Consider the following 57,671-nt stretch of genomic DNA (forward strand, 5'->3'; position numbering starts at 1 on the left):
GGCCACCGCCGCCCGAACCACCATTACCCGCGCCGCTGCCACCTTGGCCGCCGCTTCCGTGGCCAGCGCTCCCCTGGCCACCACCGCCGGGGCCACTGTTGCCCTGGCTGCCGCCACTACCTTGTCCGCCCGCGCCGCTACCGCCACTGCCTTGGCCACCCGCGCTTTGTCCGACGCTCCCCGTGCTTCCGGCACCAGCGCTCCCGCCTCCTGTACTCCCCGCAGCGGTGCCTCCCACGCCCGCATCGGCTGGTCCGGCGTCGCCCGATCCACTCTGTGCAGCTCCCGAGCTACCGACTCCCACGCCAGCCCCGCCAGCGCCTCCGATACCCGGACTTCCGACGCCCGTGCCCGTGCCGGTGCCGGCTGCACCGCTCGTCGCGACACCCGTATTTCCACCGCCGTCGGAACCTGCGCCGTTGCTCGCGCCCAGTCCCGTGCCGCCCGTTAATCCAGAGCCGCCTCCCGTGGCGCGCGTCCCACCTGTGAGCGGCGGGGCAACTCCGGTGAAAGTGTCGGTTGCGCTTGTAGGCGAATCAATTCCATCCAGGAACGCCAGATCTGCGCCATTTGATAAGGGATCTGGCGCGCGCCCGGCGACAGGCGCGTTCGCCATCACCGCTGCCGCGTGCAGACTGACTGCCAGCATCCCGAGAATTTTCAGCGGTGCCCGTTCTCCGCGTCCCCGATTATTTTTTCTCATTTTCTATTCCTGATTAATTTATTTGAATCGTTGTCGACCCGTTCTCAACTTTCAGGCAGCGTCGGTGATGCCTCACCGTTGGCCGCCTCCCCCTTTTTCGTGTAGTCAAGTTATCCGGGGCACGAGACATAGACCGTTCGGTACCCAACGCAACAGATAAAATCGGGGATATTTCGCATGAGCGACCCCAATGGCCGACCACCCGCGCGGGAATGTGAGCGCGCCCCGACTGTTCTGGCCTCGTTGACGCTAAAAACTATTAAATCGGAATACGAACAAATGAGAGATATTCAGCCGACGATGACCCCCAAGCTGGCCATCAAAACAGTTGTGTTAGTTGTGTTAGTTGCGGTCGCTGAATTTTGTACGGGACGAATTGACCACCTTGCCCGAATGAAGATAGCGCATTGAATCTGCCACAAAAATCGCCAGATAATTCACCATCCTAACAATATGCGATGTTCGTTTTATCGGTCGCTAGTCCGCGGTCGCGTTGAACAAGATGCCCTGATACGGCATCCGGCAGGTTTTAGCGTGGGATCACGCCGTTCGAACGACGACTTTTTGAAATGGATGAGCGGCAATAATTGGCCGAACCCGGTCCGACGTCGAACACGCGCCGTGGTCCGCCGTTGAGTGACCCACATCTGGCAGCAGTCGCGTGGACTAAGGGCGACGGCCGGATGAGTCGCCCGATGCGGAGGCGGCCGCCGCACTCGCGGCGCTCGAACAGGTCACCCTCACGTTCAGCTTCGACCCCGATGACCCGGCCAGCATCGAGCGCGGCGTCAGGCAAACTCGACGCGCGCATCGATGCCGTGGTCGCGCCGTTTCGCGAAGATGCCTTCGTTGAGGCGGTCGCCCGCCAGCTCAAGGACGAATGCCGCGCGCCCTGCAGCAGATCGCCACGGGGGCGGCGGCCGGTTCCGGTACGCCGCACTGATGCCGTCGTGGCGTGTCAGCAGCTCGCACTGCTGCAACCGCCGCGCGACTGACGAGGCCGGCGACGGTGAACATGATCAGACAGACGAAGCCGGCCATGGAACTTCAAACGGAACTCGTTGTGCATGACATCAACGACGGGGCTGTGCTCGCCGGTTTTAGCCGAAGAGAGCATGCCCGCCCGCGCACCGGATGAACATGCTCATGATCAAGGACGTTTTACGACCTATATCCGACGACTGCTTACATCACTTGCGCCCCTGAACGGTGATCGACACATACCGATCCTGTTGCAGGCGCGCGATCAGCGCGCGAGCGTCGCCATCCGGACAGTGCGTTCCCGGCTGGCTCGAGCCCACGCCTTCCGCATGAATGATGCTGCTGTCCAGTCCGTGCGCAACGAGATAGTCGCGCACTGTATTGGCCCGGGCAAGCGACAACGACCCGTTGAGCGATTCTGGACCGAGCCTGTCGGTATGGCCCACGACCGTGATTGCGCTGACCTGATGATGCTTGCGGATGCGCGCGGCTATTTCGTCAAGTTCGGCTTTCGCAGGCGGCAACATACTCTCGGGCGCCGACTTGCCGAACGGAAACAGCGCATCGCTTTCCACTGCGAAGTTCTCGAGCGTGGTCGCTTCGCCCGCGACCGCGCCGGTTCCGGCCGACGCGAGACTGCTGGCCTGCTGGCCGCAGCTGAACAACAGAACACGGGGATCATTGCGGTTGTCGTCGGCAGCGCCGGCCAACTGCCTGATCGTCACGGCACCATGTGCCTGCGTGCCATCGGCGACATTCGTCAACTGTCGATACGTGTTGGCGCTTGCGCTGCCGAAGGACACGGCGCCGCGCAGCGTCTGATCGGCCGTGTTGAACGGAATCGAGTGCGTGCCGTTGGCAATCGAGCCGATACCCGATAGCACCGCGCGGTCGGACACCGAACCCGAGCCGATCGCGATGCCGCCCACCACCGATGCACTCGACAGCGCGCCAAGCGCCATCGCGTTGTCCGCCAGCGCCGCAGCGCCGTTGCCGCAACGCCCGCCGCCAGCGCGTTGAGGCCGGTCGCACCGTTGTTGTTGTAGTTGCCGCCTTGCGTACCACCGTCGTTGACGCTGTAGTAGTGCGTCTTCTCGGCGGCGACGGTCGTCGCCAGACTGTCGATCGCCTGGTTGGTCTGGTAGAGCTGCGAGCCATTCACGGCGTCCGTGCTGCTCGCCTCAGGCTGCCCGCCGCCACATGCCGGATCTGCCGCTCCGCACCCGCCGCGCCCAGCTCACGACACTCGCCGGGTTGGTGCCAGCAAAGCTGTAGACCGCCCCGTTGATTGTCGCGCTCCCGGTGGGCGTTGCGGTGCGCGTCTGCGAACCGGAGCCCAGCGCGACATCGCCCGTGTTATTGGCGACCGCGTTCGGGCCTATCGCAACGCTGTCGGTCCCGAGCGCCTGGCTGTCCGTCGCCGTCGAGTTCGCGTGGAAGTACTTGCTGCGATCGCCTTCACCAGTGTGGCCGCGTTCGATGATCTTTCATGGTTTCGGTGCACAAGCTCGGACATCGCTGACGTTAGGGGAGCGGCGCGGTTGGGGCGGCTACCAGATTGGTTTTCCTACATTCGCGCCAGATCACGGTGAGCGTTCAGCGAAAGACGCAGCGACTCATAAGATTAGAACTGACCGACACGACCTGGTCTGCCATCGGTGCGCTACTGGAGGTCGCAGCGTGTAGGCCAGAGCAGTGAGCTTTCCCCAGCCGACTAGCCGTTAATGGTCTTGAAGCCGTCGAGATCCATGAACAGGACCGCAAACCCCGTATCGGGCTGACATGCAATCAGGATCGCATGCTCGATCCGCTCCATTAGCGTCCGCCGGTTCGGCAAATCCGTCAGCGTGCCGAACGTCGCCATCCGCACGATCTGCCCATTGAGTTGCGAAACCAGGCGTGCGAGGAACGAAGCCCGCGCATCAAATCGAGGGCGTCCATCGACTTGAGCCTGGGCCAGACGTACACACCGAAGCAAAGCAGCCTGGTGACATACCCCGGAACGAGATGCAACCGGAAGAGAAGTTCAGGTGACATGTCACCTCGCGTCAGCTGTTGTCTGGCGTATGGACGGAAAGGAAGGAGATCAGCCGGCACGTCGTCGGATCAGTTGGCGCAGCGACAGCGCGTGCAGCAGGATCGAGCCTGGCACCACGAAAGCAGGGGTCAGCACATACGGATAAGCGCCGGCGTTAATGCCCGGCACATTCGGAACGATCAACTGGAACCGGCCGGGCGAGGTGATCAGCCCCAAGGTAACTGCGACTGCGAAATCGGCGAGGCCGAAGATGTTCCAGGCGAACGCCGCCCTCCGCCCTTGGGCTGTACCGCTCGCCACGGCGATTGCCGCCAGCACGGCGGACAGGCCGGTCAGCACGTCGCCAATTCCCGCCGGCAACGCAAACACGCCGGGCAGCACCCCACGCAGCCACGCAGCAAGAGCCCAGCCGCCGAATACCCGGTAAAGCTGAAGAGCGATGAGCCAGCTCGCCGGCATAACGTCGAGCACCTGCCCCACCCGCTTCGACAACAGTAACAACGGCGCGCCGATCATCACCGGCATGAAGATCGCCAACGGCAGCCACGGCACAGACCGCGGTGAGGCGTCGAGGTGAAAGACGCCGTAGATCGCCGCGCTCCAGACTACCGCGAACCAGAGCGTGTCCGTGATCATGATCGCAAGCCAGGTCGCGCGGCGTTGGTCCGGCGTCAGGTCGGTGCTTTCCAGGCCGAGCCACAAGCCGACCGCGATAAACGCATGAGCCATCAGCTGGTGGGCCGTGGTCGGAACGCCGCTGTCCGGGATAACCGGCTGCCAGTAGATCAACGCAATCCACAAGGCTGTCAGCGGGACGATCCAAAGCATGATGCGCCAGGCGGGACGCGGCGGAACGATACCAGCGGGAACATGGGCGGTGCTCATCATTGGCGCTCCAGTTGAACGTGTGTCTTCGCGGATGCGGCCTCGAATACCCCGGTGAAGATGCCGAGTCGGCCTTCCATAAGACTTCGCGCGAGGTTCGCGGAAAGCTGTGCGAAGTCCGGCCCCATCACCACGCCGAGATTCGGCGAGGGCGGCGGCCCTGACGCACGCAGCTGGGTGAACCAGGCCTTGGCGGCCTCGGCGTCGTCTTGCCATACCAGCGTGCGAAAGCCCGCCTGTTCGATCGCCTCGCGCGTTGCATCGGCTGTCAGCAGAAAGCTTGTTGACGGCGTTCGTGCCCAGGGAACGGGGTAGTACGGTTCGCCACCGTTTGCGACGACGTCGAACGTCGCGAACCTGCCGCCTGGCTTCAGCACGCGCCCTATCTCCCGGTAAAGCCGGGCGCGCCCGGATATGTTCATCGCCACGTGCTGCAGCAATACGGCGTCGAAACGGCTGCCGTCGAAGGGAAGTTCCAGCGCGCTGGCAGCATGGAACGACACCTGTTCGCTCTGCCCTGTTCGCCGGGTGAGATAGCGTGCGGCATCCACGAACGCTTCGCTGAGATCGATACCCGTCACGCGGCAGCCACAGGTTGCAGCGATCAGACGGGCCGGGCCGCCAACGCCCGAGCCGACGTCCAGCACCGACATGTCGGCGGTGATGCCAGCCAGTTCGGCAAGCTCGGCGGTCGCAGCGAACCCACGGGTGTGAAACTGGTCGAGCGCGACCAGTTGCTGCGGTGTGAGCCGCTGATCCTCGGGTCCAAGAACCGTGAGCGCGGCCTTCAGCCGCCCGGTCAGGCCAGTCGCGCGATAGTGATCGCGCACACCATCAAGTGCATCAGTCATTGCAAGGCTCCTCTCTCCTGATTTGCACGTTAGATGTACCATCGTCTTGCGTGAACGACTATTCATCACAATGTTGATGGGCCATGAAGCAGAACTTCACAGTCAGACAGGGAGCGCTCGATGGTGTCGAGGCGTTCCTGAGCGTGGCCCAGCATCGGAGTTTTCGCAGGGCAGCCGCGGAACTCGGCGTGACGCCGTCGGCCATCAGTCAGGCGGTGCGTGTACTGGAAACACGCATTGGCGCAGCGCTCTTCATACGCACCACGCGTAGCGTTGGCCTCACGGAAGCAGGCGAACGGTTTCTCTCGCGCGCAAAGCCTGCCTTCGAGGAGCTTGTCGCCGCAAGCGAGGTTGCGCGTGGACTCGGCCAGCGGCCCGCCGGATTGTTGCGTCTTTCCGTGCCGCGCGCGGTGGTGCCAATCCTGCTGGAGCCACTGATCGCATCCTTCTGCAAGGCGTACCCCGAAGTCGAGGTGGAGATCGCCGCCGGCAAGGAGCTGATCGATCTTGCAGCGGAAGGATTCGACGCCGGCATCCGGCTGGGTCAGTTCATCGCCGCCGACATGATCGCGGTGCCGTTGACGCCACCGTTTCGTCTCATCGTCGTCGGGAGCCCAGCCTACTTCGAAGGGCGCAGCAGGCCCAGGCAAACGGACGATCTGCGCCGGCACGCATGCTTGCGATGGCGGCGATCCAGCGGCGCGCTCGCGCTATGGTCATTCAACGACAACGGCAACGCGATCGAGATCGCCGTATCCGGCCCGCTGATCGCCAGTGACTTTCCCACCATGCTCGGCGCCGCGATCGAAGGCATAGGCCTTGCCCAGCTACCTGAGCCGATAGCCGCCGAGGCATTGAAAGCGGGAAAACTCGTGCAAGTGCTGCAGCCGTTCGCGCCGGTGATACCGGGCGTGTTTCTCTACTATCCGGGTCGCCGGCAGATCTTGCCGAAGCTGCGCGCATTCATCGATCACGTGAAGAGCCGTCCGGCGGGCGATAGCAAGGCCCGGGTACAAGATGACTCCAGGCGTGCCGGGTCGGGCAAAAGAGGGTGAGGGCCTGCGCGAATTCCAGGCATGAGACGGCGCTCGGCTCATCCCCGAAACGTCGTCCTGTATCGGGCAAAGGGCAGTTTTCGGAGGCAGAAGGGACGCTCGAGCGTCCTCCATGCAAAAAAGCATAAATCGTGATTCGAAGCGAACCTTCAGATTTTCGGAAAGCGGTCGTTCTACCCGGCGCGATGTCGACGATCAGATCGCTCGATGCGAGCGTTCCCGCCGGCCGAGCCTGGATCCCCGTTCGTTGACGATTCGCTCCTGCTTTCCGTGCCGAACTTCCGTAGCATATCCAAAGTGTGCCTCCCGCTCAGCCGTGAGCAGAGGTTGCGCCTAGTATGAGCGCTCCTTTATCCCCCAACGGCCGTTATCTTCGGTCACGATCCAAAGGTTATCGTGCATGGTAATGATCGACTCGTCTGCACGATTTCGCGAGTAGCGGACCAGCAGATGAACCTTCCGTGGGCTCACGAGCACAACTCTTCTGTCATGGTAGATGGTCCGACTCCATCCGGTCGTCGCTTCCAGTTCTTCAAAAAATGACGCAGGTAGTTGCCCCGGTTGCTCCCACACTACCAGTTTCTCCCCGGACAAGATCACATGCCGAAAATGCAGGTGGGCGTCCATGCCTTCAAGATCGCGCCGGTTGAAGGCGTCAGTGAATGAGTCGATGCAAGCGATGGCACGCTCCACCATTACAACGTGGTCCGAGCCATCACTACGCGGCTGAAACAGAGATCCCGAGTTGTCCATGTTAGCCGATCGCGAAGGGTTGTATTTTCGATTGTCGACGTTCTACGCTGCTGTGTCGACCGACCGCTCATGGCCGCCCCTGAAGGGACATACAATCAAGCCAAAAGCGGCCGATCGAACATAAGCACTGAGCAAATACGTAACGACTGTTGAACTTTATCGCATCAATTGGACATCGAAATCCGTCAGGTCCAGACTCGGGAATTCCCGTTTTAGCTCGGATAACGCCCCATCCACATAATTGGCCGCATAGACTGGCAGCGTGTCCGGCGCACTATCTTCTTTCAAGCCCATCCAGAAACTGCAGGGACGCGAGTGATATAGCTTACGCGCCTCGATATACTTTGCGTCCGCTTCGCATGCATATTCCTTCGGCACACGGTTATAGATGGACCAGCCCTTGATAACAGTGCCTATATAAGCGACTTTCCCATCTTTTACCGTGAACCGGAACGGATCGCGGGACACCACACTGGCAGCATCCCCCCCGGCAGAAATCGACTCGATTGTGTACGTCCCCACTGGTAGCGTCAGCGCGAACACCGAGACCTCGCGCGGATACGAGCCGTAGTAAAGAATCCTTTCCCTTGTGTCTACATTTTCTACCGTGAAAGCCCCTCCTTCGCAACGTTTCCCAAATACGACACCTTTTCCAGCTTGCGGTCTGACGATGCCTGCTGCGGAATAGGTTTGGCCAACTGGACCAGGTGTCACGCACCCTACGATCGCGATCGAAACAACGAGCGCCAGCGGGATTGCGGTCCCGCGACATGACTTTGACGAAAGGTATAACTGGAAGAGGCGCGTCATGAGATGTTCGTTAGTGGTCGAAGTGATGTTACGCGTGAAATCTGCGCCAACGACGAGCGTAGGTAGATTAGGGCTTTGCGCAGGTGCAAAGTCCGACGGGCGAATTATTTAGCGCCATCCCCTGCCATCGCGCATTTTCTCTAAATCTCTGCAAGGAATATGGCTACTGGCATAGCGCCAATGACGCAGGGACGGACGCATATGTGTTATCGGCGAGGACGTCGATTGCTTCGGTTGCGCGCGGTGTCTATGAAATGGCGCCTTACAAGCAGCGACGCTCGTAGAGCATCGTTTTAATATTTGTGATGTCACTCGCATAGTCGTCTCGTGATCGTAAGCACTTCTCAAACAGCAATCCGTGTCACAGTGAACATTTCCCTCAGAATTGAGCCGTCAGCTGGAAACCCACGGTTACACGCGCGGTCGGAAACTCCACTGGCTTATAGATTGGCGTGCCTGCGAAAAGCTCGTACGCAAACCCCGTAATCCGTGTCGGTACGCTGCCGCGAATGCCAATAACCGCGCCCGCCAATTGCGTGCCCGCGAGAAACGCGCTATTCGGACCGTAGACATGGCCGTAATCCAGTCCGGCGTAAAGAGATTGCCCCGTCTGCCCGATTGACCATTGCAGTTCGTTGCGCCAGTAGAATCCCTTCTCCGCCGCGAGGAGCGTTTCGCCATCGAAGCCACGAACTGTGTAACGGCTACCGATAGTCAAGTCGTCAATGAAGAAGAGCGTGTCGTTCGTGAACTGACCATGCAACGTGGTCACGTAACGAAACTGCTGCTTTGCGATCGCAAACCGCACAGACACGTTTGCATCGAGCACAGCCATATGAAAGCGGTACGTCGGACCATCCGGATAGGGATCCGGAGTAGCACCAAGCCCGCCAACACCCTGCCGATATGCGAGTGTCCCGTCGAACTGGGACATCCCGAAGTAGTGGCGGTCGGTCAGCCCCGCTTCGATAAATGTGTTATTGCGCTTTTGCGTGGGGATGCTCGTATCGTCGATGAAGCTTTCGCCGAAGCGCTTCGATAATTGCAACTCGGCGCCGAACACGTCGTTCTGACTCCGCGAAAGCACACGCGCCAGCCTGAATGCGGCCGTTTGTGAATCGCCGCTTGACACGAATGTCTGGTTCACGGCCGCTATCTGCTGATAGTAGGTGTTCGTATTACCCGAAAGCGTAGCCGTCCAGTAGCCCCATGGGACAGAATACGATCCGCTGAAACCGTGCGAGCCCAAGCCTTTGTCGCCAAACTCCAGGTCCTGATTTGCACCCAACGCCAGTACGTCGTTGATGCCAAGCGGATTGGCGAGTCCGAAGCTCAGGTTGCCTTGCAGCTTTCCGGTTGCGCGCGTGCCCGAATTATCGATCGAAGCAACAACGCTCCACGGTTTCGTGCGCTTCACGTCGATAACGACATCGCTCTCTCCCGGCGATGTCGTCGGCTCGATTTTCATATCCACGTCCTGGCTCGAGACGCGCTTCATTTGTTCCAGCCCCTGCTCGAGGTCCCGAAGATTCAACATATCGCCATCTCGGGCTGGAAACGCGGATTTCCACGTGCCACGCATATCCGGATTGGCAAAACGCAGGTGGCGGACGACGCCTGGCACCAGTGCGACCGTCAGTGTGCCTGTCGATACATCCTGTTCGGGCAGCAGCACGCGCGTAGTGATATAGCCTCGACTCAGGATGACCTGTTGCAATCCTTTAGTGACCAAGGCGAATCCCTGTTTGCCGATGCATCGGCCAGTGTAGTGCTCGAGCCATTGGTGCGCAAACGCAAACCGATCGAGAGGCAATGACGATGCGCCTTGTTTGCGTATGGCGTCGGGCAATGTTTCGGGTACGTCGAGGGTGAATGAGTCAATGCGGAAGCACGGCGTTTCGGCGGGAAGTTCGGGGAAGCCTTCCGCCTTCGGCGCTGTTGAACGCACTGCCGGTGCATTCACGGTCTGTGCGCGCTGCTGCGCGTTCCTTTGCTGTTGCACCTGCTGGTTCTGTTGAGCGTTTGCGCGTGCGGCGGCTGCCGTGTCTGCAGGATTAGGTGCCTGCTGCGCCTGGCCTGTTAGTGATATCAGGGCTGTGAGCGGAAATACCGCCAGCCTCTTTATGCTACTCATTTTCTCTATTCCAAGATTCAATCCTGCGTTGCAGGCAATAGCCCCGTTACCACTGCACGCAAGCTCTTATTCTTTATTTACCCGACATTCGAGCGCCACATTCATGTGCACCGATTCATCGAGTCCCTGTCCATCAATTTGCCGGGCCTCGATTTCGCATTGGCGTCCCTGTCGCGTCAGAAACACGTCGTAGTCACGCCCAGCGTCCGGGGTCAGCACCATGGACGAGGCAACGCATCGACGCGTCGTGCCATACTGACCTGAATAAACGATCCATCCCATCGAATACGTAATCGGTTGCCCAGCCGGAACTACGTATTCGCGTATGAGCCTCTTACCCGTCAATCCCTCCACCCGCATCCATGGACGCGGACTTGGTGGCATGCCGATGACTACACTGCGTGTGGCGTAGCGAAAGCTGCCAACCATGCCATCGTCGACACGAATGCCGTCAAAGCCCGATAGCGCTTGATAGCAACCGCCGGAACGGAATACTGTGTAAGGCTGATTGTTTTCGGAAGAAAGCACGCGCACGCGCGCGAACATCGTTGGATCGTAGATGGGCGTTTCAGTCTCCACGTGGTGTGCCGGTTGCGGCAATAGCGAACACGCAGACAAAACAGCGACGCCGATCACGGTGGCGAATCGCACGCGCCACAAGGTTGTCATTTGGGAGCTCGCCTCTCAAAGCTGTTATCTATCGCGCACCTGAAACTTTCATCAGCGTGCCGGACTTAATCGAATAAGTAAGGTTGAAGTCCAAACCCTTGTCTGTCGAAAACACGACGATCACATTGTCTTCATTCTCGACGCTGACCCACATAAAGCGGCCCCCTGCAAGCGACTCGCGATTGCTAGCCTTTGCGTCTTTGTCCCACTTCACTTCGGAAGCCATACATATCCTGCCCCGTTAAGTCGTTCACCGCCTTCTGTTGCCCTCTTGCGTCGTGCTGTTTTCGGTGAACGTGTCCTTGCTGTGACTGCGGCCGAGCTTTGTAATGCACCGAGCACGGCAATCCGCCCTAGCTTCTGCGAAACTTTGCCCAAGCGAATACCATAAAAACAACTGATAACAGCGTTCCGCGCACAAGCACACTTTTCAAACTTATCAACCTCATTAAATCAACAATTCCGAACTTCCCATAACATCCTTCGACAAAGGCACAGCTAATTATCAGACCGATAGCCCACGCAACAGCCACGGTTGCCCAACAAACCACCAAGCTACATACAAAATATATGGGAAGTCTCTTCATTTTCCGCTCGGCACCTTCGATTTCACCGTGTCGTATGTCTTATTGAATACTTCTTGCCCAAGGCCACCGACCCCCGTTCCGAAAACCACAGGAAGATTGTTTGCATTAAGCAAGTTCCAGCCACTGCTGGACCATGTTCCCGTGGCGACCCAATTCTGACCGCTGCTTATGGTCGGCCTCGTGGCATTGTTAAGACTGGACTCACCTAGTTTCCCAACACCGTAGCCCAAACTAGACAGCAAGCCGCTGGTCAAGGCCGATCCCGTCACGCTGTCGCTCTTGCCATACATCGCATTGTTGAACACCGTCCCTGCAGCCCCACCAACAGCATTCACGCCCATATTCCACCACAGCCGGCCATACGAGCCCGCCATGCCAGTACCAAAGCTGGTCGCTACATCTACCGGATTGATCGTCCCAGTCTGAAGATACTGCGAACCCGCATTAATACCGGCACTGATGATACCCGTGCCGAACGGCGAGGCCCACACACCCGAGCCCAACAGACCACCCGAGCTGAAGATCGGTGCACCCGGCAATGCGGCCAGCACCGGCCCAGCCGCCAAGCCACCCGTGATCAACGCTGCAGCTCCAATGCCCACCGCCGGATTTGCTACCGCACCGGGCAACGCCCGCTGCTCCGGCGTCAACGAACCATCCTTGTTGCCATAGAGGAACGGGTTGTTGTAATCGGCGGTTGTCGCGGTGAACAAACTCCGCGCATTCTGGCTGATGAACGCCGTCGCGTATCTGTCGCCGCCCGGCCCCTTGCTCGCCGCGGCATCAACCAGGCGATAACCGCTTGCCAGCAACATGTTCTGCGCCTGGTCTTCGGTGATTGTCTGACCGGTCTGGTCTGCGTAGAACTGCGCGAACTTCTTCGCATTGGCCTTCGCCCATTCGCGCTCACTTGGGTGCAACTGCCGGTTGTAGGCATCAGCATTGGAAGCCGTGAACGCTCCCGCAGTTCCACCGACTGCCGCCCCTGCCGCTGTCGCAATCACATTCCCCAGCCCATTCCCGAACGCATGCTCGATCGTCCCGGGCGCCCCCATCGAATCAGCGAGGTCATTGAGATGACCGGAGAGCGACGACGACACCCCGGCTCCTGCTCCGCCGCCTATTGCGCCCGTCAGGCTTCCCGCACCCAATCCACCGAGCAAGGCGCCGCCAGCCACGTGCAGCAGTATTCGGTCGGTCCCACCCTCACTCCAATCCTTTGCATCCTGATGGAACTGCGCAGCCTGATCGTCCTCGCCAAGCAACAAAGCTGTCTTCTCCTCGCTCTCTGCCTGATGCTCCTTGTAATCACCATATGTGCCAATCGCTTGCGCAACTTGCGCGCCCGCCGCATTCGCAGCATTCATGACGTCCTGTTGCTGCGAGAGCAGATCGTTCACATCAGGCAGCTTTGAAACCGTACCGTTGAGATCCGTCGTGTCGCGATTCAGCGAAGCCACATCCTGCTTCTGGTTTGCGGCATCAGTGATGACAACGTTGCCGGCAGCAACGCCGCTTCGCGTTGTCGCGTGCTCGCTGCCACTATCCGACTGAGAGATCATCGGTGTGACGCCGAGTCCGCCACCGCCAAACGTCACCCCGCTGCTGGATGCGCTGTATTCAGAGTGATTCTGCATATCCGACCAGCTCAGCGTCCCTGTCGTCATGGTATTTTTCGACGCGTCCGCATCGCTCGCGATGTACGCGCCCTTCAGGTCAGTATTGCCTTTGACGTTGATATCGAATCCGCCCGCCCCAGCCTGAATGCCCGCCTGTTCATTTACAGCCGCGTAGCTGCCATTTGCGCTGCCGTGCTGGGTACTGAAGCTCCCGCTGGCCCCGCCGCCCTGGCTGATGCTGAATCCGCCGCCCGAACTCGACTGGTGCGCGGAACTGGTGGTCGTGTCCTGCACACTGGCAATGTTCAGGTTGCCGCCGATATCGGCGCTCACCTGCTTGCCGCTCACATTCGCACCTATGATGTTCGTGTCGCCGCCGGACACGATGGTCACGCTGTTCTTGCCTTGAACGTGTGTGTTGGTTTGCGTCACCGCATCGCTGTTCGCGTCGCCGTGTGCCTTCGACATCGACGCGGAAACGCCGAAACCATTCGTGCCGTACGAAACACCTATACTCGCGCTGCTCGATTCGTTCGTGCTACGTGTCGAGTCGGTACTCGTTGTATTCAGCAGATTGACCTGATTTGTAGCAGCCAACAGCACGTCATTCGCGTTCACATTCGAACCAGCGATCGTAAGGTTGCCGCTTCCGGGCGTGCCGTCGCCGGTGGCGGCAAATGCGGCCGTGCCCCCCGCCATCACGCTGGACCCCGTGCGGGTTGTCTGATCCTCGCTGGACGTGCTTTTGCTCTGACTTGATCCGAAGCTCAACTGCACGCTGATATCAGGCTTTTGCCCGGGGCTCAGCGCCTGGCCAGCTACTGCGTTGCCAATCGCACCAGCCGCTGCAATGGAATGCAACGCCTTGGCGCGCCCATTTTCACTCTGTGACGCGGCCTGGCTTTCGCTGATCGCAGTATTGATCGCATTGCCGATGCTGCCTCCCAGACCGAGCGTAAAGCCGCTGGATTTGACCTCATGTGTTTCGTCATGGTGCGTCGTACCCGCGGCCGCGTCGATAATCACGTTCGCGCCCGTGCCAACGATGTTCTGCGCCGCGATAAGGTCGCTGCCCGTAACATGCAAATCATTGCCCGCCGACAGATGCACACTGCCATCCGTACTGCCGATAAGGCTGGCGTTGTTCGTCATCGAGCTGTAGTGCGTCGTGTCCTTATGATCGTTGGAGCCATATGAAATCCCTGCACCACCCGAACCGCCGAGTCCCGTTTTCAGATCTTCGTGAAAATGGCTGCTCTCGCTCGTGTCCTGCGAAGTATTGATGGTCAGGTTGTAACCCGCCGCGAGCGTCACATCGTTCGTCGCGGCGACCGTGGAACCGGTGATGGTCATGTCATGTCCGGCCGAACCCGTCACCGTATCACCCGACACTGTCGATCCGTTCGCAATCACCTGATGCGAACTCGTCGAATCGGTTTCCTTTTCGTGCGAAAGGAAACCCGAGTGATTGTTTTCCGACCAGCTTTGTGCATCATGCGTCTCGCTGACGCTGCCAATCGTGACATCGCCCGTCGAAACGAGTTTGACACCACCGCCGCCCGCGTCCGTTGCGACCGACGACCCGAGAATCGACAGGTTGCCAGTGCCATTCTGGCCCGCCGCAAGCGTGACATTGCCACCGGCGCTCACACTCGAACCCTGTACTGTTTCGTCGTAACTGGAACTCGTGTGATGCGACTGCTCGCCGCCCATCGACTGTTCGCTTCGCGTACGCGTGTCCTTCGCAGCCGTCACGGTCAGACTGCCACCCGCTACCATTGCCGCGTCGCCGCCAGCCTTCACTGTCGCGTCGGTGAGCGTTGTGTCGCGACCTGACACAGTCGTGAGATTGCTGCCCGCCACGATCGCGCTGCCGAGGTTCTGTGCGACCTTGTCGTGGCCGCCGTTGAGCTCGTCCTTCGTCTGGACGTCCTGCGTGCTGGTCAGCGTCGTCGTACTCACATTCAGATCGCGCCCGGCAGCGACAGCCGCATTGCCGCCCGCCTGGATCGTCGCGCCCGCCAGGTTCACGTCGCGGCCCGCGATCACGGTTGCGCTGCCCGTCGCCGAAATCGTGCCGATCGCGTCGACGCCTGTCCCCGTTACGCTGCCCGTGAGCGTGTTCGAACCGAAGGTCTTCGATACGCTATACGTCTGCGTTTCGTTGATCACATCGCGGCCGGCTTGCACGACAACATCCGCGCCGCCGATGCGTCCGCTGGTATTGCGCACATCCTGCACGGCGGCGACAGTCGTCGTCCCCGCACTGCCGATCACCCCACTATTCGTGATGTTGTTGCCGATGATCGTCGTCGCGACATCGCTGACGATATGGCCGCTGTTGTTCACGTCGCCGCTCGCGTTCAGGCACACGCTGTTGCCCGCGACGAGCGCACCGCTGCCCGTCAGATCCACTGTGTCTGACTGCGCGAGATACACCTGCGGCACGAGCACGCTCTGATGCGAGCCGTCGGGCAACGTCACGTCCTGCGAGACAAGCCAGACCATATCGGTCGTCAGTTGCGACATCTGCTCGGGCGTGAGCGCGACACCCGGCGCGAGGCCGAACTCCTTCGCATACTTGACGCCGTTGTTCATCAGCGCCGTGTATTCGTCGAGATTGTCCGAGTAGCCGGTGAGGAACGTACGGCCCGTCAGCTGTGTGATCTGGTTTCGCACGAGCGTCTCTTCGTACATACCGTCGCCAACGCGCTTCTCGACCTTCGAAGGATCGAGGCCCAGCTGGTTGAGCATGTAATCGCTCGATACGAAATTCGTGTACTGCGTGAAGCGCGGATCAGTGGCGACGAGATAGGTCGCGTTGGGCGCGGTGTTGAATTTATAGAGGCCATTCGACGGCAGCTTGAGATTGGGAATCCCGCCTGTCGTTCCGCCAACCGTCTGCGGACGGTTCGGACCGCCGATGACGACGCCCTGCTGCGCGCCTCCCACGGACTGCGGTTGCGACGATTGTCCGCTGATGCTGCCCGTCTGCGTTCCGTCGGCACTGCCGCCCGTCACGCCAGAGCCAGTCACCGTCTGTCCCTGACGATTCACCGATCCAATTGAGATGTTCTGCGCCGTCGTCTGCACGCCCTGATTCGACGTGGCGATCGCAGGCAAAGACGCGACTGTCGTTACGGACTGCGTGACGCCGTCCTCGACGGTCTGCGTGTCGCTGCTGCCGCCCGTTTTCTGGTGCCAGTAGAACGTCGACGTCTCGTCCTGCGTGATGGTCTGTTGAAGGACGATGCCGGTATCGTTGACTGTGCCGCCAGTGGTGCGGCGCACGAGGCTGCCCCCCGCGCTCATCGTCGATGACTGGTTGTTGATCGCACCGCCGTCTGCATTGATGCGGATCGCGCCTTGCGCCTGGATCGTCGCTGCGTTGCCTGCGCTCAGCAACTGGTCGGTTGTCGTGGTCGTGTGGACCGTGCGCGTCGTTTCGCTATAGTCGTGCGAGTCGGGGCCGAGGTCGAAACGCGTCTTCACCTGGTCCGGGCGGATGTTCTTGTTCGGGTCGAAATCCGGCCAGAAGGTGATCGTGTACGAGTCGCCGTTGTCAGTGATGCTGTTGTACCACTGGGTGGGATTCGTTGCGACGTTGCGGGTCTGCGGTGCGGGATGTTCGCTGCAAAAATCATGGCTATTGCAGGTCTGCATCATCACGGTGTTGTCCGTGAAGGTCTCAGTGAGCGGCTGCGTCAGGGAAAAAGTCTGCGCACTCGTGTTCAAATTAGTGACCTGCGACTTCGGTACGGTCACACTGATCGGTGTCGCCAGTCTTCCAACTATTTCAGCTTTCAGCGGGGCCTCGTCGCCTGACCACGACCATTGCGCGAACGTACCGCTGAGATGGCTTCCCAACTGCTCACCGATGGGGATTCCCGCTGTCCACAGCGTCAGCGTCTGGTCACCCGTGTCCTGCGGTGTTCCCGCAACTGTCACGACGCCGGTGCGGATGTTGTTCGCCGTGTGCGCGGCAATGTCGATACTTCCATCCGCTTCGATACTCGCGGCGCTATTCGTCAGCACGTTGGTCTGATTGGCGAGCATGCCCGAGCCATCACGCGCACCGTTTCTTGCGATCTCGAGGTTACCCGCGCTGTAGATCAGCGCGCCATCCGCATTCGTGACAGAATTCGCCGCGTAGAGATGCACGCTGTTGACGCCAGCAATCACGGCAGCGGCGCCGGAGTTCTGCACGTCGTTCGCGGTGATCGTCACGTCGTTGCCGATCACCGCGCCTGTGTTCGCGAGCACCGCACTCGTCGCGTTCACCGTGTTGCCTTCAATACGCCCGGCATTCGATAACGTGCCCGCCGCATTGACAGTCGTCGATACCGAATCGACGTCGGCGCCAACTGCATTGACGACATTCACCCCGCTCACGGTCAACGCGCCGTTCGCCGCGAGCGTGCCCGCGTTGGTCAGTGTCCCGCTCGCATTGACGGTCATGTTGCCGTCCGCGTGCAGGTTGTTCGCCGCTGTGTTCGTGTAATCGCCCGCGACGTTCAGCGTCAGGTTACGCCCTGCAACGATATTGCCATTGCCGGACATCGCCCCGCCTGCTGCAATGTCGCGATTCGCCCGGATCGCTCCGCCCGCATTCGAAAGAAAGGCGACCGCAAGCGAGGCATCGACACCACCGAGTATCGAGCCACCGTTGTTGAGAACGGTCGCACCGGCCTGATTGAGCGTCAGGTCCGTGCCGCCGTATATCGTGCCGCCCGCATTGTTCAGGCTCTGCGTAACATTGAGCGTTGCCGAGGCGCTCGCAACGAGGTTCGCGCCCGCGTCATTGCTCAACGCTTGCGCATTCAGCGTGACATCGCCGTTTCCGCCAAGCGTGCCGCCCGTGTTCGTTATGCCCGTCGACGAGGTCACCGTCGTTGCGCCATCGCCCGCATTGGTCAGCTTGCCGCCGGTGTTGTCAATGCTCGCAGCGCTCGTGTTCAGCGCGCCGTGCGCGCCGTTTGCGGACAACGTGCCATGCGCATTAGAAAGCTGCCCGCCCGCGCTGACCGTGAGATCGCCGGCCGTTTGCGCAGAGCCGCCTGTATTGTCGATGCCGCCCTGCGATTCGAGCGTCAGCCCGTCGCCCCCATACAGCGCACCGCTGCGATTCGTGATGCCCGACGATGCGTTGACGAGCGCAGCCTTTTGCGCCGACAGCGTGCCCGCAGTGTTGTCGAGGCTCGCAGCCGTGACGGTCATCGTGCCGTTGGTAACGACCTGCCCGACACGTTCGTCATCGCGCCTGTCGCATTGGCGACCAGGGCGCCCGAGCCCGCATGCTGGATCGTGCCGCTGTCGTTGACGATGCGATTGGCGAAGACATTCAGGTTGTTCGCATTCGATGCAACCGTGCCGTTCGTATTGTCGAGCGTGCCGCCTGCGCGAATAGTCTGGTCTGTCGTGCCGTATTGCGTGAGCTTGCCGCCGCGATTCGTCAGGTCGCCCGTTGCGGAGACACTCAGCGCATCGCCATCGATGCTGCCACTCGTGTTGTCGATCGAAGCAGCCGCCACGCTTGTCGCCGAACCCGACAACGTACCGCCCGTGTTGTTCAGCGCACCTGTCGACGTTGCGTCGAGCGCACCGCCTGCTGTGACGCTGCCTGCCTGATTGTCGACAGACTCTGCGTGAACGGTCGCATCGCTCGCCGAACTGAGTTGCCCATGATTCGAGAACGTGCCTGCTGTGACGCTGAGTGCGCCGTTTGTACCGATGACGCCGCCCGCGTCGCCCGACGCCGACGTGCCCGCCGCGTTCACGAGCGCGCCCGTCGTCTTCAGGGTCATGCCGTCGCCGCTCAGCGACACGATGCGGCCCGAGCTGTTGTCGAGCGATGCGGCGTCGATCTTTGCGCCGCCCGCTGCCTGCACTGTGCCGCGAGTGTTGTTCAGCGCGCCGCCAGCCTGCACGTCGAGTGCGCCGTTCGTGACCAGTCCGCCCGCGACGTTCGACACGTCACCCGTCGTTGTGATGCCAAGTGTGTTCGTGCCCGCATGCTGGATCGAACCGCTGTCATTGACGATACTGCCTGCAGCGATGTTCAGCTTGTTCGCGTTCGACGCGGTGGTGCCATTCGAATTGTCGAATGTGCCGCCCGCACTGATGGTCTGATCCGTCGTGCCGTATTGCGTGAGCTTGCCGCCGCGATTCGTCAGGTTGCCGGAGGCCGAAACGCTCAGCGCGTCGCCGTCGATGCTGCCGCTCGTGTTATCGATCGATGCCGCAGAGACACTCGTCGATGCACTGGAAAGCGTGCCGCCCGTGTTGTTCAGTTCGCCGGTCGCCTTCGCGTCGAGCGCACCGCCTGCCGAGATGTTGCCGCCGTGATTGTCGACCGATTGAGTGCGAACCTGTGCGTCGCTGGCCGCGCTGAGTTGCCCCTGATTCGAAAGCGTACCCGCCGAAATTGTCAGTGCGCCGTTCGTGCCGATCACGCCGCCCGTTGCAGCCGATGCTGTCGTTCCCGGCGCGTTCACGAGCGCACCCGTCGTCGTCAGCGACATGCCGTCACTGTTCAGCGAAACGATGCGACCCGCCGTGTTGTCCAGCGAATCAGCGCTGACAGAAGCATGCGCAGCAGACTGGATCGTGCCTTGGCGGTTATCGAGCGCGTGCGATGCGCTCAGATCGAGCGTCGACTGCGAGACGATCTGACCACCGGTGTTGGCAACATTCGATGCGCTAACATGCATGGCATCGCCGCTCGACAGCTTGCCCTGCGACACGGAGAACGTGCCGGCTGCATTCGCGTTCAACGCGCCACCTGCAGTCGTGGTCGTGCCCGACAGGTTGATGTCCGAGGCGCTCGCCGCGAGTATCAGATCGCCGCTCTTCGCAATGGTGCCGTCACCATTGACTCCCGCGCCGAGCGTGCCGCTGGAAGCGATGCTCGAAGCGCTCACGGTTGCATTCTGCTGCGCGGCGAGTGTGCCGCTATTCGTCAGCGCACCCACCGTACTTGCGCTGATGTTCTGCTGTGCGTACGTCGTGCCGCTGTTGTCGATGCCATCGTGCGCGATCGCGCTGATGTTGCCGCTCGCATTTGTCTGTCCGGCGAGAACGAGCTTGCCCTGTGTGGTCAGAATCAGGTCGCCCGCCTGAGCAGCCAGCACGCCCTTGTTCGATACGCCGACACCATTCTCAGTGCCGACCAGCATGATGCGGTTCGCGTACATGCCGCCGAGATTGCTTACGTCGATCGACACGCCGGGCGCTGGGCCATCGCCAGCGATGGGCGTGGCGTTGAGCGTGTCGTGATCGACGTGGTTCGCGCCCGTCACGACGTTCAGGTTCTTCGCGTAGATCGCGGCATTGGCCTGCACGGCGCGCGAAATCAGGTCGACCTGGTCGACGTTCGACGCATTCAAACCCGCACCTTGAATGCTGATGTTGCCGCCCGTGACGTTGAACCCTGTGCGCGATCCATCGGGACCGAAGTTGGGCGTCCCCGTCGTCAGAATGGCGCGCGATGTATTGATGAACCCGCCGCCATTGACCGAAATGCCCGAGCCGTTCGCGATGACGACTTCGGCCCGGTTGCCCGCCACCTCGACATAGCCGTTTATCTGGCTGGCCGCACGGCTGTTGACCTGATTGACGATGACCTTCGCGGACTCGTTCGCCGCGAAGTTCGGATTGCCGTTGATGTAGCCAGCCTGTTGCGCGTTGACGATGGTCGGCGAGTTGTTCAGGATTACGCCGGCTTTCGGCACGTCGAACTGCGTGTAGCCGTTGATCGACACACCCGCTGCAGACGGACAGGAGACGTTGACCTGCTGGATGCCATTAGCGGTCTGAATGACCGTCGGGCGATGCGCGCCCCCGTTTGGATCGGCGACAACCTGTGCAGAGGCCGTTGTCATGCCGACAACGCCCAGGCCGATCGCTGCCGCGACTGAACGCAGCGAGACGCCGACAGCGCCATGCGTGGCTGTGGCGCCGTCAACCGTCGCTTCGCCTTGATTTTTCTTGCCCGTCGCCGCGGCGGTTTCCTCAACTGCGACAAGCATTCCCCGTATCCGGCTGAATACCAGCCGGTAAGCCCTCTTGTTCATTTTTTATGCGCTGAGCTAGTTCTGGAAAGCGCGCGTAATGTATCAGAAACATTTAGTAACAATTGTCAAACCATGCAAGCCGACGCGGCAATACAACAATTCATGCAATGCGCATGACAGGCTCGACGCTTTGCGGCGATTCGAAACGTCGCGCGATTTCGGCGCGCGCGTCTTTCCGGCTGTCCGCGCGGAGGCCGCTCCCGTTACTCCAAACGCGCCACCCGATCAGCTCACAAAGCCCGCACTCCCCAGCACGGCACCCGCCACGACGGGCCAGACCGGATTGAGCCGGGTCCGGTAGACGATCGCGACCGTGAGCACCGTCAGGATCACGCGCACCACGTTCACATCCGTTTCGCGCGCGAACACATACGCCGCTGATGCCAGCAGCCCGACCGTTACGGGTGCGAGTCCCCGGCGTATCGCCATCACGATGCGCGAATGATTGCGCTGCTCGACCCAGTCGCTGACGAAATAGGCCACGAGCGCCGAAGGCACGATCTTCGCGAGCGTGGTGACGAGCGCGCCCGCGAGCCCCGCCGCCTGAAAGCCGATCAGCGCGACGGCCATGCCGTTCGGCCCCGGCGCGGCCTGCGTGATCGAGAAGAACGTGACGAACTGCTGGTTCGTCACCCAATGGCGCGTATCGACGGCATAGCGCTGTATGTCCGCGAGCGTGGCGTTCATTCCGCCCACGGCAAGCAGCGACTGCTGCACCAAGCCGTTCAACGGGGCCTCAGCGTGACGGGCGGATCGGCGCGATAGCCGCCGCCAAGCGCCTTCGTCAATGTGATCTCCTGACTGATCGTCTGACCATCGAGCGTGAGCAGCGCAACCTGCTCCGCGATCACGGGCTGACGCGCTTCGAGCGCCGCGAGCCGGCTCGTCAGTCCCCGCTGATAATGCGCTTCGGCGCTGTCTCTCGCGAACGCGAGCGATTCGATCCGCTGCTTCTGCAATTCGCTCTCCGCGTCGAGGGCCTGAAGACGGCTGCCCGTCTGCGCGACATCGCGCACCGCGTTGAGAACGGCCTGGTTGTACTGCTCGATCAACAGGTTGCTGCCCTCGCGTGCGCCGCTCAGGTTCGCGTTGAGCCGGCCGCCGTCGAAGATCGGCAGATAGAGGCCTGGAATCAGGTTGATCTGCTGGCTTGCATGCGTGAAAAGGTCCGCAAGATGCAACGCGTCGAAGCCGAAAAACGCTTTGATGTCGAAGCTCGGATAGAACGCCGCCTTCGCTGCGTCGATACGGTCGAACGACGACTCGACATACCATCGCATCGCCTGCAAATCGGGCCGCCGCGCAAGCAGTTCGTATGAAAGCGTCGCCGGCAGCGCGGCTTTCGAACGAGGAAGCGCGACGGGCTCGATGGCGGCCAGGCCATCGGGGCCCGCGCCGATCAGCGCGCGCAACGACTCGCGAAACTGCTTGATCTGCGCTTGCGCCGGCACGATCTGCCGCTCGATCGCCAGTTGCTGCGCGCGTGCTTCTTCGAGCAACGTGCGGGCTTCGAGGCCGCGCGCCGCACGCGCTTCGTGCGCCTGCACCGCGAACGTCGCGACCTCGTGCGATTCGTTCAGCAGATCGATCAGCTGATAAGTCGTTTGAATGCCGTAGTAAAGCTGCGCGACATCCGTCGAGATTTCGAGTTCGACAGCGGACGTCTCGGCGAGGCGCGCATTGCTCACGCCGACGGACGCGGCGATCTGCGCGCGTTGCTTGCCCCAGATATCGACCTTCAGACTCGCGCCGAGCCCGACGATGCCCTCGGTGTACCACGGGCCTGTCAGCCCCAAAGCCGGTTCGTTCTGCGCGAACGGGCCGAGAAAGCCATGCGCGGAAACATGCTCGCGATCCAGCAATGCCAGCGCGACCACCTGAAGGCTCGATCCCGTCTTGACAAGCTCGACATCCGACTTCGCCTGCGCGACACGCGTGCGCGCGATCACCATCGTCGGCGCGTTGCTGAGCGCCTGATCGATCAGTGCATCGAGCTGCGCGTCGTGATAACGCGCCCACCAGCGTGCGGCGGGCCAGCCGTCGCGCGCGAGATGGATGTCGTCGGCGAGATTGATCTGCTCGGGCGCGATCTCCGCATAGGGCGCGCTGTCATGATGGAACAGCGCGCAGCCCGTCACTAACGACGACACCGAAGCGACGCACAAGATGCATCGACGCCACCGCCAGCCGTGCCAGCCCGATCGCGTATTCATGTTCGTATGGCCCGTGAAGCGGGCGCCGCGACTGGCGCCTCGACGCGCCAGTCCGGCAGTCCCGCTATCTGCCGAGACAGTTCGTCCGCTGCGGCGATGAGCGGCCCGTCGCCTGGTTCGATGGTCTGCGCGGCGACCTCGATGCGTCGCGGCGCGTGCGCGCGGGGCGGGCTGACGGCAAGCGCATCCGCGTACCGGCTGAGTTCGTCTGAGGCCTGTTCCTGAGCCGCGTGCGCCGCATCGACGGTTCGTGCACCCAATGATCCCGCTTGCGCCACCAGCGTGCTGCGCAGCGCATCGCCGGCCAGCATGATCTCGCGTCCTTGCGCGAGGACCGTTTGCGCACGCAGCGTCAGTTGCGTCTGCTCGCCTTCCTGCCAGGCAGGTTCGAGCGCGACGCGCGAGAGCGTCGCTTCGCAATCGGCGAGCACGGCCCACGCCTGCAACTGGCGCTGTGCATAGGGAAGCTCATCCTGTCGGCTGATGCCCGCCTCCGGCATGCGCAGCTGCGCGGCAATCGCGCGCAGCATCGTCGCGAGCTTCTGCCGTAGCACATCGCCCTCGCCCTCGCGCCAGAACGACATCTGCACGAACGTCGCCACGCCGACTCCAAGCAGAATACCCACCATCCGGTCGCGGATTTCAGTGAGGTTCGTGGTTGGGCCGAACTGTTCGAGCAACGCGAGCGAGAAGGTAAATACCAGTTGGACGCCCGCGTAGCCGATCCGCTCCGAGCCGGCCGCTATCCACGCTCCGATGGCAATGACGGGCAACGTCATCAGCAGCAGGCTGACGATGCTCTCGATATGCGGCACGACGAACACCACCATGAACAGCGCCAGCCCGCTGCCTATCACAGCCCCCGCGACCCGCAGTAACGCGCGCTGCGCCGATGCGCCGAGGCTCGGCAGCGCGACGATCACGCAGGTCAGCATGATCGTGTGAATGCCCTGCCAGTCGACCGCGTTGTAGAACACGTAGCAGGGCAGCACGGCCAGCAGCGTCTTCAGCGAAAAACGCATGTACGCGGGATTGGTCCACGCATCGGGCGCGACCATCGGCTCGCTCGCGGGCGGCTTGCCGGTTTCCACACCGCTTGCGACCAAATCGGCGAATGCATGCAGCGCCCGCTGCAATTCGCCCGCGGCGGGAATCGTGTCGGCCGTATTGCGTTCTTCCAGCGTTGCCGTGCCGACGTAGCCATACGACTCGCCCATCATCACCGATTCGTCGAACGCCCGAACGTTCGCCCGCAATTCGCGCAACATGGCAAGCTGCGCCACTGGCGCGCCCGGCCAGTTGGCCGGCAGATCACTCGCGCCACGATAAAGACGCGACACCGTCGCAATGCGCGCAAGCTGCAACGCCTGATGCTCGCGATAGTGGGCGTCGCGCATGGTCGTGAACCGCAGCAGCTTTTGCAGCGTCAGCGCGCCCTGCTGGACGGCTGTTAGTGTGATCGGCGCACTGTTCGTCGTGCCGTCGATCAGTTGCGTCAGGCGTATGTCCAGCGTCGTCAGTTGTCGATGAATTTCGGCCTTGAGCTGCAATTGCGGTTCGACGGGCAGCAGCAGTGTATTGACGAGAAGCGTCAGCGCGATCGGATAATTGATGGCGACCCACACCCATAGCACTGCGCGAATCAGCAGGTCCGCCTGATCGGTCCGGTCGACGAAGCTCTGCACATAGATCACGACAATCGCGACGATGAAGAACACCACGCCGATCTTCAAAACGCGTAGCAGATACACGCTGCCGAAAAACAGCAGACTCGCGATGACGATGCGCAGCAACGGGTAATCGAATGTGAACTTCAGCAGCAGGATCGACAGGCCAATCGCGAAAGTCGACCCGACCATGAACATCAGACCGACCAGCCGCGTGACAACCACGTTCGACTGCGTGACGTAAAACACGACCAGCAACGACAGCGCAAGCTCCGGCACTTCGAGCGCCATCGACGTGACGATCACGATCGCGCTCGTCAGCATGCAGCGCAGCATCACGTTGGCGCGGCCGGGGAAAGGCGCAAGCTCGCGCTTCAGGAATACGCCTGCATCGCGCAGCATGACGGGCATAGGGGGCAGGTAGTCGGCGGCGGCCATGGGCGCTCCTCAATGGCGCTCGCCGTCGTTGCTGCGTTCGGGGTGCAGCACGGCCACCGCCGATGTGCCGACGCGAAACAGATCCGGGTTCGGATTGTCGACCCGGATCTTGACCGGAAAGCGCTGCGATACATGCACCCAGTTAAGCGTGCGTTGAATGCGCGGCAAGCCGCCGGGCAATGCAAGACCGCCTTCATCGGGTGCGACACCGAAGCTGATCGAATCGACGGCACCCTGGAAGCGCTGTCCCGTATCGCTCATCAGGTACACCGTGGCGGGCGTGCCGGTCCGCACGCCCTTGAGTTCCGTCTCCCGAAAGTTCGCCACGACGTACCAGTGCCGCGTGTCGATCAGCGTGAAGACAGGTTTGAGCGCGGAGGCGAACTGCCCTGTCTGGGTCTTCAGCGCCACGACGCGTCCGTCGAACGGCGCACGCACCGTCGCATATTCCAGATTCAATTCCGCGATCGAGATCTCCGCCATCACGACTGCGCGTTGCGCGACCAGCGCGTCGACGCCGCTAACGGCCGCGGCCGCCTGCTGCGCCTGTAGTTGCGCGGCGCTGAGTTCGGCCTGCGTCGCGCGTTGCGCGGTGCGCGCACGATCGACGTCCTCCGCCGACACATAACCGTGCGACAGTAACGGCTCCATGCGGTGCAGCGTATCGGACGCCTGACTGGCTGCGGCGCGCGCGCGCTCGACGGCCGCATGCACCGACTGCGCGTTGTACTGCTGCGCATTGACGGTGCGCTGGGTCAACTCGATCTGACGATCGAGCGCCACGAGAGAGGCCTTGCCCCGTGTCAGCGCATCTTCATACGGACGCGGATCGATGCGAAACAGCAGATCGCCCTGCTTCACCGCCTGATTGTCATGCACGGCCAGTTCGACGATGCGCCCATTGACCTCGGGCACGACGTCGATCGTATCCGCGTAGACGTAGGCGTCGTCGGTGCGCGGCGCGCGGTCCCAAACGCGGATGACGTACAGCAACAGCAACAGCGTCACCACAACCAGGATGATGGCCGGCCATTTCTTCTTCGATGTTTTGCTGGCAGTCGTCGCCATTGCATCGGTCCTGAAGGAGATTCAATGCTGGAAGAGCAGCAACCAGACAGCGAGTGAAAGGAAAGTGACAAGCGTGGGATACACCACGGCGGACGGTCCCAGCAGATCGTCGACCTGCAACCGCTTGAGAATCAGATAGATGACGACGGTGAGCGCAACGCCCGCGACGATGCAGAACAGCCAGTCGGGAAAGTACGCGCCGAGCACGCCGATCGACGGCGAGTTCACGCACCCTGACATCAGAACCGTGGCAATCACGGCCACGCCGGCTGCACGGTTTGAACATCCGTTCCGACGAGTGGCCCCTTCTGTTACTCCAAGGTCGTCCGTGTTGCTGGGATCCATATCGCCGACAGCGTAGACTTCGTGTCGCGGATCTCGCTCTTTTTCCGGAAATAGAGGCAAGTTGTCAAAATTGGATTCGATGCGGACCAGGTTTTTCAGTGGCGTGTTTGTGTGCATAGGTCACAAATGAGCAATCCGAAACAGGAATGCGGCTTCGAAGAAACGCTAATTCACGAGTTCCAATGGGTTGACGTGCACATTGTGAGAAGAGCCGGACCAGAGTTGCGACAACCATTCCTGAACGGCCACATCAAGCTCGGTCTTTTGACCGTATTCCCCTAAAGCCCGAGACTCACTATTGGAACGGCATCGGCCCGACGGTGAGTGTGACGAACGTGAAGAACGTCGAGTCCGCCACTGTCGACGGTCCCAGCGGGTGATCATACTCCGAGCGCCTGACAATCAGATAGTGACGACCGTGAACGCGACGTCCGCGACGATACAGAATAGCCGTCCGTGAATGGCGCTCTAGCCTCATTCACGAATGACCTGGATGCGTCCCGCCTTGACAGCCGTTTTCAAAACTGTCCAGTCGGCTTCATTCTGTTCCGCATAAGCGAGCGCGAATCGCACGATGGCTTCGTCGAATGCATCCGACTTACCGACATACCCGCTGAGCAACGCGGGATCGCCTGCCTTCGCCATCGAATGGGCCAGCGCATGAGCGCACGAAACCGCATACTCGTCGAGATCTTCAACGTCGAAGGTGGTGAAGTCGAATGCGCCCTTCATGTCGCGCAACTGCCGAACATAAAAGTCATTGCCCGTGTGGCGCATCTTCGACCACCCGAGAAAAATGTCGCTGGCCGACTGCAGCAGACGCTGCCCATTCACGACACGCTGGCCGTGATTGGGATAGCGGCTCGGCGGCAGGTAACCCTCCAGCGCAGAAGTCCGCGCCTCCTTGAGTTGAAGGAACAGTGGGCACTGTCCGTCGGCCATGAAAAGCGCCTCGTAGCAACGCGTTCCCACCGACCCGATGCCCACGACGCGAATAGCGACATCCACCAGTTCATAGCGATCGAACAGTGCGCGCCTGTCATCGGGGAGCGTTAGCCGGTAGTCGGCGAAGAAGCTCCGGACCAGCGCATCGTACCGTTTATGATCGTGCGAGCTCTCCAGCGGGACGTGGTACACGAGCGGAGGTACGTCCTTGATGCGCAGCTTGCCGTTGACCATTTCGGTTGCATGAGTCATCACGGAACGCGACGACTGCTGCCTCGCCTTGTCGATCACGGCCAGTTCTTTCCTCCTTTCCACCACCGAATCGGCAATGGCCAGCATGCTCGCCGCCTTGAACTGGCAGTACCAGACGTCCAGCGTGTCCATGCGGCTGAACTCGGCGATCCGTTGCCGGAAGGTCTCGCATAGCCGGCGCACCACGCCGCGCTGGTCACGCAGCGCGAATCCGCGTTCGCGCGCAGCGATCACGAATGATGTGGCAAGCCTGCGCACATCCCAGTCGAATGGACCAGGCAGCGTTTCGTCGAAGTCGTTGGGACCGAAGAGAATGCGCCGCTCCGGGCTTGCGAACAGTCCGAAATTGGCGAGATGCGCGTCGCCCCCCAGTTGCACGATCACGTCCGAATGCGGCAGCTTCGACAGGTCGTGCGCCATCAACGGCGCAGCACCGCGATAGAACGCGAACGGACCCGCGACCATCCGCCCATAGCGGATGGGTATCAGTTCCGTCACCCGGCCCACATTGGAAGCGTCGAGCAGTGCGATCGGATCGCGATCTCCAATCTTGCAGTCCGCCAGCTTCGCGCGGGGCACTTTACTGCGCGCCGCCTTGCCCTGCTCGACGCGCGCAGCCAACGAGCCACGCCCCGCAAATAGCGTGGACGGATCTTCTTGCTTGCGATCAGCGCGATCCGTGGCGGGCTCGGCGCGCTTTGCGGCAGCGGAATCAGGCACGCATCACTCCTTTTTCGATTCAGGTCGAAGCGGACTTCCGTTATTTCGCTCTGGTTCATTCCGGTTTGGCGCCCGGCGAAGGTGCGGACGCAGGTGGCGAACTATCGCGGAGTGCGTCGATCGCGGCATCGACGGTCGCAAAGATCTCGCGATGCGCGCTGCCGGAGCGCAGTGCTTTATACCGTTCGATTTCACGCCGCACGCCCGTCGGAAGCGCAACCGCGGCGATGCCTATTCCACGCCTGTCAAGCTCCGCACCCAACTCGGTCAGTTTCTTGCCAGCCGTGTAGTCGATGTTGTTGATCTCCGATGCGTCGATCACCACCCAGCGCAACGGCACGCTCGCCTCGTTGACGAGTTTCAGCACTTCCTCCGTGAAGCGCCCCGTGTTCGCATAGAACAGATCCGCCTCGAACCGGTAGACAACGATGCCGGGCGCAGCGAGCAGGTTCGGCGCGACACGATGCGGGAACCAGTGGCCGGCGGGGCTGCGCGTCAACACGCGCGTGCGCAGGCGGTAGCTATGCCGCGCATGCGCGATCAGCGACAGCACGACGGCGGCGAGAATGCCGTGCATCACGTCGACGAACACCACCACGCATACCGTCAGCAACGCGACGACGAATTCGTCTTTCTGCATGCGATACAGTTCTGTCATGCCCTTCACGTCGATCAGCTTCACGCCGATCATGAAGACGATGGCCGACAATACGGCGGCAGGCAGAAGACTCAGCGGCTTCGTGAGGAATAGCAGCACCAGCAGCACGATGACGGCCGTCGTCAGATGGGCGACCTGGGTACGGCCGCCCGCGTCGTCGACCATCTCGGTCTTGGTCGGACTGCCGTTCACGACGAAGGTGCCCGTGAACGCCGCTGCCGCGTTCGCGGCAGCAAGCCCGATGATGTCGGCATTGTCGTCGCCCTTCTCGTTATAGCGGTTCGCGTACGCGCGCGCCGTCGCAGCGCTCTGAGCGATGATGACGATGAAGCACGAGGCGGCCGTCGCCAGCACCTGGTTGATCTCGCCCATATGCAACGGCGGCAGGAACAGCGACGGGAGGCCGCCCGGCACTTCACCCGTTACCGCGATGCCATGTCCGGCGAAATTGAACACGCCGCTTGCCACGATGGAACCGATCACGGCGATCAGCGCGCCCGGCGCGCGCGGCGCGATACGCTTGCAACCGATGATCACGACGAGGACGGCAATCGAAAGCACCGTTGTCGGATAGTTCGCCCCGGCGACGCGCTGCATCACGGACACGATCTGCATCAGCGGGCCATGTCCCTGCTTCGCGAGTCCGATCAGCCCGGCGAGCTCGCCCGCCGCGACCTGGATGCCCACGCCTGTCAGGAAGCCGATCAATGCGCTGCGAGAAAGAAAATCGGCCAGAAAACCCAGACGAAAGATGCGCGCAATCACCAGCATCACAGCAACCGTCAAGGCAACGGTACTTGTCAGGCCGACATATTCCCTGCTGCCCAACGCGGCGACGGCCGTCAGCGTACCCGCGAGAATAGCGGCCGTCGCGGAGTCCGCAGCGACGACCAGTTGACGCGACGCACCAAGGACCACGAACGCCACGAGCGGCAGCAGGATCGTATACAGGCCCGTGACCGTGGGCGTGCCGGCAATCTTCGTGTACCCCATCACCTCGGGAATACCGAGTGCCGCCAGCGTGATCCCGGCGATGATGTCGTGCGGCAGTTGCGCGGGATTGACGGGCAAGAGCCCCTGCAGGAACGGCATGTGATGCAGATGAGACGGCGTCGGAGCTGCGGGTTTCATGTCGCTGCCTCCACTGTTGTTGTGAGCTTGCTGACCAGCGCATTGGCGATGATCTCATCGGCAATGACCACATTGGATGCGCCGGCGCTCTCGAACAGCCCTTTTCTCAAGGGGTTTTCGCCGGGTACGGCAATCGCGAGCGAAGCGTTCAGCGTATGGGCCAGCAGTGTGATCGCGAGATTGTTATTGCTGTCGGGGGTTGTCACAACCATCGCCTTGGCGCTGTCCAGGCGCGCACCCTTGAGCACGTCGTCGAACGCGTCCGGCGAGCCGAGCACGACCAGGTGGCCGCTATCCGCCGCCCGGTCGGCCTGATCCTGATCGCCCACGAGAACGAGCACCGTCTCGCCCGCTTCATGCAGGCGATTTGAGACCAGTTCGCCGAGCGAATGGAATCCGACCACCACGACATGATCGGCGAGTTGTTCGAGCTTGCGTTCCATGATCCTGTTCTCCCGATAAGCCATCACGTCGTCGCCGGATAGCATCCCCGTGAGCCTCGAAACCGCGAATCCGCCGACCAGCAGTGTCGCGACCATGGCCAGCAGCATGAAGACCTTTTGAGGCTGATTGAACTCGCCAAAGGCACCGAGTGTCGTGACGAGGTTGACCCCATCCCACAAAGCCGCAAACATTTTGTTGGGGAAAGAGGTATTGGACTGATCGAGGATGACCAACCCAGTGGCGGCGCTGCCGAGCAGAAGGACGAGAAGGCCGATCGTGTGGCGCACGCGGCGGCGCCATTCTCGAACACGGATGACCCCAAGGCGAGGCTCATCGACACGGAAGATCCACATGGTTACCTCGTATAGTGAATCTGATCGAGACAACAGCGAACCCAACGTCAAGCAGACAAGTTCCCCATTTTTGGCTCAATAGTCAGGCAGCTCGAACGATTCACTTCGCCAGGGAAGCGTCTCGCCCTCGAGGTCCGGTAGTCTCAGCAAGCCATCGGACGCGGTTAGCGTTGCCATATAGGCTATACCGTATATACCGTTATTTCTAGCGTGACAACCGGTTGTCCGGCGTATTGCCTGTTTCCCCGGAAAAGCATCGCAGCCTCAGTCAGTCTTGCTTGCCTGTTCACTCGAGATCGCCCATCGAGCCCAACGGGGCATCGTCATCTCAATGACCGAACGCGCGCTAAAAGGGAGCGAACGTGAACACGATCGGCGGGTTGACTTCGGAACTTGCGACGTGGCTGACCCAGCGCACATAAGTCCGCGCACAGTGGTGCGCGCGTGTGACTGCATCCGCTGCGGGAAACTAAATAAGGACTTCATCGAAGAAGCTACGGAATGCCGTGTCGACCTACTGCAGCCGCTCGACTCGTTTCCGACTGGAGGGCAGTTGTCAAGGAACAACGGTCGTTCGCGCGGTCACGTGACGAAGTGACAACTCCGCCGATGCAAGCATTGGCGACGTCGCGCAAACGCCCGTCGTCGAGCGACAATCGGTACGTGCCGCACTTATAGTTGTGATTCGATCGGCAGCAGACCGAGGAACCAGACGCTTGCACGCCGCATGAACGAGACATCGGGCTCAGAGCCGAGTTCGGTCACCGTTCCGTTTTCGGCAGTGTCGATCCAGACGATCCGGCTCTTACCGGTCGCGTCAGTGCGGTGCACAACCCTCCAGGCAATCACGTCCAGGTGCGGCTCGACGTCATCGATCACCTGGCCGGCAATCGCCGGACTGTCGCAAAGCACGCCAATCTCCGTGTTGAGATTGCTTGAGCGAGGGTCGAGATTCATCGAGCCAATGAACACGCGTTGTCGATCGAACACATACGTTTTCGCATGCAACGAAGCCTTTGAAGAACCGAAAAACTTTCGTTGCGCTTTCACGTTGGCCGAGCCGACCGGCTTCAGCTCATAGAGGCGTACGCCCGCCGCAAGGAGATCCTCCCGGTAGTGTTGATATCCGGCATTCACCGCGACCACGTCGGTTGCAGCCAGCGAGTTGGTCAACACCGTGACGCGTACCCCGCGCGCGGTTAATTCACGTATCCATGCGACGCCTTCTTCCCCGGGCACGAAGTAAGGCGAGATGATGAGCATCTCGTGTTCGGGTTTGAGGTTCAGGGCCGTGAACCGCGTCATGAGGTGGCCCTGCGGGTCGTTCGGGTCGCGTGTGATCTTGGATGGGTCGTCGTACAGGAGCGTGGCTTGTCCCCATGAAAAGTCGGCGTTGCCCGCTTCAAGGATCTTGACCAGCCGCTGTCTGGCTTCCACAACGTAGGGCGAGTCATGCTCCGATTTGATGTATTCGTCCAGTTTCGCGCGGTAGGAGGCCAACGCGGACTGATCCGCCGGATGTCCCATCAGTTGTTCGATCGAATAAGTCGATTCAGAATTCCAGAACTCGTCGAAGGCGTTGGAGACTTTCCGGACAATTGGGCCGTGCACCAGAACATCAAGATCCCCGAAGGCAACCACGCTCGATGCGCCAAAGTATTCATCGCCGATATTGCGCCCGCCAAGAATAGCGGCTTCATTGTCCGCAATCAGCGCCTTGTTGTGCATGCGCCGATCGACCCGGGAAAATTCCAGTGCAGTAGCGAGCGACTTGAAGTGGCGGCTCGCGACCGGATTGAACAGCCGTATCTTCAGATTCGGGTGCGAACTGAGTGTGAGCAGAACCTGGTCGTCTGCGTTCGTGCCAAGGTCGTCGAGCAGGACACGAACGCGGACTCCCCGGTCTGCTGCCTTGAGCAACGCTGCTGCCAGTTCACGGCCCGTCAGATCGTCGTGCCAGATGTAGTATTCCAGATCGAGCGAGCGTTCGGCAGTTTCGGCGAGCGCGATGCGGGCCACAATTGCGTCGGTGGCGTCCGGAAGCAGGTGAAACGCACTGCTGCCTGGATGGATCTGCTCTTCGGGCACGAAGAGCGCGCCGAGTCGTGTGGACTCCGTGTTTTGAAGCGCAAAAGTTTGCGGCCGGTTGGTTTGCGGCGGCAGACTGGCGCACGCGGTCAATACAAAGGCAAGAACGCTTACGATGAGACGCCGAAGTTTTGCCATGTCCGCACCTCGCCAGAATCGTCGTCACCGATGTCTTAACAACAGCCAATCCGATGCAGGAGGCACAACATTTTTTTGCCCCGACGCTAATTCCCATCTCCAGTGATTTATAGAGGAGCGGCGGGAAAAATTCCAAAGAGTGCTATTCCTGATGTACGGTTGCGACTGGCTCGTGTGGCGACGCCCGCAACGAACATTTCCAGTACGGCCGATGTGACCGGGCGGCGCAGCGGCGGATGCGTCGAAGCTCAGCCATTGCGGTCATCCCCAACCCGTCTTGTTCCGCGTACAGCGAGTGACGGCTTGCGACTGATGCATGGGACCGGAGTTGGCCGCGAGCGGTCAAGGTGCTCAGGGCCGCATGCTTCTCCGGGTCGTCATCACCTCGCTCGTGACGCTGCCCGTCACGATCGCGTTATCGGGCACGCTGTTTTATCTGCTTGCCTGATTCAGGAGAACACCGTCCCTGCTTGATAACCATCTGCCGGGTCGCAGTCCCGTCGATCCGGTGTAGTGTGATAGGCGGTAGTTCATATCGGAGGCGGCATGGAACGGGAGCTAAAGCGCCGAGCGGCTGCGCAAAAAAATGCCCGCTCGTTCGCGGGCGAACCATATCGGGAGATATGGAGGAGACGTAAGTCGTCAATCTAGCCCGCCTGCTCGTGCCGCGCAACGAAGTGTCACGACGCTCATCGCACGGCGGCAACGTCCACCAGGTCTGACATAAATCCGTCAACCAACCGGCGATCTGCGATTGATCGTTTCAATTGGTCAGAAGCCCCCGCGCTCACCTCTAATGGACGCTCTGTTCGAGCACAGCGTGGGGTGGCCATGAAGACCCAGGACTCGCAGGAAGTAATTCACGAAATTGCTGTGCTAACCGCGACTTCGGAAGAGGTCGTATCACAGTTGTATGCTGAGACGTTGCAGGTCTTCCGGAAGGACGCTCAGATTCTCGACTACGTGCCATTACTCGCGGCGAAGCGCGTGCGCGACACCTTGCGAGCCGCTTCGAAGGTCAGTCATTAACGAATACCTGATAGGTGAGGTACGGTCTGCTGCTGCGGCAGTTGACCGCGTTCCCGACCGTCCGTTGACTATGACGGCTATTCCAGTTAGCTTAGGCGGTTTTGCTTACGGCACACGAAGAGTGACAAATACAAACGCAGATTACGAAAAAACGGCAGACATTCAAGTCGCGATTGATGGCGTAATGCACGAGGGTCGCTTTCGCGTCATGAGCGGCAGCGTAATCGTCTATTACGGCAGCGAAATCAAGTTTGCGCCTTGCGGGATGGATCGGCCAGAAACGGTCGCGCGGTGGCTGCTGAGCGACCTGTGTCGAAAGGTTGATGCGAAGACGAAGAAAAGGGGAACGCGGTAGGCGACTCTACCCCACGATTTCGTCCCGTTTGGTAACAGGACTGATATCGCGTCAAGCTCATCGGGGCAAAGAGATGGCTGACCACAAACGCCTCACCGTGGCAACCGACATCAAGGTCTACTTCTGCGATCCGCAGCATCCTTGGCAATGCGGCGCGAACGAAAACACGGAAGGCTCTTGAGGCAGTACGTCCCTAAGGGAACTGATCTTTCGACTTATTCGCACGCGAAACTCAATGTCGTAGCCAGGCGACTCAATGAGCGTCCGCGAAAAACACTAAACTTCGACACACCGGCAAAGCGATTCCACCAATCCGTCGCGTCGACCGGTTGAATCCGCGGCCGAGCGCAGTCGTTTACTGACCTGCGCAAAACAACCCGGTGACGCTGTTACGTTCAGCGCTTGAGATCGCCACAGGTTCAGCTACCGATGGCTCGCACCCGTCGTGATGCTGCACGCATTCTTCGGCACTTCTGCTCTTCTAACCATTGCAGTGATTCCTGCACGACTTCGGGCGGCACCTCGTTGAATGACGCGCTGCGAATCAGGGTCTCGCTTGCGGCAATGTCGTTGAACTGTCCCAGCTTGTTCTGCACGGACGTCAACTCCTTGATAGTGCGACCGTGCCCGCCTTTGATAACTGGTTGAAAAAACTCGAGCAGGTACCTCAGCTTTTTTCCCGCCTTTCGAACGTCGTGAAGATCTTCCTCATGGGCGGTCTCGCTACGTGCTGCCCGCCTGCTTCGCTTTCGAAGTGCACGCTGCGCCAGACGGACGCGCTTCTCGGCGAACGCTCGAATGGGAAGATCGTTGCAACTCGACTGCAGTGTGGTCTGCGCGCGAAGCAGGGCGTCGTTCAAGAACACCTCGACATGGTCGCTTTTGATCATCGTCTGGCTATGCACCACCGCCTGTGCGCGCTTCTCGCGCGCTGCGGCCACGAGCAGTTCAATCGATGCGCCTGAGTCCTGGGCGGCTCTCAGGAGATCGCCTGCGATATCCCAATCACGCGTTCCGCCTGCCACCGCAGCAAGACGCTTGAATTCTTCGTTGGCTTGCGCGGTGGCCTCCTCTCCGAGGTAGGGGGAGTACGCCCAGTACAAAGCACGAAGCTTTCTGAAGGCGACTCGAAGCTGATGAAACCCCTCGGCATCGCTCTCCGTGGATAGCTCTTTCGCCCTTTGCACTGCCTCGGCTACCACCGGCGTCGCCAGTGATGAGAAGGTACTGGCGATAGAACTCGTTTTTGACAGTGATGAACCGGCCGGCCGCCGGTCGAATTTGAAGAGAGTGTTTAGGCGCGGCAAGGGCCAGTCACCATCCATATCCATTTCAGCCTCGAGTCGGACAAAAAAATAGTTTTGCCCAGACCTTACCATGGTCATCTCCGAGCGCCGCGTTCTTGGTTGACGTTTTGATAAAAGGTTTTTTTAGGTGTTGCGCGTACGCCGCCCTCGCTTCGCGATATCACCAAGCTTCTGCTGTTCTGTATTAGGATACGCAGCTACGTCAAGCGCCCGATACGCTGGTGCATTGAGCGCGCCTCGAAAATGCCTGGAACACAAGTGGGAGATCGGTTTGAAGAAACGCGCCACCGTGATCTGTCGCAGAGGAAAGCGAATCCTCCTTGTCGCACGTAGTCAATCAAAGTGGGCTTTGCCGGGCGGGATACTCAGACGTGGAGAAGATCGCTCGGACGCCGCACTTCGGGAACTCAAGGAAGAAACCCGACTATCCGGGAAGTCAGCCAAGCACCTCTTCGACTTCCGTGGCAAGCAGAAGCACCATCACGTGTTTTCCTGCGAAATCTCGAATCGCGCCAAAGCTCGCCCGAGTAATGAAATATCCAGGTGTCGCTGGGTTCACCTTGACGACATCCCTCGCCTCATTACCAGCGAGCCGACGACTGATATCGTGAAGCTCATGAGTCAACGGCGCAGGAAGTAGCCCGGCTTTCCGGCTAGATACTTGACGTCCCGCGAACATCCCGCCATCGGGTAGCCTTCCTGTGCCGGCACTCGACCCGAGCGGTCTTCCCTGCTAACGTCGGGATGGCGGCCGTTTTCAGAGTGAAGCGTGATTCGACCCCTCGCTTCGGCTGGCAAATCCTCCTGCGGGATCCGCCACCGGGATAGTCGATAACATTCACGTCGCACGCAACTCACGGACCCCCTTACCGATCCGCCGCCTCAGCAGCGTGCGCAGCGTCACGCCGTCTGCGTAGCCGACCTGCTCGGCGATGCGATCCACGCTGAGCTTGCTCGTCTTCAGCAGATGGACGGCGCGCTCGACCCGCAGATCCTGAATGTACTCGACGGGCGTTTTACCGAGCACCTCGTTTAGACGTCGCGTCAACGTTCGCTTGCTGGTCGCCAATTCTTCGGCGGCGTCGTCGAGCGCGATGGCCGTGTCGAGGTGTTCGCGCACCCAGCGGTCGAAACGCTCGACGAGCGGGTCCGAATGGGCCAGGTGATCGGAGATCGCAAAGGCAGACTGCGACGGCCGCGAATCGAATACGAGGTACTTGCCTACAAGCGCCGCAAGCTCCGGGCTGTTATTGCGGATCAACCAGAGCGCCAGGTCGAGATGGCTCAGAGCGGCCCCCGCCGTCACCGTGCTGCCGCTGGGAACGACAATGCGATGCGCATCCAGGTGCACTTCAGGGTAACGCTGCCGGAACATCGGCGAGAGCCACCAGGTGGTGGTGGCTTCACGCCCATTGAGCAAGCCGCTTTCGGCCAGCACGAAAGTACCCGTACAGGCGGCTCCGATATGGGCGCCGGCACTGTGCCACGCGCGCAATGCAGCTAGCGCATCGATCACGTCAGCGCGGCCGAGCGAAGGCACGAGCAGGTCCGTCGTCGTCCTGTTGAGCGCCGGCACAACAACCCAATCCGGGGCAGGTCCGTCTGTCGTATCGCGGATGGGCACCTGCAGCCCAAGCGCCGTACGCACCTCTGGCCGCATCCCCGCAACGGTGATTTCGAAGCCCGGTGTGGCCATCCCCGTCGCGCGCGCCAGTTCATTGGCCGTCGTCAGGGCATCGAGCACGGTGGTGAGGCCGGTGTCGAACACCCCCTCGAGCGCCAGGACAAAAATCCGCATGGCCGAATCGATACCAAAATTGTCGATCGCGACAGTATTTCCCGGGGCGCGCCGTTTGTAAAGTGTCGCTCACCGGGTGAATGGATCACGCGGATACTGGAGAGCAAAGATGATCAAGCATGCACTATTCGTACGACTTGAAGCCAGGCCGGGAAAGGAGCAGGCCGTAGCGGACTTCCTTTCCGCCGGCCTTGAAATGACCAACCGGGAGGCGGCCACGCCGATCTGGTTCGCCCTCAGGCTGTCGCCGACGACGTTCGGCGTCTTCGACGCCTTCGCGCGTGAAGAGGATCGGCAGGCACACCTCGCCGGCGACATGGCCAACGCCCTGATGGCGCGGGTCGACGAGATGCTGGCAAGTCCGCCGTCGGTCGAGCTGATCGACGTTCTGGCCATGAAGAACGAACCGGCCTGATTCCCGGTTATCTATCGCCGATCAATCCTCGCCCGTCAAGCGCGATTGCGCGAAACGACGGGTAAACACAAAGAATCCTGGAGAGTAAAAATGTTTGCACTGCGAAATAAACTGGCTATTACCGTCCTGGTTGCCCTGGGCGCTACGATGGCTCACGCCGAGGCAAAGGCGGCTGCGAAAGATGTTGTCATTGTTCACGGCGCACTGGTGGATGGCTCCGGCTGGCGGGCCGTCCACGACATCCTGGTCAAGGATGGTTACCATGTGACGATCGTGCAAGAGCCGCTCACGGGCCTCGCCGAGGACGTCGATGCCGCCAGGCGCGTCATTGATCAGCAGCAGGGCCCGGTGGTGCTGGTCGGTCACAGCTACGGCGGCTCTGTGATCACGGAGGCAGGTGTGGACCCGAAGGTCGGTTCGCTCGTCTATGTGGCCGCACTGCAACCCGACGCCGGCGAAGCCAGCGGTCAGCTGTTGCAGAAGTTCGCCGCGCCCAACGATGCCATGCGAGCGACGCCGGACAAGTATTTCTTCCTCCCGCCGACGAAATTCCGTGAGAACTTTGCCGCGGACGTCTCGCCCTCGGACGCGCAATTCCTGGCGGACTCGCAGGATCAACTCGCCGAGAAAGCGTTGGGCGCACCGGTCTCTGTGGCGGCATGGCGAACCAAGCCCAGCTACGCCATCCTGACCACCCAGGATCATATGGTGAGCCCCCAGCTTCAGCGCTGGATGTATCAACGTTCGGGTGCCAGGGTGACCGAGGTGAGCGCAAGCCACGCTGTCTTTATCTCCCAGCCGGCCGCGGTTGCGCGAGTGATTGAAGTTGCCGCAAAGTCGACGAACTGACCGGCAATCGTCTCGATGGGGCACCTGTCGGCCTGGCGCCGACGGCCGACACCGTCGCCAGTCGGCCCGCCCCCATCGCGGATACGCACGTTGGTTGTCAAATCGCGGCAATCGCGGGTGGATGCCACTCAGCTCGGGACATAGCCATCACCCTTCACGGATGTCGCCACCATGCTCTTACTGATCCTTGCCTACCTCGGCGGTGCACTGACCATCCTCAGTCCTTGCATCCAGCCGGTGCTGCCTTTCGTATTTTCGCGAGCAGACCGCCCGTTCGCGCGCAATGGACTGCCGATGCTGGTGGGCATGGCGCCGACCTTCGCCGTGGTCGCCACGCTGACCGCCGTCGGCGGCAGTTGGGTCGTCCACGCTAACCAGTACGGCCGCTTCGTCGCCCTGGCCGTGCTCGCCGTGCTTGGCCTGACCTTGCTCTCGGAGCGCGTGGCCGAATGGATCACCACCGCTGTGGAATTCATCAGTTGATGTCGCGCATGGCCATCCAATTTCTGTCGTTTTTGACGTTCCGAACCGTCCTTTTCTACACCCGGCCGCTCCACGTCCCATCTTGCGGTAACGGCATTGCTTGAAACTCGCCTGCTCGCCGACGGCGTGTTTGGCTACGTGGAGACAGTTGCTCCAAGTACTCGCTCCCCTGACAAAGCTTTCGACACGCCACAACCGTGGGATGCGTTTTTTGAAAGAGCCGAAGCGATCCAAGAAAGACTCGGGTACCTAATGAAATGCAACTTTCCTGATACAGCCGCTGAATTGGGGAATAAACTAACCAGCTCGTGAGGTCAACAAGTGCAAGTCAGCGAATTTCATAGGGACCCGCTGCGTCCGTATCGGCTGCAGTAAGGCCGTATATACAGCCGCAGCCGATCCTGTCCATCAAAACAGGCGAAATTGCTTCGCAAACGGGAGGCCGTTCATATGTATGGACACGATTGGAGCGTGCTAGCAGTACTTCTTATATCGAACTCGCTTGACCCTTGATCCTTACCGCGACAAAGCTGTAAAACGCGAGCGCGCGCTGCGACTTCACGAATGACCTGACTGGACCGGTGACGGGGGTCGTCAACGGATTCAATCCTCGTCGTCATCGTCATGGCGATGTCTCCAGCCCCTGTACCCGCCGCGGTCCTGCCGGTAGTACGGACGCTCCCAGTATCCGCCCTCATACGGGTAACCGTAGACAGCTGGCGCAGGTGCGTAGACGACTGGCGGTGCCTCCTCATACACAACCGGCGGTGGCGCCTCGATAACTGGCCCGGGGAAACCAAAAAATACACCGATATCCGCGTGGGCGTAGGCGGTAACGGACATGCATGCGGCGGAAAATCCCACGGCGCACAACATTATGGTTCGTTTCATCACGGTTACACCTCCTGCTTCGCCGTCGCTTCCGGCACGCCTTGTTCATGCCATGACTGGAATGATATCGGGAGGCCAAAGCAGCGGTGAAACCGTGTTGTCGCTTGTGTAACAGCAGGTAACGCACGGCCTGTCCGCGCCGTCAGCCGACCCTGTTCTCGACGGCGGATGATGTCCCGAAAAGGCAGTGCTCATCCAGGCTCGTGTAGTGAACCGAACACCGAATGTTCAGGGTTTTCTGCTGGTGCGATTGCAAGGCGCATGCGCAGTCGCACACGATGTAACTCGATCTTCCGGATCTCAGTTACGCACGGCAACGTGGTGATGTGCGCCGACGTGCCTCCCGGGCCGCTACATCGCGTTGCATCTGCATCACTCCTTGTATGCGTCAGAAGTCCACCGTCGCCGACGCGAACAGCGTACGCGGCGCACCGAGCGAGATCGTGCCGAACGAGGCGACACCCGACCAGTACTTGCGATCGAACACGTTCAGCACCCCTGCGCGGAGGGTCGTGGACTTGCCATAGATGGGTGTGGTGTAGCGCGCGCCAATATCGAACGTCGTCCACGACGGCACAGACTGCGTATTCGTCTGGTCCACGTACTCCTGCCCCGTGAAATTGACGCCACCCGTGAGCGTCAGGCCTTGAACCCACGGCAGATCCCATTCCGTCCCGACGTTGGCCATCCACTTCGGCACTCCCACGGGACGATTGCCCACTGTCGACGCGCTGTTGGTCCTGGTCAGCTCGGCATCGAGCAAGGTCACGCCGCCCAGCACACGAACGCCCTTGAGCGGCTCGCCCGCGACGGTCAGCTCGAGCCCCTGATCGCACTGCTCGCTGTCGACGGTATAGACGGTGCCGTACAGTTGGCCGCTCGGCTTTGTGATCCTGAAGGCCGCCAGCGTCGCCATCACATTCCTGAAGTCGAACTTCACGCCAACTTCCTGCTGTTTCGACTTGTACGGCGCGAACACCTGTCCCGCATTCGAAGCCGCAGCCGGCGCGATATCGCCCTTGCTCAGCCCTTCGATGTAGTTCGCGTACAGCTACACGTTCTGTACCGGCTTGAAGACGATGCCCACCAAAGGCGTTACGGCGCTCTTGTCATACGACGATGTCTTCGCGCCCGTCGTCGTGTTGAAGTTGTCCGACTCGATCTGCTGCTGCCGTACGCCAGCCGTCAACTGCACACGATCGTTCAGCACGCTCAGCGTATCGGCAAGCGCCACGCCCACGAGTTGCGATGACGAAACCTTCGGCACGCGCGATGGCGATGCGATGTTTTGCGCTGGGCTCGCAATCGGCGAATAGATGTTCGACAGAACCGCCGTACCTGAATTGCTCGCCTGCGCCAGGCGATCCTGATAGATGCTCGCCTGCAGCGCGACGTTATGTTTGACGGGACCTATAGTGAAGTTTGCGCGCAAGCCGGTGTCGGCGCTCCAGCGGTTCACCTGGAATTTCCAGTTTTGCGGTGTTGAGCGCGTATCGCCTGCGGCGTTGAGGATCGTCGGCGTCTGATCCGACAGTCGCGCAACATCGGTCTTCGCGCCACCCGCATCGGCAAACACCGTCACGTTGCTGTTCACGTCGTACTCAGCGTGCAACAAGGTCGACTGATCGTAGGACTTCCACCAGCTCCACGGCTGCGTGACATTGCGTCGGCCATCCGCCGCGGACGGCACCTGAATGCCTGGGGCGACGAGGAACGGACGCGTCGGCGCATCGACCCATTGATACTGTTCGATCACATCGAGCGTTGCGCGGAATTTCTCGCCCTGATAGTCCAGCGACAACGCGCCGACATCGGCACGCGAAGACTGGTTGTCGAGCGGCGTGCCGCCCTGTCGATGCAGCCCGTTGAACCGGATACCGAACTGTCGGTCGCTGCCGAACCGTCGGCTGATATCGACATGTCCGCCCACCTGGGAATCTGAGGTGTAGTCGACGGTGAAGCGCGTCAGATCTTTCGAAAGCGGACGCTTCGGCACGACGTTGACCACGCCGCCGACGCCGCTGTTCGGTGACATACCGTAGAGCGACGCGGCTGGCCCCTTGAGCACCTCGACGCGCTCGACGTACTCGGGGAATACGTGATAGTTGGGCACAACACCGTATACGCCGTCGAATGCGAACTCGCTCAGATTCCCTTCGTTAATCGGAAAGCCGCGAATGTAAAACGAATCCGTCACGCCGCCCGTCTGCCCGGTGAAGCGGATCGACGGATCCTTGTTCAGCACGTCGGCGAGTGTGGTCGCTTGCTGATCTTCCATGCGCTGCGACGTGTAGTTGCTCACGCTGAACGGTGTGTCCATCACACTCTTGTTGCCCAGCAATCCCAAGCGGCCGCCCTTCGCGACCTGGCCGCTTGCGTACGCCTCGGGGAGCTCATCCGCCGCCGCGTCAGCCTTGACCACGACGGCGGGCAACTCTTTCTGCTTTTCGCTCGTTTCCTCCACGGAGTCGGTTTGCACCTGGGCGAACGCAGCGGCGCTCAAACCGGTGGTGAACGCGCCCGCGAAGGCGAGTTGCATCGCCAGCGCCAACGGGTTGAAAGCGAGCGGCGACAGTATGGTCACGGAGGAGGCCGACTGAATGGCAAGGCGACAAGGCCGGAGTAGCATGATTGTTAAATTGATGTTTTTGTTAAGGAAAATCTGTTCAGACCAACAGTCTTTCGATTCGCGAACAATAACGTTAATACGATTGGCACATTTAATGAGAGTAGTTCCCACACGCCGCTGCCAGACGGGCAGGCGGCGTTCAGCCTGTTGACCTACGCGTACCTCGGGTGGGTGCTTACCCGCCGACAATCTTCGCCCTGGCGCGTCAGAGTCTTCACGGCGGTCGTGCTCTGGATCGTGATGGGCGGACTGGCCGATCTGTATCCGGGCCGGACGTGGCTTTCCGGACTGCTTGGCGGCTGGGCGCTCGGCCTCGCGTGGCTCGCCGTATTTGCCGGCGCATACACCTGGTGGCACGTTTCCGATGATGTGCGACCCGGACCCCTGGCGCTGCTGGTCGTCGGAACATTCGCAGTTGCCGGAGCATGGCAGTTCTCCGGACACGCGCAGCCCGCCAGGGAGATTTCCCAGGTTTGGCGACCCACCACTTATTTGTCCACTGCCCAATGGCTCGACACCGGCTGACAACGATTGCCGGCACGGCGGACAGAAATCGGTGGCGACGAGGAAGAGCCGCTGCCGCTGCGGGGGGCGGCAAACGAAGAAGCCATCATGAGCGCCCTGAAGCGCGCCGGGTGGGAGCCCGCACCTGCATGGTAAGTGCACTCGGCGCCTGGCTGGCTGCTGCCACAGACCCAAAGTGACCGGTTACCGGTGCTGCCAAAATACTCGCACGGCGAACCCTCTCAGCTTCTCCCGGTGCGTACAGAGCCTGACATATCGGGAAGCCGTCTGGTGCTCCGCATGTGGCGTTCGCATGTCGCCGTGCGCGACGTAAGCGGCGACAAGCTACTTTGGTATGGTGCCGTGTATCGGGAGGAGTTCTATCGCCCGGCACACCTGGTCACGATCGCCAAAACGCAATACGTCGCGATCCCTTCGATGATCACCACGCTGCTGGGACTTCAGCAACAGACAGTGATCCGTTCAGCCAACATGCACGGCGCGCTCCGTTACGCGATACTTATATGGCCAGTGTCGGCGCAACAGCAAGGGCTTTCAGTACAGTGAGTGCCGGTAATCAGTCAGGCAATAGCCATTCGTTTTGGGCGTTCGCGTCGCATTTGCAGCATCGTCCACCGTTCAAGTCCCGGCCGATTCGGGCACTGATTTTCGGTCAATTGGCATCCGACTATCAATTTGCATCACCCTTGCGCTTCGCTGATCCTCCGTAGTCGGACGGACACCTGCGTGAGCACGTTTGTCGCGTCGAACCGACCGATACTGCTGCACTCCTTCACGAGGAATCCCGGGGACCCGTATTAGGTCTTCGGGCTAGCCGAATATAAATGGCCGCTTGCAGACGCGTCGAGGCGCGACGCGGAATACAGCGACGCACACCCAGGATATTCGATGACAACGACGTGATACTCTGCGCGCACGAAGACATCGGCAAGTGGCAGCCTGGCTTCCACCGACTCTTCGTTGCCTTGATAGACAATGAACGTCTCGCGCGGCTCGCGCCCTGCCGGCGTTAAAACGCATCGACGTGTGGAACGCGCATGGCGACTGCGCCGGCTACGAGTCGCACAAGTAAAGGACAATCGCACGCGATCGACGATCCGGAACCTTCAACGATCATATGCATCACCGTATTAAAGCTTCTCACCCAAACGCCGTTACAAGGTGAATGTCACATTTTTCGCGTCAAATACATGAAAGTCAGGAATTCTCGACGGTGGGCGCCGCGTGGCCGAAATCGGTGGATCATCGCCGTCGCGGCACTTTTTATCGCCGCCTTCATCCGTACGGTCCTTCACCCGCTGCTCGGCCCGATCATGCCGGGCACCGCCTTTCTCATCGCCGCTGTACTTGTGGAGTACTACTGCGGCCTCGCGCCCGCGCTCTGCGTGATGGTGACCGGGCTCTGTCTCGCCGATTATCTGTTCGTGCCGCCGTACGGCCGCATCGAGGTCATCGATGCTTCGGACATCCGGCTGCTGGTCTCGTATCCCCTGATAACCATCCTCGTCATCACGCTGGTCGAGCGGTTGAGACGCGCGCAATATCGCGCCGAATTGCTGGCGGCGGTGGCGCAGTCGCGCTACGAAATGCTCCTGCGACACGACAACGAGCGGCTCCTCGCCCGGCGCGCCACGGATGAAATGCATCGCATGCTGCATCACATCGCGCAGTACAACCGCTCGCTCATTATCATCAAGGCGCTCGATTCGGCGAACAGCGCGCCGCCGGGCAGCTTCGTCGCCGCGGCGGCGACCGCGACGCCCAGCGGCATTATCGACGACGCATCGTTTCGCGCGGGCATCGCATACGGCGCAAGGCATACGCAGGTGCACCAGGAAGACCTCGCCCGCCTGAGCGACCGTCTGTCGCCCGGTCATCACCGCATGCGTTTCCATTCGGGCGACCGGAACTGGCGGCCCCTCCAATGCGTTTGCGAACGATTCATCACGCCGTCCGGCGAATTTCTGATCCTGCGTGCGGAAGACTGACGATGAACACACCTCATTTTTCGAGTGCGCAAAACAGCGACCACGCTGTTCTGCTATTGCACGGCCTGTCGAGTTCGCCGCTCGAATTGCGTTTCCTCGCGCGCTTTCTTGCCGACGAAGGCTTCGCGGCCCACACACCGGAACTGCGCGGCTACAGCGCGGGCACAGCGCACTTGCCGATGGAGCAATGGGTCAGCGCTGCCGTCGCGGAGTTCGACGCGCTTGCTGCGCAATATCGACACGTCTCCGTCTGCGGTCTCTCGATGGGCGCGACGCTCGCGGCAGCGCTCGCGCACGAGCGGCCGGCCGCCCGTGCGTTGCTGCTTCTGTCGATCACGCTCAACTACGACGGCTGGGCAATCCCCTGGTACCGCTTTCTGCTCGACTATGTCTACTACACGCCGATGCGCTCGCGATACCGCTACCGCGAGCACGAGCCCTATGGCCTGCGCAACGAGGCATTGCGCTCGAAAATCGCCCGCGCGATGCAGAAGAATGAGATCAGCGAAGTCGGACCCGCATCCATCGCGATGCCCGCCCTGCACGAAGCGAGCCGTCTCGCAGGCTCGGTGCGCAGAAAGTTGAAGAACATCGAGAACGATTGCCTGATCATTCACGCAATCGACGACGAGACGTCGAGTCCGCATAACGCGCGTTTCGTCGGCGCAAACATCGGAGCGTCATTTCTTCGCACCATCTGGCTCGACGATTCGTTCCACATGATCACGACCGATAACGAACGCGAAGTCGTCGCGCGGGAATGCGCGCTTTTTCTGCGCGAGAGTGCCGCGGCGTTCGCGTCCAGCAACAATCCGACGCCCATCGTGTCGCGCGCGCTCGCTCGCCGCTTGCGGCAACTGGCGACGGTGGCGCGGAAAACATGAGTCAAAAGATGTTATCGATCAGAGGCCGTTGCATTGCGCTCGCCACGGCAGGCGCGTGTTGCATGACGGGGCTGGCAAACGCCGCCGAACCGCAGGCCGACAGCGACTGGAAGCTGTCGGTAGGTCCGGGCATGTATCTGTTTCCGAAGTTCCCAGGCTCGTCGCAACTCCAGGTTCTTCCGTTCCCCGTGCAGGACATTTCGTGGAAGGACCGTGTATTTTCGCAGGGTCCGGATGTGCTCGGCGTCAACGTGCTGCGCGGCGAGAACCATCACGTCGGCATGTCGGTGAGCTTCGACTTTCAGTCGAGATCCTCATCCGACGATCCGCGGCTCAAAGGGCTGCCCGACGTGCACTACGGGCCGAAGCTGCGCCTCTTCGCCGACTACACGTGGTGGGCGTTCACTGGGTCGGCTGCGATCTATCAGGACATCGCTGGAACAGGACAGGGCCTGACCGCGATGGCCGATTTGTTCGTATCCGCGCCGCTCGGAAAGCTTCTCGTCTCGATGGGCCCAGGCATTACGTGGGCGAATTCGACTTACACCAAAACGTTCTTCGGCGTGAATGCGCAAGAAAGCGCCGCCTCGGGATTGCCTCAATACAGCACGGGCTCTGGCTTGCGCGACGTCCACTTCAATCTGAACGCCGGCTATGAGTTCAACCGGCATTGGTCACTGAACCTTGCGGCTTTGGTCGGGCGCCTCGAAGGATCCGCCGCAGGTAGTCCAATCACCGAGCGCCGCCTCGACCTCAACGGGATGGCCTCCGTGCTCTATCGTTTCTAACGACATGCCATTTTTGCGCGTCCTGCCGATGCCGGAATGAACCCGGCCCGCGCATTCCGCTTCGGTTCGAGGCGAAGGTCTGTGAACCGCGCAGGTGGGTTGCTTGCCCCGCTGCCGCATTGTGATGAAAGCCTGTGGTGGAGCGCGTAACTGGGCTCGGCGGCTCTCCGCAATGGGACATCACGTGCAGATCATCGCCCTCGATTCGCCAAGCCCTTCGTCAAATCCCAGAAGAACGATCGAAACGATGCGGAGGCGATCGTTGAAGCCACGGGATCACCGGTCGAAAGCTGACGCCCGATGTCAGCCGGTCGTTTGGGCTAACCGAGGAACCTCACAATAGATTCCGACAGGGAGCGCGCGAGAAGTCTACGGTTGGCAATCAGGTAGGCTATCGTCGCACGCTGGTGACCCAACCGGGTCCGATAACGCGCCGTCGAGGCGAAGTGCTGAACCCAGCCCTTCGAGACCGTCACCCTGTCGAATACATGAGCGCCGCAGGAGAGTTCCGTCTGCCGGGATATTACCTCTTCGCGCCGGATTGATGACGAGGACGCACTGCTGATCGCCAAAGCCGCCGAACTGTGCCGTAGTGTGGAGCAGTTTTCCTGATCTCTCTGCGGGCGGCGAACCGTCCCCGTGCATGCGCGCTCCCACGCCGTCTCACACCCTCGCGGCGCTTCCAGTGCAGTCCCGGTCCACGCCTTGATTTTTTTAGCAAACGACGCCGGACGTCACGATGACTACAAGGCAGCCTAAAAGGCGGCGGCTTCAAAGTTCGAGTAAGTCATCTCCGGATATAGCCGTCGAAATCCATCTCTGCATATTCGAACTCCTCAAAGAACATCATGAGACCGCGGATGGAGGTGGGCCAAGTGTCTCGAAGCCATTGCGGATGCCCTCTTACGTGTCGCCCAGCCTCCAGCAAATTGCGGCAAGACAGCGATAGGTGTTTCAGGCGTTTTCGCTGCAGTTCTTTCCAAGGACGGCGATCACTTCGCTCCATCTGAAGGCCCGTAATTTGCCGCACCGGTCGGTCCGGCTCTACCAGTTGCCAACTGTTCAAGACTCCAAGCTTATCCAACCGCGCCGCCGCATCCTTAAGATGATCAAAATCACAGTCGGAGACTCGAATCCGTGAATAAGTGCATATCACGGAATACATCCGCGGTCGCTTGCTATGCGCGCGGTTGCACCTCTATTCCGTGACAACGAAGGGCATATGCGACGCACAATAAGGCTTAGCTACTACGACTTAACGATGCATGGGCTTTCGGAGACGGCAGCCGCTTGGGTCGACGCACTTGAGAGACTCACTATGCGCAACGACCTCGCCCTGAGGACTCTGCTTCCGTTATCGGCTGTTGTCTCTTCCTTCAAGCTGCTTTCGAAGATTGAACGCTTCTGCGCATGCTGTTATCGCGATGATGAGGTCGCTGGTCGCCCTAAATACAATCGATTGCTCTGGTCGATCGATTGCGTTGAGGCATGCCCAATTCATAATGTACTTCTTCAAACCGTCCCTTACGCTAGAGATAGAAAACAGTACAAGTTTTGGGTTCCGGGCTTATCACGTCTTGACGGCGCCAACCTCGCCAAGTACGCGGCCCGAGACGCCGACGAAGAGCAGGCACAGTCGGCGCGCCTCGTCGCAGATATGTTGGACGATATTTATCAGTATCCCGACGCCTTCGCCCATGGTTGTTCACCAGACAAATTTGTGCGTCATGCCGTCAGTACGCTATTTGGTGGACAGCCCATGCGTCTTGCAAATCATCTCGGTATCGCCCGCTCCGATGTGTGCGGTTGGTGCTCGGAGAAGATGAAGCCGAGCCTCCCTCGGATGGTACTTCTAGCGTACTGCTGCGGTTGCTGCGTGTCCGACGTGCTCCTTGGGAACAGAGTTATGTTGAGAAAAGTGTATCGAACCTCTGACGCTGATCCATTAAATTGTCGGTCAGATAAACCGTCTGAAACGCTGCTTGAGGAATTGGAGTTCGTTTTCCGATCGGGTTCGGCGCAAAACCTTCATCAGGCTGCTCAGCTTCTTGGTGTGACCGAAAGATATTTGCACAAGCTGGCGCCGGACATTGCTGCGAGTCTAGTGCAAGAAGGAATGCAGAAACGGCGTAGCGCCAAGGACCAACGGGCAGAAGCGCGCTTTCACGACTTCTGGCAATCGTTCCAAGATCTACGCTCTCAGGGCAGCTACCCAGTTCGAGAGAAAGTAGCGGCACGGATGCGCCGGCTGACCGGGACGCGCCTCAATTTCTATGAAGCTGCCCGCTTCCATGCACGAGCGTGCCGTCAAGCGGAGACGACACCTCACTCGGGTACTGCGCAGAGAGGCGACGCAGACTAGATTATGGATTAAGTCCAAGTTTGGACGAATCTTCGCCCAAGACAACCAATTCGCGTCGACATTAATTGATGAACTCTACAAACCACCTGTAGAGGAACTCGATTGGCTTCCGGAAATTCAACCAAATAACTTCCAATTTGGCTGATTTCACCCCATCGAAAGGCCTCCGTCGCCGCATTTGTTACTCAAATAACTTCCGAAGTTGACAGGTTTCAACCACATATCTTCCGTGATCATTCGGCGTTGCCACCGGCCAACTGAAGCGCCCCGTGGGCAACCGGACCATGAACGTACCAGATTAAGCGACTCAAGATCGGCCTAAGCCGACGGTCGCGCGTCGACGCTGATATGGCCGCACACTGCTGCTCACCGGTCGCTCGCCGAAGATTAGGGCGTCATGGTCGCAGTCAGGTGTGTGATCAACCCTGGCAGCAGGCGGCACAGGGCGATCCGGCTATCCAGTTCGGCGCGATAGAGAACCAGCTTTGCCTCATCGAATTCGCCGCCGAGATGAAATACACCAGGTGCCTCGATCGGGACACGGCAGGTTATGGTCGTTGTGCCGCAGTGGCTGTATGCGTTGTAGCGCGTTCTTGCGTAACGCATCTGCTCGACACCTTCGGCTCTCACGCCCAGCGCGGCGGCGTTCCACCCCAACTGGTCGACCGCCAGATATCCCTGCGTCTGCTTGTCTTCCTCCCACACCTTCTCCCAGTAGTGCGCCTTGACGGGCTTTCTGTTTTTCCATCCGATGATCAGCGGGTCGTCGGTCGAGCACAGGATTGACATGGCGATTCCCTCGACGACCTGGCGCATCACGTTGCCCGCAGGGGATAGCTTGCCGGTCAGCAGTAGCTTCGTCGATATCACTAGGTCATCGAGTACGCCGTACATGAATGCCGAGACGAGGCTGGTACGCTGGGTATTGATCTGTGCCGCCGCGTTTTTGAGCTTGTCCATCGAGCGGAAGCAGCCGGCGAGCGCTTCACTCAGCGCGAGGATCGGTTCGCTTAGGTGCTCGGCAAAGCGGTCCTTCGCCCATTGCTCGTTACTGAACAGTTCCTGCATCAGGGCTTTGGCGTCGGTAGGATCGACGATCGGCATCGGCATCGGAAATCTCCGGGTGTTCGGGCGAAGTGTAGCGCTACGGCTCGCCATTTCTTGGGCCGCGACCGGTCGAGCCTGTTACGCTTCCGGTTCCACAACCATTGACACCTGAACTCACACGATGAACACGGGATTCGTTATCCTGGGGCAAGTGGCGGCAAGCGCGACGCATATCGAGGTGGCCTGCACGCGTTGCGAGCGTCACGGGCGTTATCGGCTAGCGAAGCTGGTTGCGTCGCTGGGTGCAGATTTCCCGATGACCGATCACGGATCGGAGATAACCGATTGCACACGAAGGAACGCCACGTCTGCGCAGGTTCGTTGCGACGTGTACTTTCCCGATCTGCCGAAAAACATGAACGGCGGCGATCCGGTACGGCCACGGCCAGACGAAACGGACGACGACTGATCTAGCGCGAGCACCACGGGAATACCTGACAGACCAGAACAAGGACCAAGATGCTGATTGACCTAGATGAACTCGTCGCGGAATGCCCCGACCCGCGATCCCGAAAATATATCCGCGAGTCCGTCCAATGCTACAAGGCGGGTGCTTATAGGGCCTCGGTGGTCGCCTGCTGGATAGCTGTGGCCTTCGATCTGGTAGACAAGATCCGCGAACTAGCTGCATCCGGGGACGCTATGGCTGCTGAAACTATTGCAAAGTTCGACAAAGCGAGGCAAAACCACGACATTCCTGCTGCGCTGGCTTTCGAGAGGGACTTGTTATCGATTGCTCGTGACAAATTTCAATTCATTTCGCATATCGAGTTCGTCGATCTGGAACGCCTGGTAGAGGACCGCAATCGATGCGCGCATCCCTCGAAGGTCTCTGACACAGAAGTCTTCGAAGCAACCCCGGAGCTCGCCCGACTCCATATCGTCAATGCAACCCGCTACGTGCTGTCTCAACCAGCCGCACAAGGAAAGCAGGCGCTAGAACGGCTGGTCACAGAGCTGGATTCCAATTTCTTCCCATCGAAACGGGACGACACGCTTGTGTTTCTGCGGGCGAGTGCGCTGGCTAAACCGCGAGAATCCCTACTGCGAAGCTATCTCAGCATTCTCCTGAAGCGGCTGATGAAAGAGGTCGAACTCGGCTGGGAAGCGTCAGCCCGCACGTCCAACGCATTCTTCGCCCTCTCAGAGATCCACCCCGAACCATGGAAGCGGATGGTCCCTGAACTACTGTCGGCACTGGTTCCGAACCTTCAGCAGGATGACCAGCTGACTCGCACGGTGAAGTTCATCGGGAACGGCGAAGGCATGAAGCTTTGGCCAGTTATTGGGGAAGCGGACAGGCTGCGTCTGATCACTTTTGTAGAGAACCTGCCGTCCCCGAGTTTCGATGCAGTCGAAACCCTGCTCGAAGACGCGGCATCCCCGTTTTTCGAGTCTACGAACGCGCGTGTCAATCGGGCATCCTCCGAGGATCTTTTTAACGGTTTCTGGTTCGATACACCCGAAGCCGTGATCGATCGTATGCTGTCCTTCTATCGGCATTCTCAAAGCTTTGCGCAGGCGAACGATCTGGCAAAAAAGTTGCGATACGGGCTACACGACTCGAAAAAGCCTTACGAGCGTCTAGCCCGCCTGGCGAGCATCGCGGTACAAAATGAACAGGTAAAGCACAGCAATCAGTTCCCAACGTTAGTCAAGGAATTTGTCGCTGCGAAGATGAAGGATAAGGAGCGTGCAAAAAATATACTGCGCGAAGCGAAGCTTGATGACCTCGCCGATGAACTCTAAGCCTTTCAGCGACAAAAAAGCCCCCGGAAACCCGGGGCGTTTTTTTGTTTTCGGGGAGACCGGTTCGCCCGTTAGGTCGCGCCTGCGATCTTGTAGAAGTCCCGCAAGTCTCCGAAATGTCCGCGTGCCCTCGCGTAGAAGTGCAAGCAGAGGGGCGTCGGCTGGACTTCCACTGAGTCGTCCGCTGATCTTTCCGAGACATGTCCGCCATTTGGATGAATCAGTCCGATAGTCCGAAGGCGCTGCAGCGAAGAGGCGAGTTCCAGGACGCTCGTGCATCCAGAAATGTCGAGCCATTCGGAGGTCGATCGCTCAATAGTCTCGTCTGCCTGCACCTGATATTTCATGCCATCAACAATCGGCATGTCATCACACACATTTGCAATGATTCGGGCTTGCCCGGTCGTCATGTTTTTCAAGAGATCGAAAAACAGTAAGTTCTCGTCGGTTCCTCCCTCAGCCGTGCAGGAAGTTGCGAGAAGACCGGCCCAAAGAGACTGAAGCGTTGGGTCGTCGGTCCACGACCCATCTTCCAGAACGCGTGCCACGATGCGTGGCTGGGCCGACAGGACTGGCTCGATACTTTCAATTATTGCACCTGTCTCGTCCAGGATTTGGGCCGCGTTATTCGCACGCCATGCGCGCACTTGATCGGCAAAATATTGACCTAGTTCTTTCGCCGCCGGCCCACAAATCAGTGCCAACCCATTGAAGACGCGGTTCGTCGCGGTTTTTGCGACTTCCACCGCTACCTCTGTTACAAGCCGCTCGCCATCCACGATCGCATCTCCATCAAGGTTGCAGGTTTCGAGATTATCAGCAAATGCTTTATGCGCGACAAGAACGGCGACCGACACCCGGGGGCTGGTCAGGCGGCCAGCTTGAGGCGGCGCGCGCACAAAGAAAATCGCGCTCGTAACCCGAGGGTCCTCAATTCAAGCTTAGCTACGTAATGCGCAGCTTTCGGCGGGTTTGTTCAGAGTCCAAGAGGGCGAATGACCGAAACGGGTGACATCGTCCGATCGACCATTGGGGCTCATGTCATCCACAAAACATGAGCCCGCGCCGTTATCTTTGCTTTGAGAATACAATAGCCATTGAGCCGACAAAATCACCGCAAATATATGCTCAAACGTCGAGTACCTCCGACCCTCAGAAAAATTGGGTTCACAATCGTAAGCTCGGATCGACGCACGTTTTTTGAACGAGCGGACCCTATCGCCAGACACCCATTTGTGTTGACGATCATCGCTTTTATATTGTCTGGATTAATTGGAACGTGGCTTACTGTGCGTTACCAGCGAGAGCAGCATGAGCAGGAGGTGATCAGAAAGAATATGGATGATGTTCGTCTATCGATCGACACGACGAATCAGGCATTCGAAGATTTTCTTGACGCAGCTTCTGTATTGAATGATGACATTACCATAGGTGCAGAAAATAAGCGGTTAGAAGAGGATAAGGAGATTTTCTGGAAAGCTAGGCGCGACTTAGATAGCAAACTTGCGATCGAAACTCCCCGAATACGACAAGCAATGCCGCTCGGGGCCGGTGGCATGTTTCAGCTGAGCACGAGCCTTATCCGGGTCGGCGTGATGACGATTGCTGATTGCTTTAAATCTGGCGAAGTGATAGATATCCCGAATGCGGGATCAAATGGAAGAAAACTCGAGTGTAAACACAGTGATCAAATGTTTTCCATTAAGTATGCCGATGAGCGAATAGCCAAGGTTCAGCTTTGTGTCACTGATATTTATTTCGCAATTCGTCCAAGTCCATTTAATGACCTCAACACTGAGACGATTGTCGATAGTATCGGTCGCAGCGTTAAAAATTTGGGTGCCGTTTGCAACGGTGTGACGATGTTAGGGTTGCCGTATGATAAAACTTACGGAAAATACATAAATCAGAGCAACATGTTATATCCCGATAATTGATAATTAATAAAGGGATTCGAAAGCAAAAAGGCCGGCATGTCAACCTGTCAGCGCTGAATGTCCGCAATGGCCGATGCTCGCTTTCGTTGTGAGGCAGGGCTCGGCCATTGCGGCCATGCGCCATCGCGGGAATGCAGTCATCTCAGCGGCCACTCCGCATCGATTACCGGCCAATCGCCGAGCGATCTCGCAGCTGCGGGCAGACCCTACCGTATGGACCCGAGCGGTACAATTCGAGATTCCGAATGGCGCAAGCAATGTTTGGTCTAGAATTGGCGAACTAGCTAGAAATAAGGGCCCGAACATGACAGCTCAAGAATTGACAGCAGAACTCAAGGACGCCCGTCGACAGGTAATCGCCGACGGCTACGAAATGTCTTTTGGTGAAATCGCCACGATGTATAAGTCGGGCGAACTCGTCATTGACCCCAACTACCAGCGTCTTTACCGTTGGGAAGAATCCCAGCGCACACGCTTCATTGAGTCTCTGTTACTAGGCATCCCCATTCCGCCTATTTTTGTATTCCAACGTGAGAGCGGAGTTTGGGAATTGATTGACGGCTTGCAGCGCGTTTCTACGGTTCTTCAGCTGATGGGAGAGTTGCGCCACCCAGACCAGGGTTTATATCCGTCTTTGGTCTTAGGCGGCACGAACTTACTTCCTGGTCTGGCGGGGATGAAGTGGCGCTCGGATAACGGCGATGACGACGACGTCTTCAGCACGGCGTTGCAGCTTGAAATTAAACGAGCCCGCGTGCGCGTCGAAATCGTGCGTAAGGAGAGCGACGAAGATGCCAAATACGAGGTCTTCCAGCGTCTTAATACTGGCGGTACGAAGTTGAGCGAGCAGGAGGTGCGTAACAGCGTGCTCGTGATGCTTAATACGCAATTCTACAATTGGCTCGTGCATTTGACTGATCGGGCATCTTTCAGAGCTACTGTTCAGCTCACCAACACGCAACGTGATGAGCAACAAGCTGTGGAGATTGCCCTCCGGTTTATCGCGTACCGGCAGTTCCCGTATCAGCGAGGTCTAGACGTCAATGAATATTTGGATGTTGCAGCCCGACACCTAGTCAAACTAGACGGGCCGACGCTTGAGCAGGAGCGGAATCTGTTTGAATGGACTTTCGATACGTTGCAGCAGGTGGCAGGTGATGACGTTTTCAAACGCTGGAATGGCGACCGCCACCTTGGCGCTTTCTCCATTTCCGCATTTGATGCGATCACTTACGGCGTGTCGGTCAATCGTATCGCTATAACAGACTTGACTGATGAAGAGAGACAGGAGTGGCTATCTAGGCGTGTGCACGACCTCTGGTCCGACGACACGTTCCAAGCTAATTCGGGCTCTGGTGTGCGTGGAACTACGCGCCTAACGAACCTGCTCCCATATGCTGTTCAGTTTTTCCGACCATGAGACAGCTAAGGACTGTGGATCTGCTCTTGGAGCATTTGGACGAGGACATGGCTTGGCGTATCAAAGAGGTGCATCAATTCAAGACCGCCGTAGAAAAGGCAAGCGGCAAAAATGTTGATGCACATATTCGAGCAGGCATCGCCATGTTGTATGCGCATTGGGAGGGATTCGTAAAGGGCGCGGCCAACGCTTACGTGAACTATGTGTCGCACAGGGCGAACCAAAATAGAGACCTCAAACCATGTTTTGTGGCGTTGGGTATGAAGACCAAATTGGCGTCTGCCAACGCTTCATCGAAATCAGAAGTTGTCATCGACGCCGTAACGTATTTGCTAGATGAATTGAATCGACCGATCCGGCTTCCGCGATCTGAGGCAATCGGCGGAGAAAGTAATTTGAGTTCACTAGTTTTCCTTAATATCACCGGTTGGATCGGCATAGATTCGACCCCGTACTCGACGCGATTTCCGTTAATTGATGCTACCTTGCTCGATAATCGCAATCGTATTGCACACGGGGAGTACTTGAGCGTCAACGCGGAGAGATTCTACGAACTTACGGGCGAAGTGTTGGAGATGCTTCGCTGGTTCAAAACGGATATCGAAAATGCCGCGGTTCAAAACTCATTCTTAAAGGCCTGATCATTCGGTATCCGAGTGGTAGTCTCGATGTTCGATACCAACTGATGGCAATCACGCAAACGTCGTTTGCTAGCATATGCCGCTCAAAGCAAGGAGCGATTCCTTTAACGAGAGGCACCGATGGCCGTTTGGCTGTCGGAATCGGCCGTTGGGACGGCCCCGGCGCCAATGACAATTGTGGGTCGAGAGTTCGCGTTCGCTGAACGCCTCCTGAGTTTTTCGCGGTCGTGCACGTCCGAACGACAAGAAAGCAACCTGAAGCGGCCTTACAAATACAAACGGTGAGCCTGAATGTCAGCTGAGGCCGAATTGCCGAGCGCCGCCCTTCCCTCTCCCGCATGCGGCGCGCACCCAAGACTTTTGCCGTGATAAGGCACGGGTTATCACCGCCACTCCAAAATTCGCACTGCATATGCCTAACTTAGAAAAGTCGCATGTCGCAACCGCTAGCGAATTGACCGTTCACTACCGCACTGGAGGAGGCGACGCCGAACCTGGCGACCCTGCTCTTGCTAACTCCTCCTGTTTTGACTAATGCTTCTCAAATCGACAATGAGGCGGACGGAAAAGCGAAACCGGACTGATGCAGCTTGAGGTGAATTTGCGCTATGGCCGCAGCGCCTTGGCCCACGGCCGCCGCTACCCTTTTTGTCGAACCAGCCCTTACGTCACCAATAGCAAATACCCGGTCAACGCTGGTCTCCAGTGTCAAACGATCCGGCTGATCCGGAGTCGGGCCTGTGATGACGAACCGCTTGTCATCGAGACGCACGCCGCAATCTGCAAGCCATGCTGTATTGGGCACCGCACCAACGAACAGGAAAAGGTGACGAATTGCGTGCGACTCGGCAACTCCTGTCGTTCTCTCGCACCAGGTCAAACGGTCTATCTGGACCG

42 protein-coding genes and 5 pseudogenes (1 of these 47 cut by a window edge) are annotated in these 57,671 nt (G+C 59.7%); 19 read left to right on the plus strand and 28 right to left on the minus strand.

Translation table 11 applies throughout. The annotated features are described in order from the left end of the window. Window positions 1-880: 880 nt before the first annotated feature. On the plus strand, window positions 881-1,114 hold the full coding sequence (locus BN2476_RS45505) for a hypothetical protein (protein ID WP_143810971.1): 234 nt from the start codon (window positions 881-883) through the stop codon (window positions 1,112-1,114). A 377-nt stretch (window positions 1,115-1,491) separates the two neighbouring features. On the opposite strand, the gene BN2476_RS15095 is transcribed toward BN2476_RS45505, so the two are convergent. The 6 genes and pseudogenes from BN2476_RS15095 to BN2476_RS15120 form a co-directional block, all read right to left on the minus strand. After that, window positions 1,492-1,683, minus strand: coding sequence for a hypothetical protein (locus BN2476_RS15095; RefSeq protein WP_087734973.1), 192 nt, complete (start codon window positions 1,681-1,683; stop codon window positions 1,492-1,494). Between the two features lie 210 nt (window positions 1,684-1,893). Continuing rightward, complete coding sequence (locus BN2476_RS48210; protein ID WP_235850841.1) at window positions 1,894-2,646, minus strand: OmpA family protein; 753 nt, start codon at window positions 2,644-2,646, stop codon at window positions 1,894-1,896. Between the two features lie 152 nt (window positions 2,647-2,798). Beyond that, window positions 2,799-3,129, minus strand: a pseudogene (locus BN2476_RS49705) (trimeric autotransporter adhesin BpaB); the annotation flags it as partial. Window positions 3,130-3,404: 275 nt separating this feature from the next. Continuing rightward, a pseudogene (locus BN2476_RS15105) lies at window positions 3,405-3,614 on the minus strand (diguanylate cyclase domain-containing protein); the annotation flags it as partial. Window positions 3,615-3,770: 156 nt separating this feature from the next. Then, window positions 3,771-4,610 carry a DUF8737 domain-containing protein gene (locus BN2476_RS15115; RefSeq protein WP_235850842.1) on the minus strand — a complete coding sequence of 280 codons (840 nt, stop codon included), beginning with the start codon at window positions 4,608-4,610 and terminating at the stop codon, window positions 3,771-3,773. Next, window positions 4,607-5,458, minus strand: a complete 852-nt coding sequence (locus BN2476_RS15120) for a class I SAM-dependent methyltransferase (protein WP_087734975.1) — start codon at window positions 5,456-5,458, stop codon at window positions 4,607-4,609. Before BN2476_RS15120 ends, BN2476_RS15115 begins: the two co-directional genes overlap by 4 nt. Before the next feature lie 83 nt (window positions 5,459-5,541). Here BN2476_RS15120 and BN2476_RS15125 point away from each other — a divergent pair, with 83 nt between their 5' ends. Next, window positions 5,542-6,513, plus strand: coding sequence for a LysR family transcriptional regulator (locus BN2476_RS15125; protein WP_087734976.1), 972 nt, complete (start codon window positions 5,542-5,544; stop codon window positions 6,511-6,513). Between the two features lie 333 nt (window positions 6,514-6,846). Here the strand turns inward: BN2476_RS15125 and BN2476_RS15130 are convergent, their stop codons facing one another. From BN2476_RS15130 to BN2476_RS15195, 16 genes are all read right to left on the minus strand, one after another. Beyond that, on the minus strand, window positions 6,847-7,266 hold the full coding sequence (locus tag BN2476_RS15130; protein ID WP_087734977.1) for a hypothetical protein: 420 nt from the start codon (window positions 7,264-7,266) through the stop codon (window positions 6,847-6,849). Between the two features lie 156 nt (window positions 7,267-7,422). Beyond that, the gene (locus BN2476_RS15135) at window positions 7,423-8,076 is read right to left on the minus strand and encodes a hypothetical protein (RefSeq protein ID WP_087734978.1); all 654 of its coding nucleotides are present in this window, start codon (window positions 8,074-8,076) and stop codon (window positions 7,423-7,425) included. A 379-nt stretch (window positions 8,077-8,455) separates the two neighbouring features. Continuing rightward, window positions 8,456-10,210: a ShlB/FhaC/HecB family hemolysin secretion/activation protein gene (locus BN2476_RS15140; protein WP_087734979.1), complete on the minus strand. Its 1,755-nt coding sequence runs from the start codon at window positions 10,208-10,210 to the stop codon at window positions 8,456-8,458. Between the two features lie 66 nt (window positions 10,211-10,276). Beyond that, window positions 10,277-10,879 carry a hypothetical protein gene (locus BN2476_RS15145; RefSeq protein ID WP_087734980.1) on the minus strand — a complete coding sequence of 201 codons (603 nt, stop codon included), beginning with the start codon at window positions 10,877-10,879 and terminating at the stop codon, window positions 10,277-10,279. Window positions 10,880-10,907: 28 nt separating this feature from the next. Beyond that, window positions 10,908-11,105: a hypothetical protein gene (locus BN2476_RS45525; protein WP_143810973.1), complete on the minus strand. Its 198-nt coding sequence runs from the start codon at window positions 11,103-11,105 to the stop codon at window positions 10,908-10,910. Between the two features lie 357 nt (window positions 11,106-11,462). Further along, complete coding sequence (locus tag BN2476_RS15150; protein WP_235850843.1) at window positions 11,463-18,302, minus strand: hemagglutinin repeat-containing protein; 6,840 nt, start codon at window positions 18,300-18,302, stop codon at window positions 11,463-11,465. Then, entirely contained in the window at window positions 18,299-21,112 is a 2,814-nt protein-coding gene (locus BN2476_RS48220; protein WP_235850844.1) for a two-partner secretion domain-containing protein, read from the minus strand. Before BN2476_RS48220 ends, BN2476_RS15150 begins: the two co-directional genes overlap by 4 nt. Window positions 21,113-21,382: 270 nt before the next feature. Continuing rightward, complete coding sequence (locus BN2476_RS15155) at window positions 21,383-21,886, minus strand: chromate transporter (RefSeq protein ID WP_235850845.1); 504 nt, start codon at window positions 21,884-21,886, stop codon at window positions 21,383-21,385. Next, on the minus strand, window positions 21,883-23,370 hold the full coding sequence (locus tag BN2476_RS15160) for an MdtP family multidrug efflux transporter outer membrane subunit (protein WP_087734981.1): 1,488 nt from the start codon (window positions 23,368-23,370) through the stop codon (window positions 21,883-21,885). The genes BN2476_RS15155 and BN2476_RS15160 overlap by 4 nt, the downstream gene beginning before the upstream one ends. Next, window positions 23,367-25,475 carry an FUSC family protein gene (locus BN2476_RS15165; protein WP_087734982.1) on the minus strand — a complete coding sequence of 703 codons (2,109 nt, stop codon included), beginning with the start codon at window positions 25,473-25,475 and terminating at the stop codon, window positions 23,367-23,369. The genes BN2476_RS15160 and BN2476_RS15165 overlap by 4 nt, the downstream gene beginning before the upstream one ends. A gap of 9 nt (window positions 25,476-25,484) precedes the next feature. Beyond that, window positions 25,485-26,543, minus strand: a complete 1,059-nt coding sequence (gene mdtN, locus BN2476_RS15170; RefSeq protein WP_087734983.1) for a multidrug transporter subunit MdtN — start codon at window positions 26,541-26,543, stop codon at window positions 25,485-25,487. A gap of 21 nt (window positions 26,544-26,564) precedes the next feature. Beyond that, on the minus strand, window positions 26,565-26,807 hold the full coding sequence (locus BN2476_RS15175; protein WP_235850846.1) for a YtcA family lipoprotein: 243 nt from the start codon (window positions 26,805-26,807) through the stop codon (window positions 26,565-26,567). A 555-nt stretch (window positions 26,808-27,362) separates the two neighbouring features. Then, complete coding sequence (locus BN2476_RS15180) at window positions 27,363-28,805, minus strand: DUF2252 domain-containing protein (RefSeq protein WP_087734984.1); 1,443 nt, start codon at window positions 28,803-28,805, stop codon at window positions 27,363-27,365. Between the two features lie 55 nt (window positions 28,806-28,860). After that, a complete protein-coding gene (locus tag BN2476_RS15185) occupies window positions 28,861-30,594 on the minus strand; it encodes a SulP family inorganic anion transporter (protein WP_087734985.1) in 1,734 nt (577 codons plus the stop codon). Further along, complete coding sequence (locus BN2476_RS15190; protein WP_087734986.1) at window positions 30,591-31,391, minus strand: potassium channel family protein; 801 nt, start codon at window positions 31,389-31,391, stop codon at window positions 30,591-30,593. The genes BN2476_RS15185 and BN2476_RS15190 overlap by 4 nt, the downstream gene beginning before the upstream one ends. A gap of 672 nt (window positions 31,392-32,063) precedes the next feature. Then, the gene (locus BN2476_RS15195) at window positions 32,064-33,617 is read right to left on the minus strand and encodes a phospholipase D family protein (protein ID WP_087734987.1); all 1,554 of its coding nucleotides are present in this window, start codon (window positions 33,615-33,617) and stop codon (window positions 32,064-32,066) included. Window positions 33,618-33,933: 316 nt separating this feature from the next. Between BN2476_RS15195 and BN2476_RS49340 the strand changes: the two genes are divergently transcribed. From BN2476_RS49340 to BN2476_RS15205, 3 genes and pseudogenes are all read left to right on the plus strand, one after another. After that, on the plus strand, window positions 33,934-34,065 hold the full coding sequence (locus tag BN2476_RS49340; protein ID WP_268957903.1) for a hypothetical protein: 132 nt from the start codon (window positions 33,934-33,936) through the stop codon (window positions 34,063-34,065). A 383-nt stretch (window positions 34,066-34,448) separates the two neighbouring features. After that, a complete protein-coding gene (locus tag BN2476_RS15200; protein WP_087734988.1) occupies window positions 34,449-34,646 on the plus strand; it encodes a DUF3562 domain-containing protein in 198 nt (65 codons plus the stop codon). 416 nt (window positions 34,647-35,062) lie between these two features. Continuing rightward, window positions 35,063-35,334, plus strand: a pseudogene (locus BN2476_RS15205) (IS30 family transposase); the annotation flags it as partial. Window positions 35,335-35,420: 86 nt separating this feature from the next. On the opposite strand, the gene BN2476_RS15210 reads toward BN2476_RS15205, so the two are convergent. Beyond that, window positions 35,421-36,332 (minus strand): CHAD domain-containing protein, encoded by a 912-nt coding sequence (locus BN2476_RS15210; protein ID WP_087735133.1) that lies wholly within the window; start codon window positions 36,330-36,332, stop codon window positions 35,421-35,423. Between the two features lie 247 nt (window positions 36,333-36,579). Here BN2476_RS15210 and BN2476_RS15215 point away from each other — a divergent pair, with 247 nt between their 5' ends. Next, window positions 36,580-36,948: an NUDIX hydrolase gene (locus BN2476_RS15215; RefSeq protein ID WP_087735134.1), complete on the plus strand. Its 369-nt coding sequence runs from the start codon at window positions 36,580-36,582 to the stop codon at window positions 36,946-36,948. Between the two features lie 198 nt (window positions 36,949-37,146). On the opposite strand, the gene BN2476_RS15220 is transcribed toward BN2476_RS15215, so the two are convergent. Continuing rightward, window positions 37,147-38,106 (minus strand): GlxA family transcriptional regulator, encoded by a 960-nt coding sequence (locus BN2476_RS15220; RefSeq protein WP_087734989.1) that lies wholly within the window; start codon window positions 38,104-38,106, stop codon window positions 37,147-37,149. Between the two features lie 109 nt (window positions 38,107-38,215). Between BN2476_RS15220 and BN2476_RS15225 the strand changes: the two genes are divergently transcribed. The 3 genes and pseudogenes from BN2476_RS15225 to BN2476_RS15235 all read left to right on the plus strand — a co-directional run. Further along, window positions 38,216-38,521, plus strand: coding sequence for a putative quinol monooxygenase (locus tag BN2476_RS15225; protein ID WP_087734990.1), 306 nt, complete (start codon window positions 38,216-38,218; stop codon window positions 38,519-38,521). A 90-nt stretch (window positions 38,522-38,611) separates the two neighbouring features. Further along, window positions 38,612-39,370 carry an alpha/beta fold hydrolase gene (locus BN2476_RS15230; protein ID WP_087734991.1) on the plus strand — a complete coding sequence of 253 codons (759 nt, stop codon included), beginning with the start codon at window positions 38,612-38,614 and terminating at the stop codon, window positions 39,368-39,370. A 171-nt stretch (window positions 39,371-39,541) separates the two neighbouring features. Further along, window positions 39,542-39,829 (plus strand): annotated as a pseudogene (locus tag BN2476_RS15235) (cytochrome c biogenesis CcdA family protein); the annotation flags it as partial. A 1,303-nt stretch (window positions 39,830-41,132) separates the two neighbouring features. Here the strand turns inward: BN2476_RS15235 and BN2476_RS15245 are convergent. Next, a pseudogene (locus BN2476_RS15245) lies at window positions 41,133-43,283 on the minus strand (TonB-dependent receptor). Between the two features lie 123 nt (window positions 43,284-43,406). Here BN2476_RS15245 and BN2476_RS15250 point away from each other — a divergent pair. The 6 genes from BN2476_RS15250 to BN2476_RS15275 all read left to right on the plus strand — a co-directional run bounded on the left by BN2476_RS15250 (window position 43,407) and on the right by BN2476_RS15275 (window position 49,920). Then, window positions 43,407-43,898, plus strand: coding sequence for a phosphatase PAP2 family protein (locus BN2476_RS15250; protein WP_328590294.1), 492 nt, complete (start codon window positions 43,407-43,409; stop codon window positions 43,896-43,898). Between the two features lie 279 nt (window positions 43,899-44,177). Further along, entirely contained in the window at window positions 44,178-44,444 is a 267-nt protein-coding gene (locus BN2476_RS15255; RefSeq protein WP_087734994.1) for a hypothetical protein, read from the plus strand. Window positions 44,445-45,088: 644 nt separating this feature from the next. Next, a complete protein-coding gene (locus tag BN2476_RS15260; RefSeq protein ID WP_087734995.1) occupies window positions 45,089-45,886 on the plus strand; it encodes a DUF4118 domain-containing protein in 798 nt (265 codons plus the stop codon). A gap of 2 nt (window positions 45,887-45,888) precedes the next feature. Next, entirely contained in the window at window positions 45,889-46,770 is an 882-nt protein-coding gene (locus tag BN2476_RS15265; protein WP_087734996.1) for an alpha/beta hydrolase, read from the plus strand. An 8-nt stretch (window positions 46,771-46,778) separates the two neighbouring features. Beyond that, entirely contained in the window at window positions 46,779-47,558 is a 780-nt protein-coding gene (locus BN2476_RS15270; protein ID WP_087734997.1) for a MipA/OmpV family protein, read from the plus strand. A gap of 1,159 nt (window positions 47,559-48,717) precedes the next feature. Next, window positions 48,718-49,920: a TniQ family protein gene (locus BN2476_RS15275; RefSeq protein WP_268957905.1), complete on the plus strand. Its 1,203-nt coding sequence runs from the start codon at window positions 48,718-48,720 to the stop codon at window positions 49,918-49,920. A 387-nt stretch (window positions 49,921-50,307) separates the two neighbouring features. Here BN2476_RS15275 and BN2476_RS15280 read toward each other — a convergent pair whose 3' ends face one another. Then, window positions 50,308-51,030, minus strand: coding sequence for a hypothetical protein (locus BN2476_RS15280; RefSeq protein WP_087734999.1), 723 nt, complete (start codon window positions 51,028-51,030; stop codon window positions 50,308-50,310). A 456-nt stretch (window positions 51,031-51,486) separates the two neighbouring features. Here BN2476_RS15280 and BN2476_RS15290 point away from each other — a divergent pair, with 456 nt between their 5' ends. Further along, the gene (locus tag BN2476_RS15290; RefSeq protein ID WP_087735001.1) at window positions 51,487-52,776 is read left to right on the plus strand and encodes a hypothetical protein; all 1,290 of its coding nucleotides are present in this window, start codon (window positions 51,487-51,489) and stop codon (window positions 52,774-52,776) included. Window positions 52,777-52,847: 71 nt separating this feature from the next. On the opposite strand, the gene BN2476_RS15295 is transcribed toward BN2476_RS15290, so the two are convergent. Continuing rightward, on the minus strand, window positions 52,848-53,633 hold the full coding sequence (locus BN2476_RS15295) for an Abi-alpha family protein (RefSeq protein WP_160111721.1): 786 nt from the start codon (window positions 53,631-53,633) through the stop codon (window positions 52,848-52,850). 378 nt (window positions 53,634-54,011) lie between these two features. On the opposite strand from BN2476_RS15295, the gene BN2476_RS15300 reads away from it, so the two are divergent. The 3 genes from BN2476_RS15300 to BN2476_RS15310 all read left to right on the plus strand — a co-directional run bounded on the left by BN2476_RS15300 (window position 54,012) and on the right by BN2476_RS15310 (window position 56,774). Further along, a complete protein-coding gene (locus tag BN2476_RS15300) occupies window positions 54,012-54,713 on the plus strand; it encodes a hypothetical protein (RefSeq protein WP_087735003.1) in 702 nt (233 codons plus the stop codon). 304 nt (window positions 54,714-55,017) lie between these two features. Further along, a complete protein-coding gene (locus BN2476_RS15305) occupies window positions 55,018-56,133 on the plus strand; it encodes a DUF262 domain-containing protein (protein WP_087735135.1) in 1,116 nt (371 codons plus the stop codon). Further along, window positions 56,130-56,774, plus strand: coding sequence for an MAE_28990/MAE_18760 family HEPN-like nuclease (locus BN2476_RS15310; protein WP_087735004.1), 645 nt, complete (start codon window positions 56,130-56,132; stop codon window positions 56,772-56,774). Before BN2476_RS15305 ends, BN2476_RS15310 begins: the two co-directional genes overlap by 4 nt. Before the next feature lie 541 nt (window positions 56,775-57,315). Here the strand turns inward: BN2476_RS15310 and BN2476_RS15315 are convergent. After that, window positions 57,316-57,671, minus strand: partial view of an FAD-dependent oxidoreductase gene (locus BN2476_RS15315; protein ID WP_143810976.1) — the end only. Its footprint extends 1,363 nt past the window's final position; 356 of the gene's 1,719 nt are visible here — the last part of the coding sequence; its start codon lies beyond the right edge, outside the window; its stop codon occupies window positions 57,316-57,318.

This window comes from Paraburkholderia piptadeniae (assembly GCF_900007165.1).
In the GTDB taxonomy this organism is placed as follows: Bacteria; Pseudomonadota; Gammaproteobacteria; order Burkholderiales; family Burkholderiaceae; genus Paraburkholderia; species Paraburkholderia piptadeniae.

Coding starts and splice junctions, on each gene's coding strand:
- BN2476_RS45505 (WP_143810971.1), top strand. CDS start 881: ATGAGCGACCCCAATGGCCGACCACCCGCGCGGGAATGTGAGCGCGCC.
- BN2476_RS48210 (WP_235850841.1), bottom strand. CDS start 2,646: ATGGCGCTTGGCGCGCTGTCGAGTGCATCGGTGGTGGGCGGCATCGCG.
- BN2476_RS15115 (WP_235850842.1), bottom strand. CDS start 4,610: ATGATGAGCACCGCCCATGTTCCCGCTGGTATCGTTCCGCCGCGTCCC.
- BN2476_RS15120 (WP_087734975.1), bottom strand. CDS start 5,458: ATGACTGATGCACTTGATGGTGTGCGCGATCACTATCGCGCGACTGGC.
- BN2476_RS15125 (WP_087734976.1), top strand. CDS start 5,542: ATGAAGCAGAACTTCACAGTCAGACAGGGAGCGCTCGATGGTGTCGAG.
- BN2476_RS15130 (WP_087734977.1), bottom strand. CDS start 7,266: ATGGACAACTCGGGATCTCTGTTTCAGCCGCGTAGTGATGGCTCGGAC.
- BN2476_RS15135 (WP_087734978.1), bottom strand. CDS start 8,076: ATGACGCGCCTCTTCCAGTTATACCTTTCGTCAAAGTCATGTCGCGGG.
- BN2476_RS15140 (WP_087734979.1), bottom strand. CDS start 10,210: ATGAGTAGCATAAAGAGGCTGGCGGTATTTCCGCTCACAGCCCTGATA.
- BN2476_RS15145 (WP_087734980.1), bottom strand. CDS start 10,879: ATGACAACCTTGTGGCGCGTGCGATTCGCCACCGTGATCGGCGTCGCT.
- BN2476_RS45525 (WP_143810973.1), bottom strand. CDS start 11,105: ATGGCTTCCGAAGTGAAGTGGGACAAAGACGCAAAGGCTAGCAATCGC.
- BN2476_RS15150 (WP_235850843.1), bottom strand. CDS start 18,302: ATGACCGTCACGGCTGCGAGCCTCGACAACACTGCGGGCACGCTGTCG.
- BN2476_RS48220 (WP_235850844.1), bottom strand. CDS start 21,112: ATGCTTGTCGCAGTTGAGGAAACCGCCGCGGCGACGGGCAAGAAAAAT.
- BN2476_RS15160 (WP_087734981.1), bottom strand. CDS start 23,370: ATGAATACGCGATCGGGCTGGCACGGCTGGCGGTGGCGTCGATGCATC.
- BN2476_RS15165 (WP_087734982.1), bottom strand. CDS start 25,475: ATGGCCGCCGCCGACTACCTGCCCCCTATGCCCGTCATGCTGCGCGAT.
- mdtN (WP_087734983.1), bottom strand. CDS start 26,543: ATGGCGACGACTGCCAGCAAAACATCGAAGAAGAAATGGCCGGCCATC.
- BN2476_RS15185 (WP_087734985.1), bottom strand. CDS start 30,594: ATGAAACCCGCAGCTCCGACGCCGTCTCATCTGCATCACATGCCGTTC.
- BN2476_RS15190 (WP_087734986.1), bottom strand. CDS start 31,391: ATGTGGATCTTCCGTGTCGATGAGCCTCGCCTTGGGGTCATCCGTGTT.
- BN2476_RS15195 (WP_087734987.1), bottom strand. CDS start 33,617: ATGGCAAAACTTCGGCGTCTCATCGTAAGCGTTCTTGCCTTTGTATTG.
- BN2476_RS49340 (WP_268957903.1), top strand. CDS start 33,934: ATGGGACCGGAGTTGGCCGCGAGCGGTCAAGGTGCTCAGGGCCGCATG.
- BN2476_RS15200 (WP_087734988.1), top strand. CDS start 34,449: ATGAAGACCCAGGACTCGCAGGAAGTAATTCACGAAATTGCTGTGCTA.
- BN2476_RS15210 (WP_087735133.1), bottom strand. CDS start 36,332: ATGGATATGGATGGTGACTGGCCCTTGCCGCGCCTAAACACTCTCTTC.
- BN2476_RS15220 (WP_087734989.1), bottom strand. CDS start 38,106: ATGCGGATTTTTGTCCTGGCGCTCGAGGGGGTGTTCGACACCGGCCTC.
- BN2476_RS15225 (WP_087734990.1), top strand. CDS start 38,216: ATGATCAAGCATGCACTATTCGTACGACTTGAAGCCAGGCCGGGAAAG.
- BN2476_RS15230 (WP_087734991.1), top strand. CDS start 38,612: ATGTTTGCACTGCGAAATAAACTGGCTATTACCGTCCTGGTTGCCCTG.
- BN2476_RS15255 (WP_087734994.1), top strand. CDS start 44,178: ATGTGGCGTTCGCATGTCGCCGTGCGCGACGTAAGCGGCGACAAGCTA.
- BN2476_RS15260 (WP_087734995.1), top strand. CDS start 45,089: ATGAAAGTCAGGAATTCTCGACGGTGGGCGCCGCGTGGCCGAAATCGG.
- BN2476_RS15265 (WP_087734996.1), top strand. CDS start 45,889: ATGAACACACCTCATTTTTCGAGTGCGCAAAACAGCGACCACGCTGTT.
- BN2476_RS15270 (WP_087734997.1), top strand. CDS start 46,779: ATGTTATCGATCAGAGGCCGTTGCATTGCGCTCGCCACGGCAGGCGCG.
- BN2476_RS15280 (WP_087734999.1), bottom strand. CDS start 51,030: ATGCCGATGCCGATCGTCGATCCTACCGACGCCAAAGCCCTGATGCAG.
- BN2476_RS15290 (WP_087735001.1), top strand. CDS start 51,487: ATGCTGATTGACCTAGATGAACTCGTCGCGGAATGCCCCGACCCGCGA.
- BN2476_RS15305 (WP_087735135.1), top strand. CDS start 55,018: ATGACAGCTCAAGAATTGACAGCAGAACTCAAGGACGCCCGTCGACAG.
- BN2476_RS15310 (WP_087735004.1), top strand. CDS start 56,130: ATGAGACAGCTAAGGACTGTGGATCTGCTCTTGGAGCATTTGGACGAG.